This is a genomic window from Cellulomonas sp. P4_H4 (genome assembly GCF_056400865.1).
This window is the reverse complement of the sequence record NZ_JBFUKL010000005.1, coordinates 169824-224392: the sequence shown is the minus strand read 5'-3', so window position 1 is coordinate 224392 and position 54569 is coordinate 169824. Positions and strand designations below refer to the sequence as shown.

The window sequence follows — 54569 nt, the reverse complement described above, 5'->3', positions numbered from 1 at the left end:
CGATGTGCGACATGGCGTGCAACGGGTACCCGAAGGTAGACCTGGTCGGGCCGGACGGCCGGTACACGCTCCGGAACGTCATCCCGTGGGCCCAGGCGTCGATCTACGTCTCGGAGTACGGATGGGAGCCCGGGACGGTGGTCCGACGACTCGCTTCGTCGCAGACCGTCGACCTCGCGCTCGGTCCACAGCTCAGCAAGGTCCAGGCACGGTTCGTCCACGACGGACTGCCGGTCGACGTCGACCCCCGCATCTTGTCGGCCAACCGGACGATCTACGGGCACACGAGGCTGCTGCGCGGAGCGGACGGCGTCTACAGGTCGGACTACCCCATTCCCTCCGGCCCCGCACGCCTCGTCATCGCCGCACAGTCGTACGGCTTCGTGAACGGCAGCCACCCGTTCTACTGGGCGCCCGCGAACTCCGAGCTCAACCTTGCTCCGGGCAAGAACAACCTCGGACCTGTGGAGCTGGTCTTGCACCGATGAGGGCACGCGACCGGACCGTAGGGCGAACCCGCAGCATCCTTCGTGACCCGTCCGGCCACCCCGCGCCGCCCATTACGCTTGGTGCCCGATGCCCCCGTAGCTCAACGGATAGAGCAACGGCCTTCTAATCCGTCGGTTGCAGGTTCGAGTCCTGCCGGGGGCGCCTCCGCACGGCCCGGACCAGTGGGCACCGGTCCGCATCACGCGGTCACCTGCTTCAGCTGAGGCAGCAGATGCTCCGCGGCCATGTCGACGAAGGCCTCGAGCGTCGCGCTGCGCGGGGTGGCCGTCGCTGCTGCGTCAGGGTGCTTGTCATCGCTCGGCCGCGGATCCGTCGCCACCTGGTGGAGGTAGACAGCGTCGAAACCGATCGCGACGAGCTCGCTCAGACGGTCGGCGAGGCGCTTCGGGTCGTGGTCGACCAGGACGCTGCGGCGCACAGCCTCATCGCTGACGTGCTCCCCGACGGAGTCGAACGCCTCCGGGGTGTCGAGGTCCCACGCGACCGGCGGGCCGAACACCTGGCTGCGCCACTGCTCGCGGGCGACCTCGAACGCGGTCGTCTCGTCGGGCGCCCAGGAGACGTGCACCTGCAGCGCGATCTCACCTCGACCGCCGGCGACCCGGTATTCGTGCACGACCTGACGCAGGACCTCGGGGCTCTGGTTCACGGTGACCAGCCCGTCGGCCCAGTCGGCGTGCGCGCGCGCCGTCGCGGGCGTGACGGCGGGCCCGATGAGCAACGGCTGCTCGTCGGGGAGCGTCCAGAGCTTGGCCCGGTCCACCGTCACCAGCCCGTCGTGCGTGACCTCCTCGCCGTCGAGCAGCGCGCGGATCACCTCGACGCACTCCCGCAACCGTGCGTCCCGCTCGGCCTTCGCCGGCCAGCGCCCACCCGTGATGTGCTCGTTGACGTTCTCTCCCGAGCCCAGCGCGACCCAGAAACGTCCGGGGAACATGGCCCCGAGGCTCGCGACCGCCTGCGCGATGATGGCCGGGTGGTACCGCTCGCCGGGGGCGTTCACAACGCCGAACGGCAGGCTCGTCGTCGCCATCGCGGCGCCGAGCCAGGTCCAGGCGAAGCCGGAGTGCCCCTGACGGACGGACCAGGGCGCCCAGTGGTCCGAGCACATGGCGGCGTCGAAGCCCGCCTGCTCCGCGCGCTGGGTGGCCGCCAGCAGCGCCGCGGGGTGGACCTGCTCGTGCGAGTTGTGAAATCCGACGATGGTCATGGGGACCGGTTCTACCCCGTTCTCCGGATGCCTGCGCGGCGAACGGCCGACGCCGTGCGGGTCCGCAGCTGACCCTTGGTGAGCGTCGCCGGCGGTCCGCGCGTGCGCTAACCGGAGCGGACTGCGTCGGCCGCGACCTTCTCGACGGGTCGCGGCCGACGGCGCCGGACGGATCGACGGACCCGTCCGACGGCGACCGCGACGAGCCCGAGCCCGAGGGGAACGACGAGATGCCACCCCGCGAGCGCGGCGAGGACGAGCGAGAGCGCGCACGCCACCAGGCCGCACCACCAGCCTGGGCTCCGGCGCTCGAGCAGGCGGACCGCCGCGGCTGAGCCGAGCGCGTAGACCGCGACCATGCAGCTGGTGTGCACCAGGACGAACGGCTCGAGGTCGCCACCCGTGGCCACGGCGATCCCGAAGTAGAGGAAGGCGAGGACCGCCACGACGAGCAGCGCCCGACGCGGCACGCCGCCCGGCTGCGCGCCGCTGGCGACCCAACGCGGCAGGTCGCCGTCGCGACCGAGAGACGCGCCGAGCTTGGCGAAGGCCCCGAGGTAGGCGCCGAGCACGCCGAGCGTCACGATGCCCGCGACGACGGCCACCGCGATCCGCCCGGAGCCCGGCAGCCCGACGTCGACGAGGTCCATGAGCGGGATCTGCGAGGTCGAGTCCGGCAGGACGGTCACCGCGACGTACTGCAGCGAGAGGTAGGCGATGCCGACCACCACGAGCGCGATCGCGGTCGCGCGCGGGATCGTGCGCCGCGGGTCCCGGAAGTCGCCCGCCAGGTGCGTCACCGCCTCCCATCCCGCGAACGCCCAGACGAACAGGCTTGCCGCCGTGCCCACCCCGGACCATCCGTGCGGGAGGAACGGCGTCAGGGCCGCCGGGTCCGACGACGGCAGGGACGCGAGCACGACCAGCACCACGAGCACCACGAGCGCGCCGGTGAGCACGAGCTGGACGGGTCCGCTGAGCTTGACGCCGACCGCGTTGGTGACGAGCGGTGGCACGAGCAGGAGCGCACCCACGACGTACACCTGCGTCTGCGAGCCGCCGAGCATCGCAACCACGTACTGCGCGCCGATGAGCGACACCACCGGTGCCCCGACGCACACGCCGAAGAAGAACCAGTAGCCCGTGGCGCGGGCGGCGGTCGGGCCGAGCGCGAGCCGCACGTAGGTGGCGACGCCGCCCGAGTCCGGGTGGCGGGTGGCCAGCGCAGCGAACGCCGCAGCGAGCGGCACCGACGCGGCCAACACACCGGCCACGGCCAGGAGCGACGCGGGACCGGCCGCCCGGGCCGCGAGCGTCGGCAGGAGCAGGATCCCCGTGCCGAGCACGGCCGCGACGTAGAGCGCCGAACCGAGTGCGAGGCCGATGCTGCCGCCTGAAGGCGCGTCGCGCGGCGCATCTACGGCCACCTCGGCCGGCCGCGCGGTCGTCGTCATGCGGTCAGCGTGCCCGGCGCCACCGACATCCGACAGGTGGCAGGCCGACGCCGTTCGTCAACATCCCGCCATCGCCGACATCGTCGGAAAATGCCGTGACCCAGAGCACAACGACGTGGTCGAGTATCCCCACACCACAACATCGACCCGGGCATCCGCCCTGGCCGAGCCATGCCCTGAGGAGATTCCTGTGCATCCCACCAGCACGTTCGAGCTGCACCGTCACGAGTACGAGCAGCGCCTGACCCGCTCCCACCGGGAGCGCGTCGTCGAGGCCGCGCACGCGGCCAGACAACCGTCCGAGAACACGCGGCGACCTCCAGATACCGTGCGCGTCGTCAGCCTGCCGGCGTCCTTCGCCGGCATGGTCACCGCGCGCTGATCGACCCCACGCAAGGCGCGGGCCCGCAGTCGGGTCCGCGCCTTGCTGCGTCCCACCATGTTCGTCGGCTTGTCGTGCCACGATGACGCCATGCCTGCCGCGACGTCAGCCGACTCCCGCTGATGGGACGGCACGCCTCCCCCGAGCCCGAGCCCGAACCGACCGAGCCGCGGCAGACCGCGCACCCTGTCGTCGTGTGGCTCGAGCGCGTCCTGCTGGGCCTCGCCGCAGGCGCGGGAATCTTCGGGGTTCTGGTCTGGGCGGGTACGCCGTGGACGGGCGCGCTGTGGGTCGCCGTCGCGATCGTGGTCATCGTCCCGGCGGCCGCCTGGCTCGCCTCCACGGTGCCGAGCCGGGAGCACCACCGCTAGACACGCTCCATACCCGTGTGCCGGCGGTCGATGATCGACACCACACCCAGCACGACCACGGCGAGCGCGACCGAGGCGACCACGTCGGTCAGGAAGTGGTACCCCAGGTACAGCCTGCTGAGCGCGACGAGCGCCGTGCCGATGACGGTGGCGACGACCCACGCAGCGATCCGCACGGGCGTCGGATGTCGGCTGCACACGAGATACCCCAGCACCATGAGCAGCGTCGCCGTGCCGAGCGTGTGCCCCGACGGGAACGACGCGGTCGTCTCGGCGCCAGGCACGACCATCGTCTCGCTCGGCGGCCGCGGCCGGTCGACCAGCCCCTTGACCGCCAGCCCGAGGAACGTGGAGGCGAGCATCGCGCCCACCAGGAGCACCTGTCGCCACCACTCGCGCCGCACGAGCCCCCACACGAGCGTCCCGACTCCCACGAGGATCGGCAGGACCACCGGGCCCGAGATGAAGGTGATCGTGGCGAGCACCGCCGTCCACGCATCGGTCCGGTGCGCGACGAGCCAGTCCAGCAGCGGCTCGTCCAGGTGCCACAGATCGTCCTGCTCACGGACCGCGTCGAGCACGGAGAAGAACACCGTGAGCCCGAGCCCGACGAGGACCAGCCCCGGCAGCACCGCCCAGACGAACGGCCTGCTGCGCTGCGCGCGGGCCTCGTCGACGGTCATGCGAGACGAGGGTAGCGACCCCCGCGCGACGCCACGACCTGGGATCCTTGGCGCGTTTGTCTGCGGCGAGCCCTAGGCTGGCCACCGTGACCAGCCCGACGACGCCCGCACCCGCCTCCCCCGGACACGAGAGTGCCGACCGCATCGTCTGGATCGACTGCGAGATGACGGGCCTCGACCTCGGCGCCGACGCGCTGGTCGAGGTCGCTGCCGTGGTCACGGACTCCGAGCTGCGGGTGCTGGGCGAGGGCGTCGACGTGATCATCGCGCCGCCCGCCGAGTCGCTCGTCCAGATGAACGACTTCGTCCGCGCGATGCACACCACCTCCGGCCTCCTCGACGAGCTGGCGGAGGGCACCACGCTGGCCGACGCGCAGGAGCAGGTGCTCGCGTACATCCGCGAGTGGGTGCCGGACCCGGGCAAGGCGCCGCTCGCCGGGAACTCGGTCGGAACCGACAAGACGTTCCTCGACCGCGACATGTCCGAGCTGGTCGACTACCTGCACTACCGGGTCATCGACGTGTCCTCGATCAAGGAGCTGGCCCGCCGCTGGTACCCGCGCGTCTACTTCGCGTCGCCGCGCAAGAACGGCGGCCACCGCGCGCTCGCCGACATCCTGGAGAGCATCGACGAGCTGCGGTACTACCGCGCGGCCCTGCTTCCCGCCCAGCCCGGCCCGGACTCGGCCGCCGCGAAGAAGATCGCCGCCGAGATCGTCGCGACGACCGTCAAGGGCGCTCTGCTCTCGGAAGGCTGACGGCCTTCCTGCGCTGGCGCCGGCCGGGAACGGCGTCGGGCGCCGACCACGGATGGTCGACGCCCGACGGATGGGGTGGCTAACGGGACTTGAACCCGCGACCCCCTGGACCACAACCAGGTGCTCTACCACCTGAGCTATAGCCACCACGATCCCCCGACGCGTACGCCGGGGCGTCCAGAAGTGTACCTGAGCGGTTGCCGTACTCCTGCATCCGCCCAGAGGGCGGTCAGAGTCGGGCGACGATCGCGTCCGCGAACCGCTCGGCGGAACCTTCCGCGTGCGAGAAGAACAGCGACGGCTCGGTCAGCTCGACCTCGAGGACGACAGGCGCGCCGTCGTCGTCGGGGATCAGGTCGACGCGCGTGTAGAGCAGCGGACCCTCGACGCCCGGGACCACGCTGGGCAGCGTCTCGACCACACGGTCGGCCAGGGCGCGCTCGGCGTCGGTCGCCTCGCGCGGGGTCATGATCTCTTGCCGGTACAGCTCGTCGGCGAGCCGCTCGCGGTACGGGCCCTCGAGCAGCGCGCCCTTGCGGACCGAGTGGCTGAACGTGCCGTCGACGTAGACCAGGGCGGACTCGCCCTCGGTGTCGACCCGGTTCAGGTAGCGCTGGAGCATCACGCGCCGGCCGACCCCGAGCAGGTTCTTCGCGTGCGTGATCGCCATGGACCGCTGCTGGGTGACCCCCGCGTCGTACCGGCCGGTGTCACGCGACCCGGCGCTGACCGTGGGCTTCACGACGAAGTCACCGAACGCCGGGAACCGCGTGTGGATCGCGCGGGAGTCGAAGTTGCGCTCCGGGTCCAGCCAGATCGTCGGGACGATCGGCACGCCTGCCTTCTCGAGGTCGCGCAGGTACTGCTTGTCGATGTTCCAGCCGACCACCGACGCGGGGTTGAGCAGCGTGCTGGTGCGCTCGACCCGCCGCGTCCAGTCGGCGAACTGCGTGGGTCGCTCGGTGTAGTCCCACGTCGAGCGGATCACCACGTGCGGGTAGGTGCCCCAGTCGACGGTCGGGTCGTCCCAGACGACCGCCTCGGTCGCGATCCCCCGCGCCGCAAGAGCATCGCGCAGCAAGTGGTCGTCCTGGTCGAGGTCAGGGAGCTCGCCGCAGGTCGCGAGGGCGAGGCGGGGGGTCGATGGCGTCACGAGCGCACTGTACCGAGGGGGGCTTCGTCGGTGTCAGTGACCTGCGTCTCGTCGGGAGGCTCCAGATGCGACTGCGTCTCGTCGGCGGTTACGCGGTCCAAGGCGCGCACGACCGTCGCCGGCGTGGCGCTGCCCACCACGCGGCCCTGGTCGTCCACGACGGGAACGACGGCCCGACTGTGCGACCCGACGAACGAGTGCAGGACGTCGCCCAGCTCGGTGCCGACCGCGATCGACTCCCCCGCAGCACCGTCCACGACCGGGTCCAGGTCCTCGGGCTGCAGCCTGCCGAGAGCGAGCAGGCGGGCCGTCCGCCCACGGCCGACGAGATCGGCGACGGCCGCGGAGGCGGGACGCGCCACGATGTCGAGCGGTGTGGCGAGCTGCTCGATGTGGGCGCCCGTGCTCAGCACCGCGACGCGGTCGGCCATCCGCACGGCTTCGTCGATGTCGTGGGTGACGAGGATCACCGTGATGCCCAGCGTGCGCTGGATGCGGGCGAACTCGGTCTGCAGCCGGCGCCGGCCGACCGGGTCGACAGCGCCGAACGGCTCGTCCATCAGGAGCACGGGTGGGTCGGTGGCCAGTGCGCGGGCCACGCCGACGCGCTGGCGCTCGCCACCCGAGAGCTCGTGCGGGTACCGGCGCGCGTACCTGTCGGGGGCCAGACCGACGAGGTCGAGCAGCTCGTCCACGCGCGCCGCGGTGCGCTTCTTGTCCCAGCCGAGCAGGCCGGGCACGGTCGCGACGTTCTGCGCGACGGTCCGGTGCGGGAAGAGACCGACGTTCTGGATCACGTAGCCCATGCGCCGACGCAGCTTGACGGGGTCGACGCGGGTGACGTCCTCGCCCTCCAGCAGGATCCGGCCGGACGTCGGTTCCACCAGCCGGTTGGCCATCCGCAGCGTCGTCGACTTGCCGCACCCCGAGGGCCCGACGAGGACGAGCACCTCGTGCGGCCTGACCGCGAGGGTCAGGTCCTCGACGGCGGAGCCCTGGTTGTCGTCCTTCGAGCGCGCGTCGTACACCTTGCGCACGTGCTCGAAGCTGATCGCGGGTTCGTCGGCCACGTCCAGGACGCTAGTCGGTGCCAGGGACACGTGCAGGGCCGCGTCCGCCCCTGCGGGTGTCGGTGGGGCCGCCTAAGGTTCTGACCATGCTTTTCGCCGAGACACCACCCAACCCGTGGTTCTCCTGGCAGTACATCGAGCGCAACAGCGCCGACATCGTGCGTTACCTGGAGCAGCACGTCTCCCTGACGCTCGAGGCAGTCGCCCTCGCGTTCGTCCTTGCGCTGCCCCTCGCGGCCCTCGCGCACCTGCGTCCGCGGCTCGCCGGGCCCGTCCTGGGCGTCGCCGGCGTCCTGTACACGATTCCGTCGCTCGCGCTCTTCGCGGTCCTCGCTCCGTACACCGGGATCGGGCGCACGACCGTGCTCATCGGGCTCGTCTCCTACGCGCTCCTGGTCCTCACGCGCAACGTGCTCGTCGGCCTGCAGGGCGTCGACCCCGCGGTCACGGATGCCGCGCGCGGAATGGGATACGGGCGCGGACGGTTGCTGGTCTCCGTGGAGCTTCCGCAGGCGTTGCCGAGCATCGTCGCAGGTCTGCGCCTTGCGACGGTCACGACCGTGGCACTCGTGACGGTCGGCGTCGTCGTGGGGTACGGGGGTCTGGGGCAGCTGATGTTCCGCGGGTTCCGGAGCAACTACCACGCCGAGATCATGACGGCCACGGTGCTGTGCCTCCTGCTGGCGCTCGTGCTCGACCTGATCATCGCCGGGATCGGGCGTCGCCTGACACCGTGGTCCCGCGTCGAGAGCCCGGTGTGACGTGGACGTCTTCCAGGAAGCCCTCGCGTGGTTGAACGACCCGTTGAACTGGACGGGCCGCAACGGGGTCATCGCCCTGACCAAGGCCCACATCACGGTCTCGGTGCTCGCGGTGATGCTCGGCGCGGTCGCGTCGCTGCCGCTGGCCCTGTGGCTCGGACACCGTCGCCGCGGCGCGAAGATCGGCGTCGTCGTCGCCAACACGACGCGTGCCCTGCCGACCCTGGCCCTGCTGACGCTCCTGGCCGCGAGCGGCCTCTTCGGCAACACCGCCACGGTGCTGGCCTGCGCGGTGTTCGCCGTCCCGCCGCTGCTCACCAACACCGTCACGGGCCTCGGCGACGTCGACCGGGACATCCGGGACGCGGCGCGGGGCGTCGGCATGTCGGGCGCCAGGAGCCTGTGGTCGGTCGAGGTCCCGCTCGCCATCCCGCTGATCGCCGCGGGGCTGCGGACTGCGTCCGTGCAGGTCGTCGCGACCGTTCCGCTGGCCGCGCTCGTCGGCGGTCGCAGCCTCGGCTCGATCGTCGTCGAGGGCTTCGGGACCCAGAACTACGGACAGGTGCTCGCGGGCGGTCTGCTCGTCGCGGCGCTCTGTCTGGTGGTCGAGGGACTCCTGGCCGTCGTCCAGCACTTCTCCACCCCTGCAGGGCTGCGTTCGCTCGCCCGCCAGAGCGCGACCAGCTCTACCCGGACCCGGTTCCGCCGGCCCTCACCGGTTGCCGCGCCCGTCACCACCGGTTCGAATGGGCCCAGCCCATCCTCCTGATCCATCGGCGACGGCGCCGCCGTCCGCCGTACGGGAATCCTCCCTCCCCCCGCACCACAGCCCGAGGAGAGCATCATGCGAGCATCCCGCTCCGCCGCCCTTGCCCTGGTCGCCGCAGCCACCCTGCTGCTCAGCGCCTGTGGCGACCCTGGATCGGGCGGGGGTGAGGCCGAACCGACGTCGTCTGGCTCCTCCGGCCTCGCCACCTGCGACCCGGTCGCCGGCGACAAGCTCGTCGTCCTCACGGACGACAAGGGCCTCCAGAACGCCGACAACATCATCCCGGCCGTCAACAAGGCCGCCGCCGACGCGAACCCGGCGATCATCGAGTCGCTCGACACCGTCTCGGCGGCCCTCGACACGGAGAAGCTCATCGAGCTCAACAAGGCGGTCGACATCGACCGCCGCACGTCGAGCGAGGTCGCCAAGGAGTTCGTCGAGACCGAGAAGCTGGCCGCGAGCGACGCCACCGCTGGGTCGGGCACCTCGCTGACCATCGGTGCCGCGAACTTCTCGGAGAGCTCGACCCTGGCCGAGATCTACGCCGAGGTGCTGCGCACGGCCGGGTTCGACGCGACCGTGCAGACGGTCGGCAACCGGGAGACCTACCTGCCTGCACTCTCTGACGGGACGCTCGCAGCCGTGCCGGAGTACGCCGCCACGCTGGCCGACTTCCTGAACGGGCAGGCGAACGGGGCGGACGCGCCTTCGGTCGCGTCCGGCGACGTCGATGCGACGGTCGCGGCCCTGACGCCGCTCGCAGAGGCAGCCGGGATCACGGTCGGCGCAGCCTCGGCCGCTCAGGACCAGAACGCGTTCGCCGTGACCACCGCGTTCGCGGACGAGCACGGCGTCAAGACGCTCAGCGACCTCGCCGCGACCTGCGGTGGCCTCGTGCTCGCCGGGCCCGCCGAGTGCCCCGACCGCCCGTTCTGCCAGATCGGCCTCGAGGAGACCTACGGTCTCGACTTCGCCGAGTTCAAGTCGTACGACTTCGGACTGATCGGGTCCGCGGTGCTCAAGGGTGACGCGGCGATCGGGCTCGTCCTGTCGAGCGACGGCGCACTGGCCGGCTGACACCGACCACGTTCGAGACGGCGGGCCGGTGCTGAACCGGTCCGCCGTCTCGCTGCCTGCGGACGCCTCCCGTCGGCAGCGCCCCGCACGGCCTACAGGCCCGCGGTCTCGAGCAGCCTGAGCCAGATCTCGCTCACCGTCGGATAGGACGGGACGGCGTGCCACAGCCTGTCCAGCGGGACCTCGCCGACGATCGCGACCGTCGCGGCGTGCAGGAGCTCGGCGACCTCGGGCCCGACGAAGGTCGCCCCGACGATCACGCCGCGCGCGTCGTCGACGAGGATCTGCGCCCGGCCGCCGTAGTCCGGGGCCAGGACGTAGGCGCCTGCGACGTTCGCCAGGTCGAAGCCGACGACCCGGACGCCGAGTCCCCTGGCGCGTGCCGTCCGCTCGGTGAGTCCGACCCATGCGACCTCGGGCCGCGTGAACACGACCTGCGGGACCGCGGCATCGTCGGCGGTCGCCCGGTAGCGGCTCCAGGGCTCGGCACTCGCCTCGTCGGTCGCGGACAGTCCGTCGTCGCCCGACGTCGCATCCTTCGGCGCCTTGCCGGGATCGAACCGTGCGGCGATCACGTCGCCGACGACGCGGGCGTCGTACTTGCCCTGGTGCGTGGTCGCGGTCCGACCGGACACGTCGCCGACCGCGAAGAGCCAGCCACCGTCCGCGCCGGTGGCCTGGAGCCGGTCGTCGACCGCGATGGCACGGCCCGGCGTGAGCCCGATCGTGTCGAGGCCGAGGTCGGACGTCCGCGGTCGGCGCCCCGTGGCGACGAGCACCTGGTCGACGACGATGTCCGCGGCGCCGTCGATCGTCAGGTGCACGCCGTCCGCGTCGCGCCGCACGGACTGCGCCTCGGTGTCGAACCGGACGTCGATCCCCAGCCCGGTCAGCGCCTCGGCCACCGCCTCGGAGGCGAACGGCTCCGCAACGGTCAGCAGCCTGTCGCCGCGCACGATCAGCGTGACCTTGCTCCCGAAGTCCGCGAACGCCGTCGCCATCTCGACGCCCACGACGCCGCCCCCGAGCACCGCGAGCCGTGCGGGTACCTGCTGCACGGAGGTCGCCTCACGGCTCGTCCACGGCTGCGCGTCCGCGAGCCCGTCGATCGGTGGGATCACCGGCTCCGACCCCGTGGCGACGACGACGGCGTGCCGAGCGGTCACGGTCGTCGAGCCGTCAGGGCCCTCGATGACGAGCCGCCGAGGCCCGGTCAGCCGGCCGTGCCCGCGCAGCACCGTGATCCCGGCACCCTGCGCCCAGTCGGCCTGCGACGCGTCGTCCCAGTGGTGCGTCACGTCGTCACGCGTGGCGAACGTCGCCGAGACGTCGACCGTGCCGACCTCGCCCGCGCCGGGCACGGACCGGGCGGCCGCGAGAACCGTGCCCGGCCGCAGCAGCGCCTTCGACGGCATGCACGCCCAGTACGAGCACTCACCGCCGACGAGCGCGTGCTCGACCATCGCCACGCTCAGACCCGTCCGTCCGGCCCGGTCGGCGGCGTTCTCCCCCACGGCCCCCGCACCCAGCACCACGACGTCGAACTCGAGCTCCTGATCCGCCATCACTCATCCCGTCCGCCGCACCGGCGCGTGCCGCCGGTGCGCCCATCGTCGCCCGGGTCACCCTCGTTTGCATGCTCACCGGGCGACGTCGTTTGCCTGGAAGAACTACGTCGGGGAGGCACGATCCACGAGAGTCGTCTCCAGCTCGGGCGGCTCAGAGCTGCACATCGCCGGGTGCCCCGCCGACGGCCACGAGGTCTCGCGGCAGCGACGAGTACGCGTCTGCGACGGCGGTCAGCAACGTTTCGTCGACCCTCATCAGCTCGTCGTCGATCCTTCGGATCGCCCGCGCAGGCGAGTTGGCGTTGACCGCGAGGACGAGCTGAGCCTGCCCCAGCTCCCCGAGGCGGACGGGGCGCTGCCGGGATCGCCAGCCCATCGCCTCGCCGATGCGACCCACGTGCTGCGCGGTGATGCTCGCAAGCACGGCACCGTCCGGCGTGGCGATCTCGCCGTCGCGCCACGACATCACGGTCCAGGTCGCGCCCTCGAGAACCTCGTCCCCCGAACGGAAGAGGACGTCGTCGTACCCGGCCAGCTGGGCCTCGCGCCGCAACCGGATCTGCCCGAAGAGCGCAGTCGACTTCACCTCGGCCAGCTCCCGTTCGTACTCGACGGTGCGTACCGAGAACTCGCTCTGCGGCCTGAAGGGAAGCTCTGCGGGTCCCGACGACACGAGAGTCCTGCACCCCCGGGCGTTCGCCGGTGACGCCATGGTCAGGTCGTCGGGATACAGCGTGACCCGCACGGTCGCCGGACCGTCGAGCCGGGCCAGGTGCGAGCGCACGATCCCGGCCAGGCGCGCCGCGTCGAGCTCGTGGTCCCACAACGCCCGAGCATCGCGAGCGAGCCGCGCAACGTGCTCGCGCCAGCCCAGCACACGCCCGTCGACGGCGACGAACGTCGTGAAGACGCCGAACGGGTACAGCGCGAGCTCGGCGGGCACCGCCACCACCACGTCGCCGTCGAGCGTGTGCAGCTGGTGCACGCTACGTGGCCAGGTGCGTGCGGAGCGCGCGTTGCTTCACGCCCGGAAGGCTACCGCCCGGCCGGGGCGGCGGCGGCGGCGCGGAACGCCTCCGAGCGCTGCTCGTAGCTGGTGAACTCGTCGAAGCTGGGTGCGCCGGGCGACAGAAGGACGACGTCCGAGGCGCTCGGGTCGCTGCGCACCCGTTCCATGGCCTGGGCGAAGCTGACCGAAGGCCGGGACCCGGTAGACGTGGCGGACTCCGCCACCCAGCGCGCCCCGGCCGGGCCCACGGCCACGACATCGACTGCGGCGTCGGGCTTGCGCGTGGCGAGGTACCTGCGGATCGGCTCGAACGGGAGACCGCGGTCGGCGCCACCGAGGATCAGCGTCACCCGGTCGTCCGGGTACGTCTCGAGCGCCGCCACCACCGCTTCGGGTGCTGTGGCGAGGCTGTCGTCGATCCAGGCCCGACGATCGAGCGACGGCACTCGCTCCAGGCGGTGTGCGAGCGGACGGAAGGACCGGACGGACTCGAGCGAGCGCGCAGCCACCGAACCGTCCTGCGCACCGAGGAGCGCTGAGACTGCGGCCAGTGCGAGCGCGACGTTCCAGAGGTTGTGCACGCCGTGCAGCGGGACGTCGCTCCGGTCCAGCCGTCCCGCACCGTCCCAGGCGATGCCGTCGTCCGAGACCGTGATCCCGAAGGATGCCGGGTCGACGACACGGACGTCCGCACCCACGCGCGCCTCGACCAGTCGCGCGATGTCGCCCTGCAGGTCAGGAACGACCACCGTCTCGGGGCCGTGCGCGACGACGTTGAGCTTGTCCCGGACGTACTCGTCGTAGCCCCCGTGCCACGGAAGGTGCTCCGGGTAGAGCGAGGTGATGACGACGATGCGGGGCGACGTCGTGAGGTCGGCGGCCTGGTAGCTGGACACCTCGGTCACGGCCAGGGCAGTGCCGTCGTCGTCGCCCGCGGTCACCGGCGTCCCGCCGTTGCCGACGAGAGAGGCGGATCGGCCCAGCGAGAGCAGCACGTGCTGGGCCAACGCGGCCGTGGTGCTCTTGCCCTTGGTCCCGGTCACCGCGAGGACCCGACCGGCGTTCTGGGAGAGCCAGAGATCGGTGAGCGACGTCACGGTCACGCCGAGCTCGAGGATGCGGCCGTAGACGGCCGATGTCCGCGGCACGCCCGGCGACTTGATGACGATCTCCGCCGCCTCGAGCCTGGCGACGGCGTCAGGTCCGGCCGTCACCGGTGCGGGCAGGTCCGTCGGCGTCGCACCGTCGCCCGTGATCACGAACTCGACGTCGATACCCCGTCGGGCGAGCTCGGACTGAGCCGCACGCCCCTCGCGTCCTGCACCCCAGATGACGACGTCGCGTCCGAGGAGGTCGTCAAACCGCACGAGCGACCGTCTCGAGCTCGGGGGCAAGGCAGTGCTCGTCCTCGCGGAACGCAAACACGGCGACGCGCTCGACAGCAGACGCGGTCAGTGCACGGAGCTCCGGCCTGGCGAGGAACGGGTGGTCCTTCCAGTCGTCGTGCTCCCTCACGAGAGCCAGCGCGACGCGGCACTCGTCCGGCTCCCCGACGCACTCGAAGGGCTTCAGCAGCCCGTCGGCGCCCAGGAGCTCCAGGAATCCGGACAGCTGAGTCTCGTCGGCGAACATGTCGCGTCCGGAGAAGATGCCGAGCAGCTCGTCGCGCGGCAGGAACGGAGCCAGGCACAGGAAGACGAAGCGGCACTTGGGGCAGTCCGCGCACCACGAGGTCCGGTCCTTCTCGGCCAGCTTGAAGGCTCGATTGCAGCTGGTGAACACGCCGTGGTACTCGCGGTGGGTCGCGAACCGACGAGCGATCCGGAGCTCGGTCAGCGGACGCAGGACGGAGACGTAGCCCGGAGCGCCCGGCGGCAGGGAGTCGCGAAGGAGGCGCTCGAACTCGAGCCCCTTGGACCACTGGTGGTTGATCGAGCGCCCGTGCCACGTCACGTTGCCGTACGAGGAGCTGGCCTCGTTGCTGAAGGCCACCGTGTCGAAGCCGCACGCCATCGCGGTCAGGACACCCAGCAGCGAGTTGACCGCGGTGACCGGCACGTGGCCGTTCGGGGCACCCTCGGCGTTCAGCCTGAACAAGGTCGGGTCGAGCCGACGACGCACCGTGAGCATCGGGATGCCCGCGACCTTCGCGGTGTCCTCGATCGGGGCGTAGCTGTTGACCGAGTAGAGGCCGATCTCGTACCCGGCGCTCTTGAGCGCCTCGATCGACACGATCGAGTCCTTGCCACCGCCGACCGCGACCAGGACGCGTCGCGCGCGCTCGGTCGTCGGGTCGGCCGGCGGCGGATCGTCGGACACCGGCGCGATGACGGGCGTCTCGAAGACCGAGGGCAGGTCGTTGACGTAGGCGAACTCGCCCAGCCCGTTGGTCAGGAGCTCCCGCGCGAACCGCACCTCCTGCGCGGTCAGTCCGGCGGGGACCGCGAGGCTGGCGGGTGCGAACGCCTTGAAGTAGCTGAGCGAGGCAGCGATGGACAGCAACCGCAGGACACCGTCCAGCGCGGACGCGTCGACACCTTCGAGGCTCCCGGGAAGCTCGATGGTCTCGGTGAGCTCGACCGGCGGGCCGCCAGCGACGACGCCGCGGTAGCGCAGCTCGATCGTGCTCCCGTCGACGCGGGGCGGGAGGCACTGCACCTCGCCCCACGTCTGCTGTTCCGTCGAAATGGCCACGGACCGAGTGTATGGGCGGTTCGTCGACTCGTTCGGATCGGTGCAGGTCAGGGCGTTGCGCATCGATCGCGACGACCGAGATCAGGCTCGCGCGACCCGTGCTGCACCGCGACGCGACGAAGGCCCCTCGTCACCGGACGAGGGGCCTTCGGGTGGTGCGCCATCAGGGACTCGAACCCCGAACCCGCTGATTAAGAGTCAGCTGCTCTGCCAATTGAGCTAATGGCGCGCGGTGAGAAAGTTACCAGGCGAGGCGCCCGAACTGCCAATCGGATGGACCGGTCGTGACGACCGTCACGGCCGAGGGTCGGCCGCGGGCTCCTGCGGCGCCGCTGGAGCGTCCGAGTCGTCGGTCGGCTCCCACCATGCGACGTCCGGGAGACCCTCCGACTCGAGGATCTCGGTCGACGTGGACTCGGGGGTCACGAGGTCGACGATGAGCGCGAGCGGCACGTGCTCGGCGAGCAGGTCCTTCGCCGGCTGGGTGTCAGCATCGCTCGGACCAGCCGAACCGGCAGAGGGGTCCACCTCCGGCACGGCGTCGTCGTGGCTCATGGTCGACCTCCTTCGTCGTCTCCTGCGTTCTCGACCATGGCACCACCGCACCGGGCGGGGTGCAAACCGCCGCGCGCGGCACGGTCGCGCGGACGGATGCTCCGCACAGCGACCTCGACACGGTCCGACGTACCATGACGACGCACCAGCCCGCTCGCCCGTCAGGAGATCACGTGCCCCGCCTCACCGTCGGCGACCTCGCGCCCGACTTCACGCTGCAGACCGCGGACGGCGGCAGCGTCACCCTGTCCGACCTGCGCGGACGGCACGTGATCGTGTACTTCTACCCCGCGGCCATGACGCCGGGCTGCACGACCCAGGCGTGCGACTTCCGGGACAACCTGGCCTCGCTGCAGGCAGCCGGCTATGCCGTGGTCGGGGTCTCCCCCGACGACATCCCCGCGCTGGCGAAGTTCGTCGAGGCCGAGCACCTGACGTTCCCGCTCGCGTCCGACCCGGACCGCTCGGTGCTCGAGGCCTGGGGTGCGTGGGGCGAGAAGAAGCTCTACGGCAAGACGGTCACCGGCGTGATCCGCTCGACGGTCGTCCTGGACCCCGACGGTCGCGTCGAGCTCGCGCAGTACAACGTGAAGGCGACGGGTCACGTCGCGAAGCTACGCAAGGACCTCAAGGTCGCCTGACGGCGTCTTGAGCGCGAGGCCCCAGCCTCGTGAGAGCGGGAGTGGTGAAACGGCAGCCACGCCAGGTTTAGGTCCTGGTGCCCGAGAGGGCGTGCGGGTTCAAATCCCGTCTCCCGCACACATGACGAAGGACCGGTCCCGCAGGACCGGTCCTTCGTCGTTCACGCGTCAGGCTGTGGCGCCGGCAGCGATCTTCTCGCGCACCTCGTCCATGTCCAGCGCCTTGACGGCCTCGACGACCTGCTCCAGCGCGGCCGCAGGAAGAGCGCCGGCCTGGTTGAACACCAGGATCCCGTCGCGGAAGGCCATCAGCGTCGGGATGGAGAAGATCTGCAGCTCCGCCGCCAGCTCCTGCTCCGCCTCGGTGTCCACCTTGGCGTGCACGATGTCGGGGTGGTTCTCGCTCGAGTCCTCGAAGACGGGGCCGAACCGCTTGCACGGTCCGCACCACTCCGCCCAGAAGTCGATGAGCACGATCCCGTTGTCCTTGATCGTGGGGCCGATCGTCGAGCCAGTGAGCTCGGTGGTCGCCATGTCGTTCCTCCAGTCCTCGGATACCGCCTGCTAGAGCGTTCCGTCGCTCCCCACTATTCCCCGCGACCCCGATGTCGCGCACCCCGGCGTGTCGGCAGAGCGTGCCGAGACAGCTGACTGACGCCTCGGTGTGGCACACCTCCGGGTGTCCGCTGAGCGTGCCGAGGCGGCCGCGTGGGCGCACGCGAGGTAGACATGGGGGGTGACTGCTTCCGCCGAGTTCCCCCGGGGACCCGAACGCCCCTCCGGCTGGATGAGTGCCGACGACATCACGCGCGTCCGCACCCAGCTGCCCATCCTCTACATCGACGCGATCCCCGTGCGCGTGGACGACTCCGGCGACGTCGTGCAGGTCGGCCTGCTGCTGCGGGTGACGTCCGAGGGCGTGATGTCCCGGGCCCTGGTGTCGGGCCGCGTGATGTACCACGAGCGGGTGCGCGACGCCCTGGTCCGGCACATCGAGAAGGATCTCGGGCCCGTCGCCCTGCCGCAGATCCCTGCCTCGCCGCAGCCCTTCACGGTCGCGGAGTACTTCCCGACGCCCGGCGTCACGCCGTACCACGACCCCCGGCAGCACGCGGTGTCGCTCGCCTACGTCGTGCCGGTGCTGGGTGACTGCCGGCCGCAGCAGGACGCGATCGACCTCGCCTGGCTGACGCCCGAGCAGGCCGTCGCCGAGCCCGTGCAGGTCGAGATGAACGGGGGCCAGGGGCTGCTGCTCCGGCAGGCGATGGCGCACGTGGGCCGCCTGCAGTGAGCGTGCGGTGAGCACTGAGACGAGCACCGCCCGTGATGTCCGGGCGCCGCTCGTCGCGCGCGTGCTCTACGGGATCGTCGCCGTGGCCGCCTTCACCGGGATCGCGATGGAGGTCGTCACGGCACTGGCGTCCGACGACCCCGGCTTCAAGCTGGTCAACGTCTTCTCGTTTCACCATCCAGTCGAACCTGCTCGCGGGCATCGCGTCGACGTTCCTGGTGATGCGTCCCGACCGGCGGGGCCGGGTGTTCGAGGTGCTCCTGCTCGATGCTCTGCTGTGCATCGCGGTGACCGGGATCGTCTTCCACGTGGCCTTGAGCGGCCTCCGGGACCTCACCGCGGCGGGCGCCTTCTCCAACTTCCTGCTGCACACGTTGGTGCCGGTCGGCTTCGTGGTCTCCTGGCTGCTGGTCGGGCCGCGGCCGCGCTTCACCGTCGCGACGGTCGGCTGGTCGCTCGCGTACCCGCTGGCATGGATCGCCTACACGTTCGCGCGCGGCGCCGTCACCGACTGGTACCCGTACCCGTTCCTCGACGTCTCGGTGATCGGCATGGCCGACGCCCTGCTGCGCACCGGGATCGTGGCGGTCGTGTTCCTGGTGCTCGCGTTCGCTGCGCTCGGCCTCGAGAAGATCCTCCCGGCGCGCCCTCGGGAGATCACCCCAGCGTGAGCTCGGGCCAGTCCGACAGGTCGGCGCGCATCCGCCGGTCGTGGGTCGCGACGACGACGGCGGCCGACGTCACCCGCAGCGCGGCCGTGAGCTCGTCGACCAGCCCGACGGACAGGTGGTTCGTCGGCTCGTCGAAGATCAGCACCTGCGGTGCGGACAGCAACGCGCACGCGAGGTCGAACCGTCGGCGCTGACCCACCGACAGCTCCCGCAGAGGGCGGTCCAGGTCCTCCTCCGTCAGCAGCCCCTGGGCCGCGACGGGCACGAGCCGTGCGGGATCGAGCACGTCCGCCTCGAGGAGCGTCAGCGCGTGCCGCGCGTACGCCTCGAACCCGGTGAGCTCCTCGGGCGCGCCCGCGACGTAGGCGCGCTGGGCAGCGGCCGTCGCGTGCTCGGTCGGACCCTCCTGCGCGAGCACCCCGATGCGCACCCCGGGGGCGATCGTGCGCACACCCCGGTCCAGGTCGATCGTCCCGGCGAGCGCAGCCAGCAGCGTGGACTTGCCGGAGCCGTTCGGGCCGGTGACCAGCAGCCGGCCGCACGCGGGCACCTCGATGCGCACGCCGGGCAGGTCGAGTCGGGCACCCACCCGCGGTGCGCGCAGCTCGAGCAGAGGTCCCGGTCGCGGCACGGCCGGCAGCGACGGGAGGTCGGGGAACGTCAGCTCGAGCGGGGGCGTCGGCACCTGGACCGCCTCGACCTCGAGCTTCTGGATCAGCCGGTCCGCGGCCTTGACGTGTCCCCGCGCACGCGTCGCACGGCGGTGCTTCTCCGAGCCCTTCGGCGGGCGCCACTCGTCGGAGAGGTTCTCGTACGTCGAGTCGAGCCGCTCGGCGAGCGCGATCGCCCGCTTGCGCTCGGCCCGGTAGCGGGCCCGCCAACGGCGCAGCATCTGGTTCTTCAGGAACCGGTAGTCCGAGTACCGCGTCGCGCCGTACAACGCCGGCCGCCCGTCCATCGCGGGGTCGAGGTCGAGGATCGCGGTCATGACGTCGTCGAGCAGGCGGCGGTCGTGAGTCACGATGACGATCGCGCCCGGCCAGTCGCGCAGCCGGGCCGTGAGGTAGTCGATGCCGCCCGCGTCGAGATGGTTGGTCGGCTCGTCGAGCAGGAGGAGGTCCGCGCGCTCGCCGATCCGGCAGGCCAGCCGGACGCGGTACCGCTCCCCCACGCTCAGCTCGTCGAGCAGCCGCTCCGGATCGCGCGGTGCACCGAACCGGGTCAGCGCCTCGTCCACCCGACGGTCCGCGTCCCAGGCCGCCAGGTGCTCGTACCGTGCGACGGCCGCCGTCAGCCGTCCCAGGTCACCGCTCTCGTGGTCGAAGGACGCGATCGCCGCCTCGAGCTCCGCCGACGCCGCACGCACCCCGGCCAGCGCTTCAGCGACCAACGTCCCCACGGTCGTGCCCGGCAGCACGGTCAGCTCCTGGTCGACGACGGCGAGCGTGCCCGAACGGCGCACCCGACCGGTCTGCGGCGTCAACGCGCCCGCGAGAACGCGCAGGAGGGTCGTCTTGCCCGCGCCGTTCTCGCCGACCACGCCCAGCCGGTCGCCCGCGCTGACGACGACGTCGACCGAGTCGAGGACGGCGCGGCCCGGGTACCCGTAGGTGACCGACTCCGCGACGAGCTGGACGACGCCGGCCGTCTCGACGTCGGCGATGCTGCCGGTCGACGCGTCGTGGGTCGGTTCCGGTCCGCTGGGATCAGGCACGGGCCCGTCTCATCCGCCCAGCACGCGGACCAGCGCCGGCACCAGGGCACGGAACGCCGTGCCGCGGTGGCTGATCGCGTTCTTCTCGTCCGGTGTCAGCTCGGCGCACGTCCGGGCATCCCCCGTCGGCACGAGGATCGGGTCGTACCCGAACCCGTGGGAGCCGCGCGGAGCGGTCGCGAGGGTGCCGACGAGCGCTCCCGTCTCGACGTGCTCGAAGCCGTCGGGCGTGACGAGGGCGGCTGCGCAGACGAACCGCGCACCGCGGTGCTCGGGCGCGATGTCGGCCAGCTGTGCCAGGAGCAGGTCCAGGTTGGCCTGGTCGTCGCCGTGCCTCCCGGCCCAGCGCGCCGAGAAGATCCCGGGCGAGCCACCGAGCACGTCGACGCTCAGGCCGGAGTCGTCGGCCACCGCCGGCCGCCCGGTGAACGCCGCGAGCGCACGGGCCTTGATCAACGCGTTCTCCGCGAACGTCAGGCCGTCCTCGACTGGCTCGGGTGCGCCGACGTCACGCGCGCCGACCACCGACGCCGGGTCGAGGCCGGGCAGCACGGGGGCCAGGATCGCGCGGAGCTCGCCGACCTTGTGCGCGTTGTGCGTCGCGAGCACCAGCCTGGTCGCGGCGCTCATCGGGTCGCGCGCGTGGCCGAGCCGTCGCTCGGGGCCTCGGCCAGGGCAGCGACCTGCAGGGCGGTCAGCCGAGCGGCTCCGGCGACCGCGAGGTCGAGCAGCGCGTCCAGCTCGGCGCGGTCGAACGGCGCGTGCTCGGCCGTGCCCTGCACCTCGACGAACGTGCCGGAGCCCGTGACGACGACGTTCATGTCGGTCTCCGCGCGGACGTCCTCGACGTACGGCAGGTCCAGCACCGGCAGGCCGTCGACGATGCCGACGCTCACCGCGGCGACCGAGTCGCGCAGCACGACCTTGTTCTTCGAGATGTGGCCCTGGGCGACCGCCCACGCCACCGCGTCGGCCAGCGCGACGTACGCACCCGTGATCGAGGCGGTCCGGGTCCCGCCGTCGGCCTGGAGCACGTCGCAGTCGAGCACGATCGTGTTCTCGCCGAGCGCCGAGACGTCGATGATCGCGCGCAGCGAGCGCCCGATCAGACGCGAGATCTCGTGCGTGCGGCCGCCGATGCGTCCCTTCACGGACTCGCGGTCGGAGCGGCTGTCGGTCGCGCGCGGGAGCATCGAGTACTCGGCGGTGACCCAGCCCTCGCCCGACCCCTTCTTCCAGCGAGGCACCCCGGGCGTGAACGACGCGACGCACAGCGCCTTGGTGCCGCCGAACTCGACGAGCACGCTCCCCTCGCCGGCCGCCAGGAAGCCGCGTGTCAGGGTGACCGGGCGGAGCTGGTCGGGGGCGCGGCCGTCGGCGCGGACGCCGGGCACGGTGGAGGCGGAGATCGCAGAAGTCATGCGGCCGAGCCTAACCGCGCGGTCGGACACGGACCTCGCCCGTCCGAGGACGACGCTCAGAGGACGTGGACCGCGCCCGGCTCGGCCAGCTCGATGGGCCCGTCGTACTCCGCGCTCGCCTCCGCGACGGTCACCGCGGGGTCGTTCCACGCCGGGATGTGCGTGAGCAGCAGCCGCCGGGCACCCCCGCGCGCGGCCGCCGAGGCCGCGCGGCGGCCGGTCAGGTGGATGCCGCGGAGCTCGTCGTCGCGACCCTCGACGTACGCCGCCTCGACGAGCAGCAGGTCGACGTCCGTGGCCAGCACGTCCAGACCGGGGCACTCGTCGGTGTCACCGCTGTAGGAGAGGCTCACGCTCTGCGACGCGTCGGCGTCGCTCGGTCCCGTGACCCGGATCCCGAACGCGGGGATCGGGTGCTCGACGGGGACCGGCGTCAGGGTGAGGGGCCCGACCACGACGTCGGCACCCGCCTCCCACTCCGAGACCGTGAACTGCTCGCTCGGGCCGTCGGAGCCGCACAGCTGCACGAGGCGCTCGCCCGTGCCGACCGGGCCGAAGACCGGCACCGGTGGAAGCGCGCCGGCGGGGTCGTAACGGCGCAGCACGTGCAGCACCGCGAGGTCCGCCACGTGGTCGGCGTGCAGGTGGGACAGACCGATCGCGTCGAGCTGCGTCGCGTCGCCGTACCGCTGCAGAGCACCGAGCGCACCGTTGCCGAGATCGAGCAGGACGGACCAGGTCCGACCGTCGGCGTCCTCGGCCTGCACCAGGTAGCCGGAGGCCGCGGAGTCGGCGCTCGGGAACGAACCTGCGCTGCCCAGGATCGTCAGCCTCATCGCGGCGCGCGCCGAACGCGGACGGGCGCATCGGTGGTGACCGCGGACTCGAGCGGGAGCCGGTCCCGGATCGACCGCGCCACCGTCGGCCCGCCGACACCGGAGTCGAAGATCCCGAGGGGGGCGTCGTTCACGCTGTCGAGCCTAACCGGTCGTCGACCCCGACCCGCCCGGCCCGGTGTGGCGTCCGCCACCGTGGTGGTCCCCGGGTTTGCGCAGGTCCGTCAGCAGCGCCTCGACGAGGGACTCCTGCAGCCAGCTGAGCGCGCCGTAGACGGCGACCAGGTAGCGGCGGGTCGCGGGGTCGAGGTCGTCCGACGCGACGTCCTCGAGGTCCGCGGTGGGCGCCGCGAGCAGGGTGTCGTAGAGCTGCTCGGCCTGCGAGTCGGTGCGGATCTCGAGGCGCTCGGCCAGGACGAGCCGCAGGTCGGTCAGCGTTGCGGCGACGTCTCTGGCGTCGTCGGGCGACACGGCGAACGCGTCCGCCCGCTGCCCCACGGCGGGCGTGGTCAGCGCGGTCCACAGCCGGCGCAGCCGGTCGACCTTGCCCGCGCGGATGTCGTCCTCGGTCAGGCGACGGAACTCGGCGGAGACCTCGGGGTCGTCACGCGACGCGTCGGGCAGCAGACGCCGGACCGCCGGGTCGGTCGGCGGCTCGATCTCCTCCATCCGCACCCGGGGCGTGCCGTCGGGCACGGGCACCGGTTCGGGCGGGCCTTCGTCGATCCGTCCCGCACCCAGAAGCTCCGCGACGTCCGCGACGAGGGCCGCGATCACCCCGCGCTCGTCGTCGTCGAGACGCGCCACGTACATGCCGCGCCGCCTGCGGAACGCACGCATCACTGACCGCTTCGCTGCAGCGTCGCCCACAGGCCGAAGCCGTGCATCGCCTGCACGTCGACCTCCATCGCCTCGAGGGACCCGGTGGACACCGCCGCCCTGCCCTGCTCGTGCACCTGCCGCATCAGCTTCTCGGCCTTCTCACGTGGATGCCCGAAGTAGGACTCGAACACGTACGTGACGTAGCTCATGAGGTTCACGGGGTCGTTCCAGACGATCGTCACCCACGGGTCGGCGACGGACGTGTCCTCCTGCGCCTCGACGCTCTGGTCGGGAAGGGTCTCCACAGGCACCCGTCCACTGTAGGCGGCGCGTGACGTGCGCGGATGTTCGGTGCTGCCTACGTTGGCCGCATGACCTCTGGCCTGAACACGGACAGCACCGCGCTGCTGACCGACCGCTACGAGCTGACGATGCTCCAGGCCGCGCTGGCCGACGGGACCGCGGACCGGCGGTGCGTCTTCGAGGTGTTCACGCGACGACTGCCCGCGGGCCGCAGGTACGCCGTCCTGGCCGGTACCGGGCGCGTCCTGGAGGCGATCGAGCGGTTCCGGTTCGGTACGGCCGAGCTCGACTTCCTGGCCGACGAGCACGTGGTCGACGACGCGACGCTGGACTACCTGTCCACGTACCGCTTCACCGGGTCGGTCGTCGGGTACGCGGAGGGTGAGGCGTTCTTCCCGTCGTCGCCGGTCATGGTGGTCGAGGGGTCGTTCGCCGAGGCCGTGCTCCTGGAGACCGTGGTGCTCTCGATCCTGAACTTCGACTCGGCCGTCGCGTCCGCCGCGTCCCGGATGACGAGCGCGGCCGTCGAGCGGCCAGTGCTCGAGATGGGCGCGCGGCGGGCGCACGAGCAGGCAGCGGTCGCGGCCAGCCGCGCGGCCGTCGTGGCCGGTTTCGCCGGCACGTCCAACCTCGAGGCCGGGCGGCGGTACGGCCTGGCGACGATCGGCACGGCCGCGCACGCGTTCACGCTCCTGCACGACGACGAGCGGACCGCGTTCGCCGCGCAGGTCGCCGCGCAGGGGCCGGGGACCACGCTGCTGGTGGACACGTACGACGTGCGGCGCGGCGTCGAGAACGCCCTGGCGGTCGCCGGCACGGCGCTCGGTGCGGTGCGGCTGGACTCGGGCGACCTCGGGGTGCTCGCGCACGAGGTCCGCCAGCAGCTCGACGCGGCCGGTGCGAGGAGGACGAAGATCACGGTGACGTCCGACCTCGACGAGTACGCCATCGCGGCACTCGCGGCCGCGCCGGTCGACAGCTACGGCGTCGGCACGTCGGTGGTCACCGGGTCCGGCGCTCCGACGTGCGGGATGGTCTACAAGCTCGTCGCGCGCGAGGGTCCGGACGGCACGCTCGCGTCGGTTGCCAAGGCCTCGCGGTCCAAGACCAGCGTGGGCGGACGCAAGGCCGCAGCACGACGCCTGGATGCCGCGGGACGGGCGACGGAAGAGGTGCTGGTCACAGGCCGCGACGACGACGTCCTGGCCTGGCGGTCCGACGGTGCGGACCTGCGCGCGTTGCACGTGCCCCTCGTGACCGACGGGGTGCCGGATCGGGCATGGATGGGGGCGGACGGCGTGCGAGCCGCCGTGGGTCGGCACCGGGCCTCGCGGGACGAGCTGCCGCGGGGGGCGAGGCGACTGTCTGCGGACGAGGCCGCGGTGCCGACGGTCACGCTGCGGATCGGCGACTGAGTCGCCGATCCGCCGTCAGGTCTAGACGCGCGAGCGTCCGCGGCCGACCAGCGCGAGGATCAGGCTGATCACCAGGACGGCGATGCCGATCCAGATGAAGATCTGTCCGACGCCGGCGAAACCCACGATGAGAAGCACGACGCCGACGATGACGAGGATGAGCCAGCTGGGCATGTTGACCCTTTCGTTCAGTGTCGCCGAGCCGGCTGGCGGGGGTGCCCGGGCCGTTGGCGACACCTCAAGGCTCGCAGCGCCTGAGCGCCCCGGCACGTTGAACGCCAAGTTGCGCGGCGGACCACCACTGCTATGTGGTCACGCGTCCAGCGCTCTGACCTGCGGTTTTACCGCCGGTCCGACCTGTCCACATGATGAGACACCCCTTGCAGGACCGGGAATTGAAGCGGTCACTTCTTGCCGACGAACCAGCCGCGCACCATCGCCACCCGTGAGGTCAGCTGGTCGGGATCCGCCAGGGCGACCTCGGGTCCCCCGCAGCGACGACGCAGCTCGTTGTGCACCGACCCGTGGGGCTGGCCGCTCTTGCGCGCCCAGGCACCCACCAGCTGCGACAGCTCCTTGCGCAGCTCGGCCTGCTTGCGGTGGTCCATCGGGGGCGGCTCGTCGGCCGGCGCCTTCTTGCGACCGCTCCGCTGGTCCGCCTGCCGCTGACGCAGGAGCGCCGACACCTGGTCGGCGTCGAGAAGACCGGGCAGGCCGAGGAAGTCGAGCTCCTCGTCGGAGCCCATCTCCGCGCCCGTGCCGAACTCGCCGCCGTCGAACAGCACGCGGTCGAAGGACGCCTGCGCCTCGAGCGCCTCGAACGACCCCTGCTTGCCGTCGGGACCGAGCTCGTCGGGTCCGTTGCGCTCGGAGTTCGCAGCGTCCATGAGCGCGTCCTCGGGGTTGAACCCCTCGCCCATCTCCTCGGCGGTCTTCGGGCGGTCCAGCGCGTGATCGCGCTCGAGCTCGAGCGTGTTGGCGAGCGCGAGCAGCTGCGGGACGCTCGGGAGGAACACCGACGCGGTCTCGCCCCGGCGGCGAGCGCGGACGAACCGGCCGACGGCCTGCGCGAAGAACAGGGGCGTCGCGGTGCTCGTCGCGTAGACCCCGACCGCGAGGCGCGGCACGTCGACGCCCTCGGACACCATGCGGACCGCGACCATCCACCGTGAGGTGCCCGCGGAGAACTCGTCGATCCGGTCGCTCGCACCGTCGTCGTCGGACAGGACGACGGTCGGCGACTTCCCCGTGATCCGTGCCAGGTGACCGGCATAGGCACGCGCGTCGGTCTGGTCGGTCGCGATGACCATCGCGCCCGCGTCGGGCACGGTACGCCGGACCTCGGTCAGCCGGCGGTCCGCGGCCGCGAGGACGCTCGGGATCCACTCGCCGTCCGGGTCGAGCGCGGTGCGCCACGCCTGGGCCGTCATGTCCTTGGTCAGGGCCTCGCCCAGGCGGGCGCTGATCTCGTCGCCGGCCTTGGTGCGCCAGCGCATCGAGCCGCTGTACGACAGGAAGATGACCGGCCGGACCACGTGGTCGCGCAGCGCGTCGCCGTAGCCGTACGTGTAGTCGGCGACGCTGCGGCGGATGCCGTCACCGCCGCGGTCGTACCGCACGAACGGGATCGCCGCGGTGTCCGAGCGGAAGGGCGTGCCGGTCAGCGCGAGACGCCGGGTGGCGCCCTCGAACGCCTCGCGCACCGCGTCGCCCCAGCTCAGCGCGTCCCCGCCGTGGTGCACCTCGTCGAGGATCACGAGCGTCGGCTCGGCCGTCGTGCGCGCGGCGTGCAGCATGGGCTTGCTGGCCACCTGGGCGTACGTCACGGCGACGCCGTCGAAGCCGTGCCCGTGGCGGCCCTGGGCGTTGCTGAAGCTGGGGTCGAGCGTGATGCCGACCCGAGCCGCAGCGTCGGCCCACTGCCGCTTCAGGTGCTCGGTGGGTGCGACGACCGTGACGCGCCGCACGACCCTCGCCTCGAGCAGCTCCGTGGCAATCCGCAGGGCGAACGTCGTCTTGCCGGCGCCGGGTGTGGCGACGGCGAGGAAGTCGCGCGGGTTGGCGACGCGGTACTGCTCGATCGCCTCCGCCTGCCAGGCACGCAGCTTGTTCGCGGTCCCCCACGGCGCACGGCTCGGGAACGCCGGCGGCAGATGGGACGCCGCAGTTGACGACGCGTGGCTGCTGCTGGCGGATGCTGAGGGGACGACGGACGGGCGCGGGGCGGCCGTCACGAGCCGCCGTTGGTCGGGCTGGTGAATAGGGCGTCGCCGCCCGAGCTCGAACCGCCGGAGCCACCGGAGCCGGGGTTGCGGCCGAAGCCCCAGCGGCGACCGCCGGACTTGCCACCGCCCTCACCGTTGCCGTTGTCCCCGTCCTGCGGCTCGCGCAGACCCTCGTAGATCTCCTTGCACACCGGGCACACGGGGAACTTGTTCGGGTCGCGACCCGGCACCCAGACCTTGCCGCAGAGGGCGATCACGGGCTTGCCGCTCATCGCGGAGTCGAGGATCTTCTCCTTGCGCACGTAGTGCGCGAAGCGTTCGTGGTCCCCCGGCTCGACCTGCTCGCTGGTCTCCTGGCGCTCCAGCACGCTGGTCGACGTGCCCTGGTCCGGTCCGGACGGGTCGTCTGGCGCGGACGGCATCGGGAACGGCTCACTCATGGCGTCGAGTGTACGGGGCGGCTCCGACAGCGAGCGGGGCCGACGTGCGGGACCCGACGCCTCCCGTGGCCAACATCACCCGTCTCAGAGGCCCTGCCACGACGGCTTCGACGCGAACGTCTCGCGGTAGTAGTCGGCCAGCTGAAGGCGGCTCGCGGCGGCGTCGTCGACCAGCACCGTGACGTGCGGGTGGTGCTGCAGGATCGTCGCCGGCCACATCGCGCTGACCGAGCCCTCGACCAGCTGGTGCACCGCCTCGGCCTTGCCGCGACCGGTCGCGAGCAGGACCAGGTGGCGTGCGGACATGATCGTCGCGAGCCCCTGTGTCAGGCAGTGCGTCGGGACCTGCTCGATGTCCCCTCCGAAGAACCGGGCGTTGTCCTCGCGCGTCTGCCGCGTCAGGGTCTTGATCCTGGTCCGGGACGCGAGGGACGACCCGGGCTCGTTGAATGCGATGTGCCCGTCCGTGCCGATCCCCAGGAGCTGGATGTCGACCCCGCCGACCGCGGCGATGGCCTCCTCGTAGGCGCGGCAGGCGACCACCAGGTCGACGGCGTTGCCGTCCGGTCCTTGCACCGCACCCTCGGCGAAGTCGACGCGGGACGCGATCTCCTTCTCGATCACGTTGCGGTAGCGCTCGGGGTGGTCCGGCGCGAGGCCGACGTACTCGTCGAGCATGAAGGCCCGGGCGCGCGCGAACGACAGCCCCTCCTCGGCATGCCGTCGAGCGAGCTCGTCGTACACCGCGAGCGGGCTCGATCCCGTCGCGAGGCCCAGCACTGCGTCGGGCTGCGCGCGCAGGAGCTGCTCGATCGTGTCCGCAGCCAGCCGTCCCAGCGCGGGACCGGGCCCGATGACGACCTCCATCAGAAGTACTCCCCTCGTCCGAGCAGTGCCGCGCCGACCGCGCCGACCGGCACGTCGGCCGGAGCAAGGCTCACGCGCTCCGCGAGGCCCATGGACGCCAGGAAGGGTGACGCCTGGGCCTCGCGCTCGAGCTGACCACGGACCGCCCGCAGGAGCGGCTGGCCCAGGGCGCTCACCCCGCCGCCGATGACGACGAGGTCGACGTCGGCGGTCAGCACGAGGATACGAACGGCGGCGGCGACCGCCCACGCAAAGCGGTCCCGCACCTCGATCGCCCGCGGGTCGCCCTCGGCCGCCGCGGTGAACAGCTCGGCGGGCGCAGGTCGACCGAAGACGCTCGGCCACGCGAGGTCGAGCGCCGAGCCCGACGCGTACTGCTCGAGGCAGCCGAGCTGACCGCACTTGCACGGCAGCCCGTCGGGCACGAGCGTCAGGTGGCCGATCTCGCCGGCACCGCCGTGCGAGCCCCGGCGCAGCCGACCTTCCAGCAGGAGCCCTGCCGCGAGGCCGGTGCCCAGCGCGAGGAACGCGACGTCGTGCACGGCCGGATCTCCGGACTCCTGCCGGCCGTCGACCGTGTGCGCGGCACCCACCACGGCGACCGTGAGGTCGTTCTCCACGCGGACCTGCACACCGAGCCGCTCGGCGACGAGGTCGGCCAACGGCGTGCTGCGCTCGATGCCGAGGTTGACCGCGTGCTCGACCAGGCCCTTGTCCGCGTCGACCACACCGGGCAGGCCGATGCCGACCCCGGCCAGCTCGGACACCGGCACGCCCGCGCGGCCGGCGAGGTCCTCGACGACAGCGACCACGACGTCCACGAGCCCGGGAACACCCTTGGCCGTGGCCCGCCGAACCTGGTGACGCACCACGCCGTCACCGTCGAGAACGACGCCGAGCACCTTGGTGCCACCGATGTCGAGCCCCACGGACCACGGGCGTGGTCTGTCGTCCGACGGCCGAGGAGGCGGCGTCGGGATCCCCTGCACGCTCACGTCAGCCCTTCACCGCTCCGGCGACGAGGCCGGACGTCATCTTGTTCTGCACGAAGAGGAAGAAGACGATCACAGGAACGGCGATCAGCGCAGATCCGGCCATGACGACACCCCAGTCGGTGGCGCGGTTGGACTCGACCAGGCCCTGCAACCACAGCGGCAGGGTGTGCTCGGTCGGGTCGGTCATGACGACGAGCGCGAGCGTGTACTCGTTCCAGGCCTGCAGGAAGCCGTACACGCCTGCGGCCACGAGGCCAGGGGCGAGCAGCGGGAACGTGATCCGGAAGAAGGCGGCGGTGCGCGACAGGCCGTCGACCATCGCGGCCTCCTCGAGCTCGATCGGCACACCCGCGACGAAGCCCCGCAGCATCCAGATGGTGAAGGGCAGGATCGCCGCGGTATAGACGATGGCCAACCCGACCGCCGTGTTGACGAGGTTCCACCCGTCGAGCATCCGGTACTGCGAGATGAACAGCCCCTCCGCGGGGATCATCTGCACGACGAGGATGACGAGGATGAACGACTTGCGGCCGCGGAAGCGGAACCGGCTGACCGCGAGCGCCGCGAGGAACGCGAAGATCAGGGCGGCGACGAGGACCATCACGACGACCGCGAGCGAGACCTTCATCGCGTCCCAGAACGTCGGGTCGTTCCACACCCGCCGGAAGTTCGAGATCGTCCCTCCGAGCGGGAAGAACGTCGGCTTGGCGGTCTGCAGCTTGTTCAACGGCAGGAACGCGCTGTTGACCATCCAGTAGATCGGGAAGACCCAGGCGATCGCGACGACGACGGCGACGATCCCGAGGACGCGTCGGCCCGAGCGCGACTGCGCACGACCGGACTCGGTCGTCTTGACCTTGGCCTTGCGCCGGACGGCGGGGACCGCGGGCGTGCCCTGCGGCGCCGGGGCGGGCGCTGGTGTGGCGACGGCGCTCACAGCTCGTCCTCCTTCAGCATCTGGCGGACGTAGAAGCCGGTCAGCCCGAGGGTGATGACCAGCATGATCGTGGCGAGGGCTCCGGCCTTCGAGAACTCCCCCGCGTAGGAGTAGATCAGCGTGCCGAGCAGGTTCGTCTCGTGCGTCGGGGCACCGGCGCGCTGGAGGACGTAGATCTGGGTGAACACCTTCATGTCCCAGATCACCTGCAGCAGCAGCACGATCGACAGCACGGGCCGGATCATCGGGATCGTGATGTTCCAGAAGCGTTGCCGCTGCGAGGCGCCGTCGAGCTGGGCAGCCTCCATCGTCTCCTCGGGGACCTGGAGCAGACCGGCGTAGACGGAGAACGCGACGAACGGCACGGACATCCAGACGACGATGACCGTCGCGACGAAGTAGAACGACAGCGGCTGGATGATCCACGAGTGGCCGGCCATCTGGTCGGCCCCGAAGACGTTGGCGAGCACGTAGTTGACGACGCCGTACTGCGAGTCGAAGAGCCACTGCCAGACCGTCATCGACGCGAGGACGGGCGTGCCCCAGGCGAGCAGGAGGGACACCATGAGGGTCATCCGGGCCAGCCGGCTGACGCGCTGCATGAGGACCGCGAGCGCGACACCGATGAGCATCGTGACTGCCGCGTTCACCAGGCAGAAGACGATCGAGCGGACGATGACGGCCCAGACGTACGGGTCGGAGAGAAGCTCCTGGTAGTTCTGCAGACCCACCCACTCGGGCGGTGCACCGAACTGCTGCTTGAGCCCGTAGTGCTGGAACGACGTGATGAACTGGCGGATCAGGGGGTAGCCCAGGGCTACGGCGATCACGACGCTCGCCGGGATCAGCAGTCCGTAGACACCGAGCCTGCGGCGCTTACGGCGTGGGAACACGGGCGCTTCGCCGTCGTGCTCGACCACGGGGGCAATGGCTGCCATGGAAGGAACTCCTGTCTGGTGGCGCGGTCGGGCGCGCCTGCGTCGGCAGGCCCGACCGCACCCGGATCAGGTGGTCGCCGGCAGGGTGGTGTGCCCCGGCGACGACCGATGATCGGAACGACGGTGCGTTCTGCTCGTCTTGCCGTTCTTACCGTGTGTCGGCCGTGTCGAAGGTCGTCCGACCGGCCAGAGGCCTTGCTGGTCGCCCCCTCCTGCGGGAGCGAGATGGCGACCAGCAGAGGCGATCAGTTGAGCGCGTCCTCGATCTGCTGGTCAGCAGCGGCAGCGGCCTCCTTGACGTCGGCCCCCGTCGCGAGCTGCTGGAAGAAGTCCTCCAGGATGCGGTCGCCCTCGACGGTGGCCCAGTTCTCGGCGGCCGGCGTGAGCTTGGCGGCCAGCGCGGCGCTGACAGCGGCCTTGGCGTAGACGTCGTCGCCCATCGATGCGGCGTACTCCGTGTTGCCGGGGATCAGGCCGTTCTGGCCGAGCATGTTCTGGAACTCCTCGGTGAACATGATCTTCAGCAGGCTCTTGGCCAGCTCCGGGTGCTGCGACTTCGCCGCGACGGCGATGTTCGAGCCACCGGCGAAGCCGTTCGCGTACGAGCCCTCGTCGATGCCCGGCAGCGGGAAGACACCGGTGTGCTCCTCGTTGCACGCCTGCTGCTCGGCACGCAGCGCCTGCGCGGCGTCGGACTTGTCGTCCGGGTCCACGGCCTTGTTGCACTGCGGCAGGTCGATGCTCCACCGGGCCCAGGTGGGCGCGGAGAACATGGCGGCCTGGCCGTTGTTGAACGGAACCCACGGCTCGTTGGAGTCGCTGTCGGCCGGAGCCTTGGTCGCCGTCTTGAACAGCTCCTGGACCTGCTCGAGGCCCTTGATCGAGTCGGGCTCGGACAGCGCGCCCTTCCAGGTGTCGCCGTCCTTGACCGCGAAGTCGCCACCGTTGGTGTAGAGCCAGGCGGCGCCGTTGTACCAGTCCTGGCCGGGGAACCAGAAGCCGGAGCCCGCGGGGTTGGCGGCCTGGAGCTTCTGAGCGGCCTCGGTGAACTGGCCGAGCGTGGTGGGAACCTCGACGCCCGCCGCAGCGAACGCGTCCTTGTTGTAGAACACGGCGCGCGCGCCGGAGTAGTAGGGAGCGGCGTAGAACTTGCCGTCCGCGCTACCCGCGTCGACGAAGCCGGGGAGCAGCTTGTCGCCGCCCAGCTCGTCGTACATGTCGGTGATGTCGGCGAACGCACCCGCGTAGGTGAAGGTCGGCGACTGCGTGTTGCCGATCTCGACGACGTCGGGCGTCTGGTCCTCCGAGGAGAGCGCCGTCTGCAGGCGCGGGACCAGACCGTTCCAGTCCTGCTCCTCGATGACGAGCTTCGAGCCCGGGTTCTCGGCCTCGAACGTCGTCGTGAGGTACTCGCGCAGGGCGTCGGGGGTGTCGGTGCCGTTCAGCCACAGCTTGATCGTGGCGGCCTCGGGCGTGCTGGCTGCCGACGAGGTGTCGTCCGAAGCGTCGTCACTGTTGCCGCAAGCGGTCAGCGTGAGCGCGGCCGCCACGCCGACGGCAGCGAAACGTAGGATCTTCACGTTGGGGTTCCTCCCGTGAACGAGACGATCGCCGAGCGGCGTCGCCGGGGGTTTCTTCCGACTTGCAGTGGGCCGGCTGGGGGTCGTCACGAGACCCCCAGCTGGCCCGACAGAACGAGGACCGCCGCACCGGCGAGAGCCCCGTCCTCGTCTAGGGATCCCATCCGCATGGCCAGCCCATCCCCGATGACGGGCATGGTCCGCGCGCGGACGGTGGTGAGCGCCGCGTCCCGCAGAGGTCCGTCCAGCAGCTCCGGCGGACCGGAGAGCAGGACCTCGGCGAGGTCGAGGGCACTGACGACGGGTGCCAGGGCGATGCCCAGCAGCCGTCCGACCGACGCCAGCGCGGCGTCGGACTCTTCAGGGGTGAGACCCGCGATTCGCCGGCGCAGGGCCGGCACGCGCAGCACGGTCTCGAGGCAGCCGGAGCGGCCGCACGCGCAGTCGAGCGGTGGCTCGTCACGCAGGTCGCCGTCCAGCACGGTCAGGTGGCCGATCTCGCCCGCGGCGTGGTGGCGGCCGAGGACGAGGGCTCCGTCGACGACGATCCCGGCGCCCACACCCTCACCGATCGTGACGACCATGCAGCCCGATCCGGCAGCTGACCCGTAGGTGAACTCGCCGAGGGCGCGGGTGTTGGCGTCGTTGGCGACGTGCACCGGGACACCGAGGCGGTCGGTCAGTCGTGTGGCGAGCGGCATCCCGTACCAACCACGGTTGGGCGCCTGGACGACCGTGCCCGCCAGGTCGATCACACCGGGGGACGCGATGCCGACGCCGATGACCGGGCGGGTCGCCGCCGCGAGCAGCTCACGGCAGAGGGACTCCAGCAGGTCCGCTGCCGCCTCCCCCGTGCGCCCTTCGAGCGGCTGCGAGCGCCGCACGACGACGTCACCGACGAGCGTCAGGACGGCACCCAGCAGGCGCGAGTCGTCGGTCAGGTCGACCGCGACGATCTGGAACGCCTCGGTGCGCATGCCGACGAGGGTGGCGGGCTTGCCGACCTTGCCCTCGACGCGGACACCGAGCTCCTCGACGAGCCCTTCGGCGATCAGGTCCGCCACGAGACCGGAGACCGTGACGCGGGTCAGGCCCGTGCTCCGGGCGATGTCGGCGCGGGACGCGTGACCGATGTGGAACAGGTGCGCGAGGACGAGCGAACGGTTGTGCGCACGGGCGTGCTCGGGGAGCACCTTGCCGGTCGGGCGCAGGGCCCGGCCAACTCCCCGGGCCGCGGCGGGCGGCTGCGTTGTCGCTGTCACGTTTGTTAGTAGACCTTCCTTACTAATCCGAGTCAAGCCACTTCGGTGACCGTGATCACATCGTGACCAGGCGTTCACACAGGCGTTTCGTGGGACGACTTTGCGTTAACGCTCACATCCCCGGCCCCTCGCGATGGGCTCTGACCTGCGGTCATGGGTCGCAGCCGCGGGAACAGGCGGGTTCTTCCATGCGTTCGCATGAGCATGGAACTCGGGATGTACACGTTCGGCGACGTCCACCCTGACCCCGTCTCGGGAGCGGTCACGAGCCCGGGGCAACGCCTCCGTGACGTCCTGGAACGCATCCGGCTGGCCGAGCAGGTGGGACTCGACTACATCGGGATCGGCGAGCACCACAGGCCCGACTACGCGATCTCGTCACCGTCGACCGTGATCGCCGCGGCCCTCGCGCAGACGTCGCGGATCACCGTCGGGTCGGCCGTGACCGTGCTCTCTACCGAGGACCCCGTGCGCGTCTACCAGCAGTTCGCGACCATGGACCTCCTCTCCGAGGGCCGCGTCGAGCTGCTCGCCGGGCGCGGGTCGTTCATCGAGTCCTACCCCCTGTTCGGGGCGTCCCTCGACGACTACGACGAGCTCTACGACGAGAAGATCCAGCTGCTCCTGCAGATCGACGCCGCCGAGCGCGTCACGTGGTCGGGTCGCTTCCGGCCCGCCCTCGACGACGCGCTGGTCCTCCCCCGGCCCTTCGACCACCCCGGCCGCGGGCAGCACCTGGCGATCGCGGTGGCGACCGGCGGCAACCCGCAGTCGTCGGTGCGGGCGGGCGTGCTCGGGCTGCCCATCAGCTACGCGATCATCGGCGGCCAGCCGGCCTCGTTCGCACCCCTGGTCGATCTCTACCGTCGCGCGCACGAGCAGTCCGGCCACGACGCCTCGACGCGTTTCGTGTCGGTCGCGGGCATGGGCTACGTCTCCGACGACGGCAAGGCGGCCCGAGACTTCTTTTACCCGTACTGGCTCGACTCGATGCGGCGGATCTCGTCCGAACGCGGCTTCCCGATGCCCAACCGCATCTCCTACGAGTCGCAGGCGTCGCCCGGGGGCGCCTACTTCATCGGGGAGCCCGAGCAGATCGCCGAGCGGATCGTCGCCCTGCACAACGTGCTCCACCACGACCGGCAGGCCTTCCAGATGGACCTGTCCGGCGTCCCGCAGAAGGAGTCGCTCCGCTCGATCGAGCTGCTCGGGACGAAGGTCGCTCCCCTGGTCCGAGAGGCGCTGGGCAACGCCTGACCCTGGGTAGAGTCCCGCACGACCCCCGGAGGCTCCTATGCGGTTGGACCTGGAGCGGATCCACCTCGCACGGACCCAGATCGACCCGCTGTTCCTCGGCACGCCGCAGTACGAGTGCGGTCCGCTGGGCGAGGCGCTGGGGTGCCGCGTGATCCTCAAGGTGGAGACGCTCAACCCGGTCCACTCGTTCAAGGGCCGCGGGACCGAGACCGTGCTGACCCGGCTTCGACAACGAGGGACTGCCGACGCCGTGGTCTGCGCGAGCGCCGGCAACCTCGGCCAGGCGCTGGCCTTCGGTGGGCGCAGGCGCGGGATCCACGTCACGGTCGTCGCGTCGTCGGCCGCCAACCCGCTGAAGATCGAGCGGATGCGAGCGCTCGGGGCCGAGGTCGTCCTGGTGGACGGCGAGATCGAGGAAGCGCTGGCGACGGCCACGGGCATCGCGGCGGACACCGGCGCGTTCCTCGTCGAGGACAGTCTGGATGTCGGCACGTGCGAGGGCGCGGCGACGATCGGGCTCGAGCTCGCTGAGCTGCCCGGTGAGCTCGACGCGGTCCTGATCTCGTTGGGCGCGGGAGCGATGGCCTCCGGGGTCGGCTTCGTGCTCAAGAACCAGCGCCCGGGCACGGAGATCGTCACCGTCCAGCCGGAGAACGCACCTGCCATGACGCTGTCGCTCCGCGCGGGCCGGCCAGTCGAGGTCGGGGCCCCGACGACGATCGCCGACGGTGTCGCCGGCCGCTACGTCCTGACGGAGGTGCTCGAGGATCTCCTCGAGGTCGTCGACGACGCGGTCCTGGTCAGCGAGCGCAGCATCGTCGAGGCCATGCGGCTGCTGCACGCGCACGCAGGCCTCGTGGTCGAACCGGCCGCAGCGCTGGGCGTCGCCGCGATCCTGGAGGGTGGCGGCAGGTTCGACGGCAGGACCGTCGCGACGATCCTGTGCGGGAGCAACGTGTCACCGACGGACTTCGACCGCTGGATGCGCGACTAACCCTTCATCCGGCCCGTCTCGTAGGCCCACATCGCGAGCTCGACCCGGTTCCGCACCGCGAGCTTGCCCATGAGGCTCGCGAGGTGGGTCTTCACCGTGCTCATGCTGATGTGCAGCTCGTCGGCGATCTCGGCGTTGGTGCGCCCGCGGGCGACGGTCAGGAGCACGTCCTCCTCGCGGGCGGTGAGCGGCGAGATCGGCTGCGGCGGCGGGCCGCCACGGGCGTCGGAGAAGGACGCGAGCAGGCGGCGCGTGACGTTCGGCGCGATGAGCGCGTCGCCGTCGGCGGCGGCATGGATCGCCTGCACCAGGAGCTCAGGGCCGGCGTCCTTGAGCAGGAACCCACGGGCGCCTGCGCGCAGGGCACCGTGCACGTACTCGTCGAGGTCGAACGTCGTGATGACGACGACGGCCATCGGGTCCGCGACGGACGGCCCGGCCAGCTGGCGGGTGGCCTCGATGCCGTCGAGCCCGGGCATGCGGATGTCGAACAGGCAGACGTCGGGGCGCAGCCGGTGGGCCATCGCGACCGCGGACCGCCCGTCGACGGCCTGACCGACCACCTCGATCCCCGGCTGCGCGTCGAGGATCATCGTCAGGCCCGTGCGCACGAGCTCCTGGTCGTCGGCCACGAGCACTCGGACGGTCATCGGGACGCTCCTGACTTGGGCAGCACGGCGTCGACCGTCCAGCCGCGTTCGGCGCCCGGCCCGGCCGCGAGGGTGCCGCCGAGCAGGTTCGCCCGCTCGGTCATGCCGATCAGCCCGTAACCCGTCCAGCCGCGGCCACCGGGGTGCGGCTCGCCGTCGTCGGCGACGACCAGCCGGACGTCGTCGTCGGATCCCGTGACGTCAACCGTGATGCGGGTGGCGTGCCGCGCGTGCCGGACCGCGTTGGTGATCGACTCCTGCGCTAGCCGGTACACCGCGGCCCCGACCGTCGGGCGCAGGTCGTCGAGCGAGCCGGTCATCGAGACGGCGACGGGCGGGACGGTCCCGAAGGCCAGCTTCTCGATGTCGTCGACACCCCGTTGCGGCGCCAGGTCGACCTCGTCCCCCTCGCGCAGCGTGCGCACCATGAGGCGCATCTCGCTGAGCGCGCGACCGGCCTCCGCCTCGATCACCGCGAGCGCGTCGATCGCTGCCGTCGGGTCCGTCGCGCCGACGACCTGGCCGGCCTGCGCGCGGATCGCGATCGCGGACACGTGGTGCGCCACGGTGTCGTGCAGCTCGCGCGCCAGCATCTCGCGCTCGAGCAGCTTGACCTGGTCCTTCATCCGGCTGCGCGCGACCGCGCGGTACCGCATGAACCCGCCGATCGCGCAGGGCGACAGGAAGAAGATCGCCTCGAAGACGGTGTCGCTGGGCGTCGTGAAGTGGCCGACGATCCCGACGACGCCCGTGGTCAGGATCAGCGCCATGCCGAGCACGACCTCGCGGCCGCTCCCCCAACGGCAGAGGGCGTACGAGAGCACGAGCACGGCGGCGGTCGTGTAGAGCCCGACCGAGTCGTCGAGACGCCCGAACGCCGCGACGTCGACCGCCAGGATCGAGCCGTACACCACGACGACAGCGAGCAGCGGGCGCGTCCGCCGGAACAGCAGGGCGCCGATCGCGATCAGGGCCAACGGGATGGATACCGCCGCCCACGGGATGTCCTTGCGAACGATCGACTCGACCACCGACAGCACCAGCAGGAGGCCGACCAGCCACCAGTCGCGGGCGACCCGAGCAGGCGCACCCGGGGCACGGGGCACGGCCCAGAGGTGACGGACGGCGGTGATCACGTGTGCAGCCTAGGCAACCGCCGGTGACCTGCGGATCAGCCGATCGAGCACGAGTTCCCTCGGCCGATCGGACGAGGTTCAGCGCCCGACCCAGCCCAGCGCCCCGGGGTGACGCACCGACTCGGACGCCCGCTCGACGCCGTCGCGGATCGCCTCCCCGATGCCGACGCCACGGGCCAGCGACGCCGCGATCGCGCCGTGCAGCACGTCGCCTGCACCCAGGGTGTCGACGACCTCTGCGGGCGGGACGACCGGCGGCTGCACCTCGAACCAGTCGACCGGCGGTCCGCTGAGCCGGACCAGGACCGGGCCTTCCCCGGACGACCGGGCGACGGTCCGTGGTCCTCGCAGGGCGACTGCATCGAGCGGGTCAGCAGTACCCGGCACGGCGAAGTCTCCCGACAGCACCGCGTGGTCGACGTGCGCGAGCAACCGCTCCAGGCCCGGCTTCCAGCTGCCACCGTCGAGCAGGACGGGGACGTCGGCCGAACGCGCGAGGACCTCGGCGGCGCCCAGGTGGTGCCCGTCGACGAGCAGCGCGGTCGCACCCCTCGGCAGCCCCGCTGCTGACGCCGCTACCGCGAGGTCCGCGGTCCCGGTCGCGTTCACCGACACGACCGCCCGCTCGCCCGTCGCCCGGGTGACCAGAACGGTCGACACCGCCGGCGAGCCGGGCGCACCGTCGAGCAGGTCCACCACGTCGACCCCCGCCGCGGCGAGCCCGTCCCGCACGAGGTCGGCAACTGGGCCGCGACCGAGCGCGGTCACGAGGACGGTCGGAACCCCGAGCGCGACAGCCGTGGCGGCGGCGTTCGCCGCCGGACCCCCGAAGGTCACGGACAGGTCCTGCGCGACGAGCTTCTCGTTCGGACCCGGCACGTGGTCGACCACCTGCACGACGTCGAGCGTCGTGAGCCCGCAGCAGACGAGGAGGGTCACGGCGATGCGTCAGGCGGCGACGGCCACGGACGGCTGCCGGTCGACCAGCACGTACGTCACGGCGCCGAGGACCAGAGCGACCAGTGCTACGGACGGCCACGCCCCGAGGTGCGGGGCGAGCAGGTGGGACGCGACGAAGCACACGGCGCCGGTCAGCACGACGAGCAGCACCCGCCACCAGCCCGCGCCGCGAGCACGCACCGCGCACCAGCCGACACCCGCGAGCAGCACGGCCCCGCCGAGGGCCCGGACGTCGGTGACCTGGGCGACCGCGAAGCCGACCACGAGGGTCAACCCGGCAAGGACTGCTGTGGGGACGCGCGACATGCCGCACACCCTATGCACACGCGTCTTGCGTCCGACCCCTGCCGGACGGCCCATGCGACACCCCGTCACGGCGCAATAGGTTGGACCCGAAGCCGGCGCCGCGACCGACCGTCGCGAGCACGTCCAGCCGGCGTACGCCCGCAGAGAGGGAATTCCACCGTGCCCACGCCCCCCGTCGACGCCGCCGCCACCACTGCCTGGCAGGACCTCAGCGAGCACGAGTCGACGCTCTCGCCCGACCTGCGCGCCTGGTTCGCCGACGACCCCGCGCGCGCCACCCGCCTGACGTTCCCGCTCGCCGACCTCACGGTCGACCTGTCCAAGAACCTGGTCACCGACGAGACCGTCGCGCTCCTGCTGCGGCTCGCCGACGAGGTCGGTCTCGCGGACCGGATCCAGGCGCAGCGGCGCGGCGAGCACATCAACGTCACCGAGGACCGCGCCGTGCTGCACACCGCGCTGCGCCGTCCTTCGGGCGCCCAGCCGGCGCTCGTCGTCGACGGCCAGCAGATCGACACCGACGTCCAGGCCGAGCTCGACAAGATGTACGCGTTCGCCGACCAGGTCCGGTCCGGTGCGTGGACGGGCGTCACCGGCGAGCCCGTCAGGACGGTCGTCAACATCGGCATCGGCGGCTCGGACCTCGGTCCGGTCATGGCGTACGAGGCGCTCAAGCCGTACGTGAAGGACGGCCTCGAGGTGCGGTTCGTCTCCAACATCGACCCGACCGACCTCGCGGAGAAGGTCAAGGGCCTCGACCCGACGACGACGCTCTTCATCGTCGCGTCCAAGACGTTCGGCACCCTCGAGACGCTCACCAACGCCCGCCTCGCCCGCACCTGGCTCTGGGAGGCCCTGGGCACGGCCGACGACGACGCGTCGCGCAACGCGGCCGTCGCCAAGCACTTCGTCGCCGTCTCGACGGCCCTGGACAAGGTGGCCGCGTTCGGCATCGACCCGGCCAACGCGTTCGGCTTCTGGGACTGGGTGGGCGGCCGCTACTCGGTCGACTCGACGATCGGCACGTCGCTCGCGATCGCGATCGGCCCCGAGGGTTTCCGCGACTTCCTCGCGGGCTTCCACGCGGTCGACGAGCACGTGGCGACCACGCCGTTCGCGCAGAACGTGCCGGTCCTCATGGGCCTGCTCAACGTCTGGTACGTCAACTTCCTCGGCGCGCACACGCACGCGGTCCTGCCCTACGCGCAGTACCTGCACCGGTTCCCGGCCTACCTGCAGCAGCTCACCATGGAGTCGAACGGCAAGTCGGTCCGCTGGGACGGCACGCCCGTCACCACCCAGACCGGCGAGGTGTTCTGGGGCGAGCCCGGCACCAACGGCCAGCACGCGTTCTACCAGCTCATCCACCAGGGCACCCGGCTCATCCCCGCCGACTTCATCGCCGTCGCCAACCCGGCACACCCACTGACCGACGGCGGCGTCGACGTGCACGGCCTGTTCCTGGCCAACTTCTTCGCGCAGACGAAGGCGCTCGCCTTCGGCAAGACCGCCGACGAGGTGCGCGCCGAGGGAACCGCCGAGGAGATCGTCCCCGCCCGCGTGTTCTCCGGGAACCGACCGACCACGTCGATCCTGGCGTCGTCGCTCACGCCCTCGGTCCTCGGGCAGCTCATCGCGCTCTACGAGCACATCACCTTCGTGCAGGGCATCGTCTGGGGCATCGACTCGTTCGACCAGTGGGGCGTCGAGCTGGGCAAGCAGCTCGCACTCGCGGTCGCACCGGCCGTCCAGGGCGACGCGGCGGCGCTCGCGGAGCAGGACCCCTCGACGCAGGCGCTCATCACGAAGTACCTGTCGCTGCGCGACTGACACCGGTCCTCACACGCGTGTGGGCGCGCCGGCCCGACCGGCGGTGCGCCCACGCGTGAGAGGCTCGCTCACGTGAGCGAGGTGACGCGTGCGCGGGTGGACGCCTGGACCTGGGCCGTCCGCCTGTTCCCGACGAGGTCGGCGGCCGGCGCCGCCTGCAAGGCGGGCCACGTACGCGTCAACGGCGAGCGCGCCAAGCCCGCGACGATGGTGGTGCCCGGCGACGAGGTGCACGTGCGTGGCGGCGAGCGCGAGCGGATCGTCGTCGTGCAGCGGACCGTCGTGAAGCGCGTCGGCGCCCCCGTCGCGGTCGCGTGCTACCTCGACCGCTCCCCCGCGCCGCCGCCCAAGGACCACATCGACCCCGGCACGCGCGACCGCGGCGCAGGCCGCCCGACCAAGCGCGACCGTCGCCTGATCCAGAAGCTCCGCGGCCACTGACCCACTCGGTCCGGCCCGCGCCTGGCACCTGGCACCTGGCACCTGGACGCCAGTCTCTCGGCTCTGCCCGGCCCCATCACGGCGTCGAGACCGTCACTCTGCAACCAGACCGGCAGTTCCACGTGACGGTCTCGGGTCAATGTGACGGTCTCGCGCTCAGACCGCTCGGACCGGGTCGGGTCAGCGACGGCGACCAGGGTCAGGCGGGGTGTGGGCCGATCCCCAGGCGGGCCGCGAGCCCCATCGAGTCGTGCGGGGCGCGGACCTTGGTGTCGTTGTCGAAGTAGACGAACACGTCGCGCTCCGGGACCGGCTCCGCGGGTGGACCGAGCCTCTTGGCGTCCGCGGGCTCCCCGCCGGCCGCCCAGACCTGCACGCGAGCGGCCCACCGATCGAGGGACTCGTCGTCGTACCCGCTGGCGTAGAGCTCCTCGTCGCCGTGCAGGCGTAGGTAGACCAGGTCCGAGGTGACGTCCTCGATGACCGGCCAGCGCCCGTCGGCGTCCGCGACGACGATCCCGATCCCGTGCTCGCGCATGAGCACGACGAACTCGGGGTTCTCGAACGACGCGTGCCGCACCTCCAGCACGTGCCGCAACGGCCGGTCGGCATCGGTCGTCGTCCACGCCCGACCGTCGAGCCGCTCGTCGTGCTCGGCCGCGAACCCCGCCGCATCGGCCGTCGTTCGAGGAAGCAGGTCGAAGAACGTCGCCAACCGGTCCGCGTCGTACCCGAGGTTCGGCGGCAGCTGCCAGAGCACCGGACCGAGCTTGGGTCCGAGCGCGAGCACGCCGCTGGCGAGGAAGTTGGCGACCGGCGTGCGCACGTCGGACAGCTTCTTCATGTGCGTGATGAACCGCGGCGCCTTGATCGAGAACAAGAAGTCGTCAGGGGTCTGTGCGACCCACGTCTGGAAGTTCTCCGGCTTCTGCAGCGCGTAGAACGAGCCGTTGATCTCGATCGACGTCAGCCGGCTCGACGCGTACTCGAGCTCGCTGCGCTGTGGGAGCGACTTCGGGTAGAACGCACCGCGCCACGGCGCGTAGCGCCAGCCTGAGATCCCGGTGCGGATAGCCATGGACGGCATCCTGCCCTGCGGTGGGACACCAGAGGCATCGCCGAAGCGACCGACTCGGTTGGCCCGATCCGCGGGGCTCGGACAGGAGGTCTACGGCTCCGCCACGCCTCCGGGGCCAGACGGGCGGGCGCCCCGAGGTCACTTTGTCCGACTTATACCATTTTGTCCCTTTCGGTTCTAGTGTGAGAGGGCCCTGTTCATTGCCCTCGGAAGGAAGCCCAATGTCGCGCTTGCACCGTCTACTCGTCCTACCTGCCGCAGTCGGTCTGCTCCTCGCCGGCGCATCGATAGCCAGCGCCGGTGAGGTCACCGGTACGGGTGGCAGCACCCAGGGTCCGGCTCACTCCCACTCCATCTGCACCTTCTCCGGCCTCGCCGACGGCGGCGAGGGCGAACCGGCCGGTCCGGGGAACGTCCAGAACTGGGGCCACGCCAAGAGCGCGTTCGGCGCGACCCCGGCCGAGCGCAAGGCGTCTGGCTTCCAGCCCGGCGACTCGTGCAACGGCGCCACGGGCTTCTTCGCCGGTGGTGGCGGCGAGTAGCCACCCCGACTGACGCAGCGGCGGCCCGGAGCCCGGGCCGCCGCTCGTGTCTTGGCCGCGAACGGTGCTCGATCGCCTAGACGCGGGCGCATAGTGGTCACGTGACCTCCGTCGTCGACGCCGACAGCAGCGCGCCGCCGCTCAGCAGCGTCTACCGGCCGGCTCAGCCGCTCGACATGCGGCGCACGTTGCGGAGCCTGCGTCATGGGGCGGGCGATCCCACCTGGTCGTTCGAGCAGGACGGGGGCATCTGGCAGGCGACGCTGACTCCCGACGGTCCGGCGACACGGCACCTGCACCAGAGCTCGGACGGCGTCGACGTGACGACATGGGGCCCGGGCGCGGAGCGGGCGATGGACGGGACGCCCGACCTGCTCGGTCGCCGCGACACCGGCGAAGGGTTCGACTCCCGGCTGCACCCGGTCGTGCACGACGCCCATCGGCGCCTGCACGGGCTGCGGATCCCCCGGTCGGGCAACGTGCTGGAGTCGCTCGTCCCCGCGATCCTCGAGCAGAAGGTGGTCGGCCTCGACGCCCAGGCGTCGTACCGCGCGCTGGTCCGGCAGCACGGGACGGTCGCGCCCGGCCCGGGACCGACGACGCTCCGCGTGCCGCCCGGTGCGGAGACCTGGCGGACCATCCCGGTCTGGGACTGGCGACGAGCCGGCGTCGACCAGCAGCGCGCGGGGACGATCCAGCGAGCCGCGACCGTCGCGCACCGGCTGCAGGAGAGCGTCGACCTGTCGATGGCCGAGGCCTACCGGCGGCTGCTCACCGTGCGTGGGATCGGACCGTGGACCGTGGCCGAAGTGTCCTCGCGGGCGCTCGGGGACACCGACGCGGTGTCGGTCGGCGACTTCCACCTGGCGCACCTGGTCGGCTGGGCGCTCACCGGCAGCCGCACGGACGACGCCGGGATGCTGGCGCTGCTGCAACCGTGGGCCGGTCAACGGCAGCGGGTCGTCCGGCTGATCGAGCTCACTCAGGCGTCGTCGGCACCCCGCTACGGCCACCGCGCGCCGCGCGCACGACCGATGCGCTAGAACTCGTCAGGACAAGAGTGTCGATCCGCCGTGCAGCTCTCCGTCGTGGCGGTGAAGGACAAGGACCACGACCCCACTGGAGGACACCATGCAGTTCCTGATGCTCGTCTGGGACGACCCCACCGCCGAGACCTACGTTGCCGCCGACGACAACATCGAGACCTGGGTCAAGGAGAACGACGCCGCCGGGCGCCGACGCGACGGCGACCGGTTGCAGGCTCCGCAGGACGGGCGCACCGTGCGGGTGCGCTCGGGAAAGCTCCAGGTCACCGAGGGACCGTTCGTCGAGACGCAGGAGCAGATCGCGGGCTTCGACCTGCTCGAGTGCGCGGACCTCGACGAGGCGGTCGCGGTCGCCGCCGAGCACCCGATGGCCCGGTTCGGCACCATCGAGGTGCGCCCGTTCTGGAACTGGAACGCCTGACATCACACGCCGATGGGACGGGGGCCTCGCGTCGCGACGCGGTGGCCCCCGTCCTCTGGCTAGGCTGGCACCAGTCGCAGAGCAGTCGAGCGTGCGGACGAACCGGAGGTTCCCATGAGCCAGCACGGCAACCAGCCACTGATCCAGCACGGTGAGAACGAGAACAAGTCCCCGGGACGCGCCATCTCGTTCTTCTTCCCGATGTTCCTGTTCCTGCTCGGACTGGCTCTGTTCACCGTGGCGTTCAACTACGACGACTGGGGCGCCTGGCTGTTCGTCGGCGGAATCGTGAGCATCGCGTTCGCATTCGCCATCCCGACGACGATCCTGCCGGCCCTCGAGGACCGCGAGTAGGACTCGGCCCGTAGCGAGCACCGGGTGGCGCTCAGCGCCACCACGAACGCTTGCGAGGCTCGACGGCCACCGGCTGCTCGGGCCTCGCTCGTCGTGCGTGCCACGCCGCGACCTCGCGCTCGACGTCGCGCAGCGGGGTGACGACCGGCGGGCCGCCCATCAGCTGACGACGAGCCGCGACGATCCGTGCGTTGAGCTCGGCGAGCACCTCACGCACCCGGGCCTCGTCCCGGAGCGCGTCCAGCCGCTCGTCGAGGGCCGAGTCGTCCTTGCGGAGCTGGATCGCCTCGGGCAGCACGCCCGTGATCTGCTCCCGCTCGATCAGCGCCTTGAGCCACCAGTCCGGGTCGTGGTGCGATCCGATCCCCGGGATGGGCTTGCCGGCGAGCGGCAGGTTGTCGAACTCCCCGCGCGCGATAGCCTGGTCCACCACGCGGTCCACCCACGCCGTCCGGAACTGCATGCGGCCGGCCATGGGCGTCGGCCCGGCGGGCATCTGCTCCTCGCCCTCGCCGTCACCGCGGTCGCGTTCCGCGTCACGGTCGGCCAGGTAGCGCGCCACGTCCAGGGACACGTCGCGGACGGGCTCGGGTGCGGGGTCGGTCTCGCGCATCGTCACCTCCGGCGGTTCTGAGAACACGGTACGACGAGGTCACGACGGCTCGCAGCCCGACCTCAGCGCACCGGCAGTCGTAGCTCCGCCCGCAGGCCGCCCAGCGGCGACTCGGTCAGCGTGATGTCGCCGCCCTGCTCGCGAGCCACCTCACGCGCGATCGCCAGCCCGAGCCCGCTGCCGCCCGCATCCCGCTCCCGCGCGTCGTCGAGCCGCACGAACCGCTCGAACACCCGCTCACGATCCGCCTCCGCCAGCCCCGAGCCGTCGTCGTCCACCTGGACCAACCCGTCGGCCACGGTGACCACGACCTGCGAGAACGCGTGCCGCGCGGCGTTGTCGGCGAGGTTGCGCACCACGCGTCCGACCTGCGCCTCGCCCGCCAGCGCGTGGCCCGAGCCCTGCACGACGAAGCCGATCGCCGTCACGGGTGCGACGTCGTGCGCCACGGCGGCCAGGTCGACGTCGGTGCGTTCGGACGGCGCAGAACCGACGCGCGCGAGCAGCAGCAGGTCGTCCACGAGCGCCTGCATCCGGAGCACCTCGGCCTCGAGGTCGGTGGCGAGCTCGGTGGTGTCGTAGGAGTCCGGGTGCAGGCGGGCGACCTCGATGCTCGCGCGCAGGGTGGCCAGCGGTGAGCGCAGCTCGTGCGCGGCGTCGGCGACGAAGGCCCGCTGCCGGGCCGCGCCCGCCTCGAGCCGGTCGAGCATCGAGTTGAGCGTCCGGGCCAGGGCTCCCAGCTCGTCGTCACGCTTGGGCACCGGGAGCGAGCCCGGCCCGCCGGTCGACGCCACCAGGGCCGCACCGCGACGCAGCTCCTCGACCGGGCGCAGCGCCCGACCGAGGATCAGCCAGACGACCACGCCGAGCGCGAGCGTGAGCAGCGGGACCACCAGGACGAGACCGAGCCGCAGGGCGTCGAGCACGCTCTGCACCTCGGCGAGAGGCACGGTGGCCACCACCGTCACCGGCTCGCCGAGATACGTCGTCGGCATCGCCGCGATGAGCGCCTCGTCGTCGTACGCGCTCGCGCTCGTGCTGTCCACGACGATTCCGTGGCCGGTGGGCACCTCATCGAGCGGGACCACCGGCAGCGTCCGGCTGGCGTTCGGGGACGTCGCCACGACGCCGCCGTCCGCGTCGAGCAGCTGGGCGATCTCCCCCGGCTCGCCCACCGGGAGGGCGTCGGGCAGCCGGTCGTCCTCGGCGAGGGCCGCGACCGTCGTGACCCGGTCGCGCACCACGGTCTCGAGCGCGTCGATGCGAGTCCGGCTGAGCACGGTCGTCAGTGCGAACGCCCCCGCCACCAGCGCGACGAAGAGCGCGCCGGACGCGATGACCGTCAGGTGCATCCGCAGCGAGGGACCGTGCCAAGGATGGTCGTGCTTGCGTCGCCCCATGCGTCGCCGGCCTAGCCCGCTCGTCTAGCCGGCAACGCGGTACCCCGCGCCGCGGACGGTCTCCACCGACGCACGGCCGAGCTTGCGGCGCAGGTAGCCCACGTAGACCTCGACCACGTTGACGTCGTCGCCGTCGCCGTCCCACACGTGGTCACGCAGCTCGACCTTGCCGACGACGCGGTCGGCGTGGTGCATGAGGTACTCGAGCAGCGCGACCTCGCGCATGGTCAGGGCCACCTGCTCGCCCGACCGCGTGACACGGCGGGTCGACGGGTCCAGGGCCAGCTGACCGACCGTGAGCACGGGTGGCCGGGCCTGCGCCTGCCGCCGCAGCAGCGCGCGCAACCTGCTCACCAGGACGACGAACGCGAACGGCTTCGTCAGGTAGTCGTCGGCGCCGACATCGAGCCCGTCGGCCACGTCGTACTCGCCGTCCTTGGCGCTGAGCATGAGGACGGGCGTCCAGACGTCCCGCTCCCGCAGGGCGGTGACCACGTCGTAGCCGTTGCGGCGCGGCAGCATCACGTCGAGCACGATGGCGTCGTACTCGTTGCTCGACGCCAGCTCGAGGCCCTCGTTGCCGTCGAACGCGACGTCCACCGCGAAGCCCTCGGCGGTCAGCCCGCGCTTGAGCGCGCGAACCAGGCCGCGTTCGTCGTCCACCACGAGAACCCGCATATCGCGAGCATGCCACCCGGCGCCGACGATCGGCGCCGGCCGCTCCCACCCGCTCTCAGCGTCCGCTCAGCGACCATGGCGCACAGTGGTGCCATGACCGAGCAGCAGATGCCTGAGACGACCGCCCCCCGCCGCCGAACGATGTCGAACCGCGCCCGATGGACCGTCCCGGTCGTCGCCGCGGCTGCCGTGGGTCTCGCCTTCGTCGCCCCGCCCCTGCTGGCCAACGCCGACGACGCCGGGCTCCCCCCGATCACCCCCGAGCAGCTCGCCGCGCAGGTCGCCGCTGCCGACCAGCAGCCCCTGTCGGGCACGGTCGTCTACACCGCTCGCCTGGGCCTGCCCGAGCTTCCGTTCAGCGACGTCAGCGGTGCCAACCCGGTGGCGCTCCTCGGTGGCAGCTCCACGATGCGCGTCTGGACGGACGGCGCCGAGCGCTCCCGTGTGGCCCTCCTGGGTGACACCTCCGAGTACTCCGTGGTGCAGGACGGCGCCGAGGCCTGGACCTACTCGAGCACCGACGACGCCGTCGTCCACTACTCCCTCGACGCCGCCGACACCGCGCGGTACGAGGATCTGGCCGCGAAGGCCGAGGCCGGCGAGCTGCCGGTCTCGGGTGACCTGCCGACGCCGGCCGACGCGGGCCGTCAGGCTGTCTCGATGGTCAGGGCGTTCTCCTCGGTCTCCCTGGACGCCCAGACGACGGTCGCGGGCCGTGACGCCTACCAGCTCGTCGTGACGCCGAAGAGCGACACGACGCTGATCGGGAGGATCGTGGTGGCGGTGGACGCCGAGACCGACACCCCGCTGCGCCTGCAGGTGTGGAGCCGCGGCGACGCCAAGACCCCGGCGCTCGAGCTCGGGTTCACGGACGTCACGTTCAGCACACCCGCCGACTCCGTGCTCGCGTTCTCGGCACCGCCCGGCGCGAGCACCAAGGACGTCGTCGTGCCGCTGCCCGAGACGCCGACCGAGGCTCCTGCCGTGCCCGGCACGCTCCCGGAGGGTGTGACCGTCTCCGGCACCGGGTGGGACACGGTCGTGGAGGCGGCGGGCCTCGACGTGGCTGGCCTGCTGGCCGGGGACCCCTCGTCGGCCGAGGCGCTGGCCGGACCGCGGCGGACCTTCGACTCGAAGGGTGCCCAGGAGCTCTACGACCAGTTCGCCCCCGACGAGGGCAGCGGGTCGCCGCTCGGGACGCTCGACACGTCCGCCCTGTACGACCAGCTGACCACCGCGGTCCCTGAGGGTCGCCTGCTGAGCTCGACCCTCCTGTCCGTGCTGGTCACCGACGACGGTCGCGTGCTGGTCGGAGCGGTCCCGGCCGAGACCCTCCAGGCACTGGCCAAGTGACGCCTGAGCACCCGGCACCCGTACCCGCATCCCCGCCCGGGGATGCGGGTGCGGGCGACCTCGCGATCAGGACCGAGGGACTGACCAAGCGGTTCAGATCCGGGCAGGTCGCGGTCGACGGGATCGACCTGCGCGTCCCACGCGGCGCGGTCTACGGGTTCCTCGGTCCGAACGGCTCGGGCAAGACCACGACGATCCGCATGCTCCTGGGCCTCGTCCGGCCGACGAGCGGCTACGCGGTGCTGCTCGGCGGGCAGATGCCCGAGGCGGGAGCCGACGTGCTGCCCCGGGTCGGCGCCCTGGTCGAGGGCCCGGCGTTCCACCCTTACCTGTCAGGACGCGCCAACCTCGCCCGCCTCGACGCCAGCGACGCGACCGCCGACCCGCGCACGTCCCGGCGCCGCGGCGACGAGGCCCTCGAGCGGGTCGGCCTCTCGGCTGCCGCGACGAAGCCGTACCGGCAGTACTCGCTCGGCATGAAGCAGCGCCTCGGTCTGGCCGCCGCGCTGCTCCGCCCGCGCGAGTTGCTGGTCCTGGACGAGCCGACCAACGGGCTCGACCCGCAGGGCACGCGCGAGGTCCGGCACCTCGTGCGCGAGCTCGCCGACGGGGGCGCGACCGTGCTGGTCTCGTCGCACCTTCTCGCGGAGATCGAGCAGGTCTGCTCGCACATCGGGATCATGGGCCGCGGCCGGCTCCTGCTGCAGGGCGACCGCGGCGAGCTGACCGCGCGGGGCGCCGCCCGGATCTACGTGGAGACGTCGATCGAGCACGTCGGCGCCGTCGCCGAGGTCCTCACGGGTCTCGGCCTGGCCTCGGTCGAGGTCGAGGGCAGCACCCGTGTCGCCGCGCTGCTCGACGACACGCCTCCCGAGAAGGTGTCGGCGGCCGTCGTGCACGCCGGCATCGACCTGCTGGGTCTCGAGGTCCGCCGTCCGAACCTCGAGCAGATCTTTGTCGAGCTGACCGGGGAGGGCTTCGATGTCGCTCGCTGAGCTCGACGTGCCGTCGTCCGTCCCGCTGCGGGGTGCCCTGGGTCGCCTGGCGCGCAGCGAGCTGCGGCTCGTCTTCGGTCGCCGGCGCAACATCGTCCTGCTCCTCGGCCTGGCCATGGTGCCCCTCGTGCTCGGAACCGTCCTGCTCGCCACGCGAGACAGCGCGCTCGGCGGGCAGGGACCAGCGTTCATCGGCAACGTCACCGGCAACGGGCTGTTCCTCGTGATCGCCTCGCTGTTCCTGTGCCTGCCGTTCCTGCTCCCCCTGACCATCGGCATCGCGTCCGGCGACGCGGTCGCGGGCGAGGCCTCCGCCGGAACGCTGCGGTACCTGCTCGTCGTGCCCGTGTCGCGCACCCGGCTGCTCGGCGTCAAGGCGCTCGGGGCCCTGCTGTTCGCCGGCGCCGCGGTCCTGGCGATCGCTCTGGTCGGGCTCGTCGTCGGCGCGGCCTACTTCGGGCTGCGTGACATCACCCTGCTGTCCGGCACCACCGTCCCCCTGCTGGACGGCGTCGTCCGGGTCGCAGGGGTCGTCGCGTACGTCGGGCTCTCGATGACGGGCCTCGTCGCGGTGGGGCTGTTCTTCTCGACGCTCACGGAGGTGCCCGTCGGTGCGATGGCCGCCACGGTCGTCGTCGCGATCGTCTCCGGCGTGCTCGACCAGATCCCGTCCCTGCACACCATCGCGCCCGCCCTGCTCACGCACCACTGGCTCGGGTTCGCGGAGTTCCTGCGGCTCGAGCCTGACTGGAGCGTGCTCGGTCAGGGCCTCGCGCTGCAGGCGGCGTGGGTGGCGATCTTCGGCGCGCTCGCCTGGAGCAGGTTCACGACCGCGGACGTCTCGTCCTGACTCCTTCGGCCGGCTCGTCCGCTCACGGCAGAAGGGATCGTCGGCCTCTCGCCACCGTTCGCGGGCTACCGTGACGAGGACCGATCACCGTCCGGAGGCCACGATGACGCCATCGACCAGCACGCTGCCGCCCGCGCCCGCGCGGGCGACCGAGCCGCTCCTGCGTCACCTCGTCGGAGCGATCCTGCGGGCGCACCGCGAGGAGCAGGGCCGGACGCTGCGAGACGTCGCCGAGAGCGCGCGCGTCTCCGTCGCGTACCTGTCCGAGGTCGAGCGCGGGCGCAAGGAGCCGTCCTCCGAGGTCCTCGTCGCGGTCTGCCGGGCGCTCGGGCTCCGGCTCGTGGACCTGGTCGGCGCCGCGCACGCCGAGCTCGCCCGGGCGGAGGGCCGCGTGGTGGTCGACCTGACGGCACCCGTCGCCGAGGATCTGGTCGCGACGGGCACCGTCCACGAGCTCGCCTCCGTGACCGAGCTGTCCGGTCAGGCGCCGTCGACGATGCCCGTCGCACAGGTCCTCCTGCTCGCCGCCTAGCTGTTGACCTTGCGCATCAGCTCGTCGAACTCGGGGTCGGGCATGAGCTCCCGGACCTCTTGCGCGCAGCGGCAACCGACCGCGATCTTGGCTGCCCACGCCAGCGCCTCGTCGCGTGTCGGCACGTCGACGACCGCGAACCCGCCGATGACCTCCTTGGTCTCCGGGTAGGGCCCGTCGGTGACGATCCCGTCGGTGCCCACGACGCTCGCCCTCTGCCTCTGGAGCCCGCCGCCGAAGACCCACACACCGGCATGCACGGCCTCTTCGACCACCTCGTGCGAAGCCTTGCCCACGTCGGGCCAGTCCTCGTCGGGGATGTGGTCCATCGCGCCGTCGTTGAACGAGATCAAGAACTGCGTCATCTCACGACTCCCTGGTCCGGTGGCAGCCCGCGGCGGCCTCTCACCAGTTCTACGAACGTCCCGCGTCGGATCCGACGCTAGAGCAGAGACTCGTCCTCGACCCTCCTGAGATCCGTCTCACGTGACGGTGTGAGCGAGGCACTCAGCCGCGTTCCTCGAGCACGGTCAGGTCGCGCTCCGCATACCGGCGGTGCCACCACTCCTCGTTGAGGACGACCCGCAGGCACTGTCGCGGTGTGAGTACCTCGCCCTCGTCGGGCCACCCCGGGCCGGGCAGCGGCTCGCCGGCGACGTCGAGCTGCTCGTCGGTCAGCCCGTCGACCACGCCGCGGACCAGCGCCATCGCCCCCAGCCGCAGCGCGAGGGCCTCGTCCAGCGTGGGGCGGGCGTCGCGGTCGTGCGGCACGCCCTCCCGCGGCTCCATCTGGTCCCACGGCAGCGACAGCGGGTGCCAGGGGCTCGGGTCACCGAGCACCCCGCGACCCACCCACGACTCCGACGCGAACGCGAGGTGGCGGAGCGTCTGGATGAACGACCACTCCTCGCCGACCGACTGGTGGAGCTGGTCCTCGGGCAGCCGCCGCGCCCGCGCGACCGTGTCCGCCCACAGCCGCTCGTTCACGTCCCACGCCTCGCGGAAGCCGTCCGCCGCGGTCGGCCGGAACAGCGGACGCTCCGGGTGGCGGCGGTCCAGCTCCGCCTCGACCAGGGGCGCCACGTCGACCCCGTTGACCACGAGGCTCTCGATCTCGCCGTCGATCGACGTGTTCGAGACCTCGACGTCCCGCATGACCACACCGTGCAGCGCGACCGCGCGGAACGTCGAGCTCGTGAGGTCCACACGTGCGAAGCGGGAGCCCGACATGTCGACGTTCTCGAGCGTCGTGCCCTGCTGGTTCTCGAGTTCCATGCCGCCCACGCTAGATCGGACGTGTGACACCGGTCCCCTAGGCCGCCTGCACCTCCTTCAGCGTGCTCACCACCCTGTCCGCCAGCCCGTAGTCGACCGCCTGCTGGGCGGTGAGGATCAGGTCGCGGTCGGTGTCGAGCCGCAGCTTCTCGAGCGACTGACCCGTGTGCCGGTGCAGGATCTGCTCGACCTCCTCGCGCAGCCGCAGCACCTCGCGCGCCTGGATCTCCAGGTCCGCGGCAGTCCCCTCGCCGCCGCCCGAGGGCTGGTGCAGCAGAACGCGGGAGTGCTCCAGCACGTGCCTGCTCCCCGGTGCACCCGCCGCCAGCAGCACCGCCGCCGCCGACGCGGCCTGGCCGAGGCAGAACGTCGCCACCGTCGGCTTGATGTACTGGATCGTGTCGTAGACGGCCAGGAGCGCCGTGATCGAGCCCCCGGGCGAGTTGATGTAGAGATGGATGGGCGAGTCCTGGCTCTCGGACTGCAGGTGTAGGAGCTGCGCGATGACCACGTTGGCCACACCGTCGTCGATCTCGGTTCCCAGGAAGATGATCCGGTCGCCCAGCAGGCGTGAGTACACGTCGGACGCGCGCTCGCCGTTCGGTCGCTGCTCGACGACGACGGGGATCGTGTAGCCGCTCATCACAGGCCCGCCCGTCGCTCGCCGGAGGGCCGGACGTCGTCCAGCTGCTCGACCACCTTGTCCACGAACCCGTACTCGAGCGCCTCCGCAGCGGTGAACCAACGGTCGCGGTCGGCGTCGCGCTCGATCGTCTCGACCGACTGCCCGGTGTGCTCGGCCGTGAGCGCCTGCATGGTGCGCTTCACGTGCGCCATGTTCTGCGCCTGGATCGCGATGTCGACCGCGGTGCCACCGATGCCTCCGGAGGGCTGGTGCATGAGCACGCGCGCGTGCCGCATGGCGTAGCGCTTGCCCGGAGTGCCCGCGCTGAGCAGGAACTGGCCCGCGCTGGCCGCGAGCCCCATGGCGAGCGTCGACACGTCGTTCGGGATCAGCCGCATGGTGTCGTACATCGCCAGGGCGGCGCTGATCGAGCCACCCGGGGAGTTGATGTAGAGCGCGATGTCGCGGCGCGGGTCCTCGGCGGACAGCAGGAGCAGCTGTGCGCAGATGCGGTTGGCCACCGGGTCGTCGACCTCCTGGCCCAGGACCACGATCCGCTGGTGCAGCAGGCGCGTGGCCAGGTCGTCGTCAAACGGGCGCAGCGCGGGCGGTGCGCTGGTGCGGGCGGTGGGTTGCATGGGACCTCCTCGATCGGTGCGGACACACCGACCGTCGCACGCCGGCGGTCCCCCGGACCCCCGGGTCTGCCGTCGGCAGATCCGCCACGGGCAGACGGTCGCCCGCCGGGCACGGGAGGGCGCAGACTGCGGTCGTGAAGACGGCCACCACCGACGACGGAGCGACGTGACCGAGGACGCCAGACCCATGCTCCAGCTGCGCTCCGACTGTGC

The 54569-nt window shown here is 71.7% G+C and carries 62 protein-coding genes, 4 tRNA genes and 1 pseudogene (2 of these 67 cut by a window edge); 26 read left to right on the top strand and 41 right to left on the bottom strand.

Annotated elements, in window-relative coordinates:
• Both AC1DPN_RS15625 and AC1DPN_RS15620 read left to right on the top strand, forming a co-directional pair.
• A protein-coding gene (locus AC1DPN_RS15625; protein WP_477085686.1) for an MSCRAMM family protein crosses the window boundary here: on the top strand, positions 1-488 show its 3' portion. 1228 nt of this gene lie to the left of the window's left edge; only the last 488 of its 1716 coding nucleotides appear in the window; the start codon falls outside the window, past its left edge; the stop codon is at positions 486-488.
• A gap of 90 nt (positions 489-578) precedes the next feature.
• Positions 579-651, top strand: a tRNA-Arg gene (locus AC1DPN_RS15620).
• A gap of 37 nt (positions 652-688) precedes the next feature.
• Here the strand turns inward: AC1DPN_RS15620 and AC1DPN_RS15615 are convergent.
• The gene (locus tag AC1DPN_RS15615; protein ID WP_477085685.1) at positions 689-1720 is read right to left on the bottom strand and encodes a TIGR03885 family FMN-dependent LLM class oxidoreductase; all 1032 of its coding nucleotides are present in this window, start codon (positions 1718-1720) and stop codon (positions 689-691) included.
• Between the two features lie 107 nt (positions 1721-1827).
• Positions 1828-3174 (bottom strand): APC family permease, encoded by a 1347-nt coding sequence (locus AC1DPN_RS15610; protein ID WP_477085684.1) that lies wholly within the window; start codon positions 3172-3174, stop codon positions 1828-1830.
• A 190-nt stretch (positions 3175-3364) separates the two neighbouring features.
• On the opposite strand from AC1DPN_RS15610, the gene AC1DPN_RS15605 reads away from it, so the two are divergent.
• The gene (locus AC1DPN_RS15605) at positions 3365-3556 is read left to right on the top strand and encodes a hypothetical protein (protein WP_477085683.1); all 192 of its coding nucleotides are present in this window, start codon (positions 3365-3367) and stop codon (positions 3554-3556) included.
• Positions 3557-3678: 122 nt separating this feature from the next.
• Complete coding sequence (locus tag AC1DPN_RS15600; protein WP_477085682.1) at positions 3679-3927, top strand: hypothetical protein; 249 nt, start codon at positions 3679-3681, stop codon at positions 3925-3927.
• Here AC1DPN_RS15600 and AC1DPN_RS15595 read toward each other — a convergent pair.
• A complete protein-coding gene (locus tag AC1DPN_RS15595) occupies positions 3924-4610 on the bottom strand; it encodes a phosphatase PAP2 family protein (RefSeq protein WP_477085681.1) in 687 nt (228 codons plus the stop codon). The genes AC1DPN_RS15600 and AC1DPN_RS15595 overlap by 4 nt on opposite strands.
• 86 nt (positions 4611-4696) lie before the next feature.
• Between AC1DPN_RS15595 and orn the strand changes: the two genes are divergently transcribed.
• Positions 4697-5368, top strand: coding sequence for an oligoribonuclease (gene orn / locus AC1DPN_RS15590; RefSeq protein WP_477085680.1), 672 nt, complete (start codon positions 4697-4699; stop codon positions 5366-5368).
• 71 nt (positions 5369-5439) lie between these two features.
• Here orn and AC1DPN_RS15585 read toward each other — a convergent pair.
• From AC1DPN_RS15585 to AC1DPN_RS15575, 3 genes are all read right to left on the bottom strand, one after another.
• A tRNA-His gene (locus tag AC1DPN_RS15585) sits at positions 5440-5515 on the bottom strand.
• An 82-nt stretch (positions 5516-5597) separates the two neighbouring features.
• The gene (locus AC1DPN_RS15580) at positions 5598-6521 is read right to left on the bottom strand and encodes an ATP-grasp domain-containing protein (protein WP_477085679.1); all 924 of its coding nucleotides are present in this window, start codon (positions 6519-6521) and stop codon (positions 5598-5600) included.
• The gene (locus AC1DPN_RS15575) at positions 6518-7591 is read right to left on the bottom strand and encodes an ABC transporter ATP-binding protein (protein WP_477085678.1); all 1074 of its coding nucleotides are present in this window, start codon (positions 7589-7591) and stop codon (positions 6518-6520) included. Before AC1DPN_RS15575 ends, AC1DPN_RS15580 begins: the two co-directional genes overlap by 4 nt.
• Before the next feature lie 86 nt (positions 7592-7677).
• Between AC1DPN_RS15575 and AC1DPN_RS15570 the strand changes: the two genes are divergently transcribed.
• The 3 genes from AC1DPN_RS15570 (at position 7678) to AC1DPN_RS15560 (ending at position 10198) form a co-directional block, all read left to right on the top strand.
• Positions 7678-8352: an ABC transporter permease gene (locus AC1DPN_RS15570; RefSeq protein WP_477085677.1), complete on the top strand. Its 675-nt coding sequence runs from the start codon at positions 7678-7680 to the stop codon at positions 8350-8352.
• A gap of 1 nt (position 8353) precedes the next feature.
• Positions 8354-9121, top strand: a complete 768-nt coding sequence (locus AC1DPN_RS15565; RefSeq protein ID WP_477085676.1) for an ABC transporter permease — start codon at positions 8354-8356, stop codon at positions 9119-9121.
• A gap of 75 nt (positions 9122-9196) precedes the next feature.
• Positions 9197-10198: a glycine betaine ABC transporter substrate-binding protein gene (locus AC1DPN_RS15560; protein ID WP_477085675.1), complete on the top strand. Its 1002-nt coding sequence runs from the start codon at positions 9197-9199 to the stop codon at positions 10196-10198.
• Between the two features lie 92 nt (positions 10199-10290).
• Here AC1DPN_RS15560 and AC1DPN_RS15555 read toward each other — a convergent pair whose 3' ends face one another.
• The 6 genes from AC1DPN_RS15555 to AC1DPN_RS15530 all read right to left on the bottom strand — a co-directional run bounded on the left by AC1DPN_RS15555 (position 10291) and on the right by AC1DPN_RS15530 (position 16024).
• Positions 10291-11763, bottom strand: a complete 1473-nt coding sequence (locus tag AC1DPN_RS15555) for a dihydrolipoyl dehydrogenase family protein (RefSeq protein ID WP_477085674.1) — start codon at positions 11761-11763, stop codon at positions 10291-10293.
• Positions 11764-11917: 154 nt separating this feature from the next.
• Positions 11918-12751, bottom strand: a complete 834-nt coding sequence (locus AC1DPN_RS15550) for an aminotransferase class IV (protein WP_477085673.1) — start codon at positions 12749-12751, stop codon at positions 11918-11920.
• 50 nt (positions 12752-12801) lie between these two features.
• Positions 12802-14142, bottom strand: a complete 1341-nt coding sequence (gene murD / locus AC1DPN_RS15545; protein ID WP_477085672.1) for a UDP-N-acetylmuramoyl-L-alanine--D-glutamate ligase — start codon at positions 14140-14142, stop codon at positions 12802-12804.
• The gene (locus AC1DPN_RS15540) at positions 14132-15469 is read right to left on the bottom strand and encodes a MurL-like N-terminal domain-containing (RefSeq protein WP_477085671.1); all 1338 of its coding nucleotides are present in this window, start codon (positions 15467-15469) and stop codon (positions 14132-14134) included. Before AC1DPN_RS15540 ends, murD begins: the two co-directional genes overlap by 11 nt.
• Positions 15470-15622: 153 nt before the next feature.
• A tRNA-Lys gene (locus AC1DPN_RS15535) sits at positions 15623-15698 on the bottom strand.
• A 65-nt stretch (positions 15699-15763) separates the two neighbouring features.
• Positions 15764-16024 carry a hypothetical protein gene (locus AC1DPN_RS15530; protein WP_477085670.1) on the bottom strand — a complete coding sequence of 87 codons (261 nt, stop codon included), beginning with the start codon at positions 16022-16024 and terminating at the stop codon, positions 15764-15766.
• A 173-nt stretch (positions 16025-16197) separates the two neighbouring features.
• Between AC1DPN_RS15530 and bcp the strand changes: the two genes are divergently transcribed.
• Both bcp and AC1DPN_RS15520 read left to right on the top strand, forming a co-directional pair.
• Positions 16198-16665 (top strand): thioredoxin-dependent thiol peroxidase, encoded by a 468-nt coding sequence (gene bcp, locus AC1DPN_RS15525; RefSeq protein ID WP_477085669.1) that lies wholly within the window; start codon positions 16198-16200, stop codon positions 16663-16665.
• A 35-nt stretch (positions 16666-16700) separates the two neighbouring features.
• Positions 16701-16783: transfer RNA gene (locus tag AC1DPN_RS15520), tRNA-Leu, on the top strand.
• A 50-nt stretch (positions 16784-16833) separates the two neighbouring features.
• Here the strand turns inward: AC1DPN_RS15520 and trxA are convergent.
• Positions 16834-17199: a thioredoxin gene (trxA, locus tag AC1DPN_RS15515; RefSeq protein WP_477085668.1), complete on the bottom strand. Its 366-nt coding sequence runs from the start codon at positions 17197-17199 to the stop codon at positions 16834-16836.
• 202 nt (positions 17200-17401) lie between these two features.
• Here trxA and AC1DPN_RS15510 point away from each other — a divergent pair, with 202 nt between their 5' ends.
• Positions 17402-17956: an NUDIX hydrolase family protein gene (locus AC1DPN_RS15510; RefSeq protein ID WP_477085667.1), complete on the top strand. Its 555-nt coding sequence runs from the start codon at positions 17402-17404 to the stop codon at positions 17954-17956.
• 221 nt (positions 17957-18177) lie between these two features.
• Complete coding sequence (locus AC1DPN_RS15505; RefSeq protein ID WP_477085666.1) at positions 18178-18627, top strand: Pr6Pr family membrane protein; 450 nt, start codon at positions 18178-18180, stop codon at positions 18625-18627.
• Here the strand turns inward: AC1DPN_RS15505 and AC1DPN_RS15500 are convergent.
• From AC1DPN_RS15500 to clpS, 7 genes and pseudogenes are all read right to left on the bottom strand, one after another.
• A complete protein-coding gene (locus AC1DPN_RS15500; protein WP_477085816.1) occupies positions 18614-20290 on the bottom strand; it encodes an ABC-F family ATP-binding cassette domain-containing protein in 1677 nt (558 codons plus the stop codon). The two genes, AC1DPN_RS15505 and AC1DPN_RS15500, sit on opposite strands and share 14 nt — an antisense overlap.
• A gap of 60 nt (positions 20291-20350) precedes the next feature.
• The gene (gene rdgB / locus AC1DPN_RS15495; RefSeq protein WP_477085665.1) at positions 20351-20971 is read right to left on the bottom strand and encodes an RdgB/HAM1 family non-canonical purine NTP pyrophosphatase; all 621 of its coding nucleotides are present in this window, start codon (positions 20969-20971) and stop codon (positions 20351-20353) included.
• Entirely contained in the window at positions 20968-21762 is a 795-nt protein-coding gene (gene rph / locus AC1DPN_RS15490; RefSeq protein WP_477085664.1) for a ribonuclease PH, read from the bottom strand. The genes rdgB and rph overlap by 4 nt, the downstream gene beginning before the upstream one ends.
• 56 nt (positions 21763-21818) lie before the next feature.
• Entirely contained in the window at positions 21819-22598 is a 780-nt protein-coding gene (locus tag AC1DPN_RS15485; RefSeq protein WP_477085663.1) for an MBL fold metallo-hydrolase, read from the bottom strand.
• A 38-nt stretch (positions 22599-22636) separates the two neighbouring features.
• Positions 22637-22732 (bottom strand): annotated as a pseudogene (locus tag AC1DPN_RS15480) (glutamate racemase); the annotation flags it as partial.
• Between the two features lie 10 nt (positions 22733-22742).
• Positions 22743-23438: a DUF2017 domain-containing protein gene (locus AC1DPN_RS15475; RefSeq protein WP_477085662.1), complete on the bottom strand. Its 696-nt coding sequence runs from the start codon at positions 23436-23438 to the stop codon at positions 22743-22745.
• Entirely contained in the window at positions 23438-23731 is a 294-nt protein-coding gene (clpS, locus tag AC1DPN_RS15470) for an ATP-dependent Clp protease adapter ClpS (RefSeq protein WP_477085661.1), read from the bottom strand. Before clpS ends, AC1DPN_RS15475 begins: the two co-directional genes overlap by 1 nt.
• A gap of 60 nt (positions 23732-23791) precedes the next feature.
• Here clpS and AC1DPN_RS15465 point away from each other — a divergent pair, with 60 nt between their 5' ends.
• The gene (locus AC1DPN_RS15465; RefSeq protein WP_477085660.1) at positions 23792-25138 is read left to right on the top strand and encodes a nicotinate phosphoribosyltransferase; all 1347 of its coding nucleotides are present in this window, start codon (positions 23792-23794) and stop codon (positions 25136-25138) included.
• A 21-nt stretch (positions 25139-25159) separates the two neighbouring features.
• On the opposite strand, the gene AC1DPN_RS15460 is transcribed toward AC1DPN_RS15465, so the two are convergent.
• The 9 genes from AC1DPN_RS15460 to AC1DPN_RS15420 form a co-directional block, all read right to left on the bottom strand.
• Positions 25160-25312, bottom strand: coding sequence for a hypothetical protein (locus tag AC1DPN_RS15460; RefSeq protein ID WP_477085659.1), 153 nt, complete (start codon positions 25310-25312; stop codon positions 25160-25162).
• Positions 25313-25542: 230 nt separating this feature from the next.
• Positions 25543-27372 (bottom strand): DEAD/DEAH box helicase, encoded by a 1830-nt coding sequence (locus AC1DPN_RS15455; RefSeq protein ID WP_477085658.1) that lies wholly within the window; start codon positions 27370-27372, stop codon positions 25543-25545.
• Positions 27369-27803: a DUF3039 domain-containing protein gene (locus AC1DPN_RS15450; protein WP_477085657.1), complete on the bottom strand. Its 435-nt coding sequence runs from the start codon at positions 27801-27803 to the stop codon at positions 27369-27371. Before AC1DPN_RS15450 ends, AC1DPN_RS15455 begins: the two co-directional genes overlap by 4 nt.
• A gap of 84 nt (positions 27804-27887) precedes the next feature.
• Positions 27888-28670, bottom strand: a complete 783-nt coding sequence (gene nagB, locus AC1DPN_RS15445) for a glucosamine-6-phosphate deaminase (RefSeq protein WP_477085656.1) — start codon at positions 28668-28670, stop codon at positions 27888-27890.
• Positions 28670-29599, bottom strand: a complete 930-nt coding sequence (locus AC1DPN_RS15440; protein ID WP_477085655.1) for an ROK family protein — start codon at positions 29597-29599, stop codon at positions 28670-28672. Before AC1DPN_RS15440 ends, nagB begins: the two co-directional genes overlap by 1 nt.
• Positions 29600-29666: 67 nt before the next feature.
• Entirely contained in the window at positions 29667-30602 is a 936-nt protein-coding gene (locus AC1DPN_RS15435; RefSeq protein ID WP_477085654.1) for a carbohydrate ABC transporter permease, read from the bottom strand.
• On the bottom strand, positions 30599-31540 hold the full coding sequence (locus AC1DPN_RS15430; protein ID WP_477085653.1) for a carbohydrate ABC transporter permease: 942 nt from the start codon (positions 31538-31540) through the stop codon (positions 30599-30601). Before AC1DPN_RS15430 ends, AC1DPN_RS15435 begins: the two co-directional genes overlap by 4 nt.
• Before the next feature lie 245 nt (positions 31541-31785).
• The gene (locus tag AC1DPN_RS15425; protein WP_477085652.1) at positions 31786-33120 is read right to left on the bottom strand and encodes an extracellular solute-binding protein; all 1335 of its coding nucleotides are present in this window, start codon (positions 33118-33120) and stop codon (positions 31786-31788) included.
• 86 nt (positions 33121-33206) lie between these two features.
• On the bottom strand, positions 33207-34382 hold the full coding sequence (locus AC1DPN_RS15420) for an ROK family transcriptional regulator (protein WP_477085651.1): 1176 nt from the start codon (positions 34380-34382) through the stop codon (positions 33207-33209).
• A 198-nt stretch (positions 34383-34580) separates the two neighbouring features.
• Here AC1DPN_RS15420 and AC1DPN_RS15415 point away from each other — a divergent pair, with 198 nt between their 5' ends.
• Together AC1DPN_RS15415 and AC1DPN_RS15410 are read left to right on the top strand one after the other, a co-directional pair.
• On the top strand, positions 34581-35639 hold the full coding sequence (locus tag AC1DPN_RS15415; RefSeq protein ID WP_477085650.1) for an LLM class flavin-dependent oxidoreductase: 1059 nt from the start codon (positions 34581-34583) through the stop codon (positions 35637-35639).
• Positions 35640-35676: 37 nt separating this feature from the next.
• Entirely contained in the window at positions 35677-36633 is a 957-nt protein-coding gene (locus AC1DPN_RS15410) for a threonine ammonia-lyase (RefSeq protein WP_477085649.1), read from the top strand.
• Here AC1DPN_RS15410 and AC1DPN_RS15405 read toward each other — a convergent pair.
• The 4 genes from AC1DPN_RS15405 to AC1DPN_RS15390 all read right to left on the bottom strand — a co-directional run bounded on the left by AC1DPN_RS15405 (position 36630) and on the right by AC1DPN_RS15390 (position 39685).
• Positions 36630-37283, bottom strand: coding sequence for a response regulator (locus AC1DPN_RS15405; protein ID WP_477085648.1), 654 nt, complete (start codon positions 37281-37283; stop codon positions 36630-36632). The two genes, AC1DPN_RS15410 and AC1DPN_RS15405, sit on opposite strands and share 4 nt — an antisense overlap.
• A complete protein-coding gene (locus AC1DPN_RS15400) occupies positions 37280-38419 on the bottom strand; it encodes a sensor histidine kinase (RefSeq protein ID WP_477085647.1) in 1140 nt (379 codons plus the stop codon). Before AC1DPN_RS15400 ends, AC1DPN_RS15405 begins: the two co-directional genes overlap by 4 nt.
• Positions 38420-38497: 78 nt before the next feature.
• On the bottom strand, positions 38498-39358 hold the full coding sequence (locus AC1DPN_RS15395) for a PfkB family carbohydrate kinase (protein ID WP_477085646.1): 861 nt from the start codon (positions 39356-39358) through the stop codon (positions 38498-38500).
• 9 nt (positions 39359-39367) lie between these two features.
• Positions 39368-39685, bottom strand: a complete 318-nt coding sequence (locus tag AC1DPN_RS15390) for a hypothetical protein (protein WP_477085645.1) — start codon at positions 39683-39685, stop codon at positions 39368-39370.
• 159 nt (positions 39686-39844) lie between these two features.
• Here AC1DPN_RS15390 and pgi point away from each other — a divergent pair, with 159 nt between their 5' ends.
• Entirely contained in the window at positions 39845-41515 is a 1671-nt protein-coding gene (gene pgi / locus AC1DPN_RS15385) for a glucose-6-phosphate isomerase (RefSeq protein ID WP_477085644.1), read from the top strand.
• Between the two features lie 72 nt (positions 41516-41587).
• Positions 41588-41956: an RNA-binding S4 domain-containing protein gene (locus AC1DPN_RS15380; RefSeq protein WP_477085643.1), complete on the top strand. Its 369-nt coding sequence runs from the start codon at positions 41588-41590 to the stop codon at positions 41954-41956.
• A gap of 199 nt (positions 41957-42155) precedes the next feature.
• Here AC1DPN_RS15380 and AC1DPN_RS15375 read toward each other — a convergent pair whose 3' ends face one another.
• Entirely contained in the window at positions 42156-43034 is an 879-nt protein-coding gene (locus AC1DPN_RS15375; protein ID WP_477085642.1) for a DUF72 domain-containing protein, read from the bottom strand.
• Positions 43035-43255: 221 nt separating this feature from the next.
• Here AC1DPN_RS15375 and AC1DPN_RS15370 point away from each other — a divergent pair, with 221 nt between their 5' ends.
• From AC1DPN_RS15370 to AC1DPN_RS15355, 4 genes are all read left to right on the top strand, one after another.
• Positions 43256-43576 carry a hypothetical protein gene (locus tag AC1DPN_RS15370; RefSeq protein ID WP_477085641.1) on the top strand — a complete coding sequence of 107 codons (321 nt, stop codon included), beginning with the start codon at positions 43256-43258 and terminating at the stop codon, positions 43574-43576.
• Positions 43577-43677: 101 nt separating this feature from the next.
• Positions 43678-44619: a DNA-3-methyladenine glycosylase family protein gene (locus tag AC1DPN_RS15365; protein WP_477085640.1), complete on the top strand. Its 942-nt coding sequence runs from the start codon at positions 43678-43680 to the stop codon at positions 44617-44619.
• A gap of 88 nt (positions 44620-44707) precedes the next feature.
• On the top strand, positions 44708-45043 hold the full coding sequence (locus AC1DPN_RS15360; protein ID WP_477085639.1) for a YciI family protein: 336 nt from the start codon (positions 44708-44710) through the stop codon (positions 45041-45043).
• Between the two features lie 114 nt (positions 45044-45157).
• Positions 45158-45397: a hypothetical protein gene (locus AC1DPN_RS15355; RefSeq protein WP_477085638.1), complete on the top strand. Its 240-nt coding sequence runs from the start codon at positions 45158-45160 to the stop codon at positions 45395-45397.
• A 31-nt stretch (positions 45398-45428) separates the two neighbouring features.
• Here AC1DPN_RS15355 and AC1DPN_RS15350 read toward each other — a convergent pair whose 3' ends face one another.
• The 3 genes from AC1DPN_RS15350 to AC1DPN_RS15340 form a co-directional block, all read right to left on the bottom strand.
• On the bottom strand, positions 45429-46010 hold the full coding sequence (locus AC1DPN_RS15350; RefSeq protein WP_477085637.1) for a DnaJ family domain-containing protein: 582 nt from the start codon (positions 46008-46010) through the stop codon (positions 45429-45431).
• Positions 46011-46072: 62 nt separating this feature from the next.
• Entirely contained in the window at positions 46073-47362 is a 1290-nt protein-coding gene (locus AC1DPN_RS15345) for an ATP-binding protein (RefSeq protein WP_477085636.1), read from the bottom strand.
• Between the two features lie 72 nt (positions 47363-47434).
• Entirely contained in the window at positions 47435-48088 is a 654-nt protein-coding gene (locus tag AC1DPN_RS15340; protein WP_477085635.1) for a response regulator transcription factor, read from the bottom strand.
• 93 nt (positions 48089-48181) lie between these two features.
• Here AC1DPN_RS15340 and AC1DPN_RS15335 point away from each other — a divergent pair, with 93 nt between their 5' ends.
• The 4 genes from AC1DPN_RS15335 (at position 48182) to AC1DPN_RS15320 (ending at position 51818) form a co-directional block, all read left to right on the top strand.
• On the top strand, positions 48182-49441 hold the full coding sequence (locus AC1DPN_RS15335) for a LolA family protein (protein ID WP_477085634.1): 1260 nt from the start codon (positions 48182-48184) through the stop codon (positions 49439-49441).
• Entirely contained in the window at positions 49438-50436 is a 999-nt protein-coding gene (locus AC1DPN_RS15330) for an ABC transporter ATP-binding protein (RefSeq protein ID WP_477085633.1), read from the top strand. The genes AC1DPN_RS15335 and AC1DPN_RS15330 overlap by 4 nt, the downstream gene beginning before the upstream one ends.
• Complete coding sequence (locus tag AC1DPN_RS15325) at positions 50423-51286, top strand: ABC transporter permease (protein ID WP_477085632.1); 864 nt, start codon at positions 50423-50425, stop codon at positions 51284-51286. Before AC1DPN_RS15330 ends, AC1DPN_RS15325 begins: the two co-directional genes overlap by 14 nt.
• Before the next feature lie 103 nt (positions 51287-51389).
• Positions 51390-51818: a helix-turn-helix domain-containing protein gene (locus AC1DPN_RS15320; RefSeq protein ID WP_477085631.1), complete on the top strand. Its 429-nt coding sequence runs from the start codon at positions 51390-51392 to the stop codon at positions 51816-51818.
• Here AC1DPN_RS15320 and AC1DPN_RS15315 read toward each other — a convergent pair.
• The 4 genes from AC1DPN_RS15315 to AC1DPN_RS15300 all read right to left on the bottom strand — a co-directional run bounded on the left by AC1DPN_RS15315 (position 51815) and on the right by AC1DPN_RS15300 (position 54356).
• The gene (locus AC1DPN_RS15315; protein WP_477085630.1) at positions 51815-52183 is read right to left on the bottom strand and encodes a YciI family protein; all 369 of its coding nucleotides are present in this window, start codon (positions 52181-52183) and stop codon (positions 51815-51817) included. The genes AC1DPN_RS15320 and AC1DPN_RS15315 overlap by 4 nt on opposite strands.
• Positions 52184-52325: 142 nt before the next feature.
• Positions 52326-53093: a DinB family protein gene (locus tag AC1DPN_RS15310; RefSeq protein ID WP_477085629.1), complete on the bottom strand. Its 768-nt coding sequence runs from the start codon at positions 53091-53093 to the stop codon at positions 52326-52328.
• A 37-nt stretch (positions 53094-53130) separates the two neighbouring features.
• Entirely contained in the window at positions 53131-53736 is a 606-nt protein-coding gene (locus tag AC1DPN_RS15305) for a ClpP family protease (protein WP_477085628.1), read from the bottom strand.
• Complete coding sequence (locus AC1DPN_RS15300) at positions 53736-54356, bottom strand: ClpP family protease (RefSeq protein WP_477085627.1); 621 nt, start codon at positions 54354-54356, stop codon at positions 53736-53738. The genes AC1DPN_RS15305 and AC1DPN_RS15300 overlap by 1 nt, the downstream gene beginning before the upstream one ends.
• Positions 54357-54522: 166 nt before the next feature.
• Between AC1DPN_RS15300 and AC1DPN_RS15295 the strand changes: the two genes are divergently transcribed.
• Positions 54523-54569: the 5' portion of a pentapeptide repeat-containing protein gene (locus tag AC1DPN_RS15295; RefSeq protein WP_477085626.1), read on the top strand. It continues 757 nt past the right edge of the window; 47 of the gene's 804 nt are visible here — the first part of the coding sequence; it begins with the start codon at positions 54523-54525; its stop codon lies off the right edge, out of view.

Coding starts and splice junctions, on each gene's coding strand:
- AC1DPN_RS15615 (WP_477085685.1), bottom strand. CDS start 1,720: ATGACCATCGTCGGATTTCACAACTCGCACGAGCAGGTCCACCCCGCG.
- AC1DPN_RS15610 (WP_477085684.1), bottom strand. CDS start 3,174: ATGACGACGACCGCGCGGCCGGCCGAGGTGGCCGTAGATGCGCCGCGC.
- AC1DPN_RS15600 (WP_477085682.1), top strand. CDS start 3,679: ATGGGACGGCACGCCTCCCCCGAGCCCGAGCCCGAACCGACCGAGCCG.
- AC1DPN_RS15595 (WP_477085681.1), bottom strand. CDS start 4,610: ATGACCGTCGACGAGGCCCGCGCGCAGCGCAGCAGGCCGTTCGTCTGG.
- AC1DPN_RS15570 (WP_477085677.1), top strand. CDS start 7,678: ATGCTTTTCGCCGAGACACCACCCAACCCGTGGTTCTCCTGGCAGTAC.
- AC1DPN_RS15560 (WP_477085675.1), top strand. CDS start 9,197: ATGCGAGCATCCCGCTCCGCCGCCCTTGCCCTGGTCGCCGCAGCCACC.
- AC1DPN_RS15555 (WP_477085674.1), bottom strand. CDS start 11,763: ATGGCGGATCAGGAGCTCGAGTTCGACGTCGTGGTGCTGGGTGCGGGG.
- AC1DPN_RS15530 (WP_477085670.1), bottom strand. CDS start 16,024: ATGAGCCACGACGACGCCGTGCCGGAGGTGGACCCCTCTGCCGGTTCG.
- trxA (WP_477085668.1), bottom strand. CDS start 17,199: ATGGCGACCACCGAGCTCACTGGCTCGACGATCGGCCCCACGATCAAG.
- AC1DPN_RS15505 (WP_477085666.1), top strand. CDS start 18,178: ATGCGTCCCGACCGGCGGGGCCGGGTGTTCGAGGTGCTCCTGCTCGAT.
- rdgB (WP_477085665.1), bottom strand. CDS start 20,971: ATGAGCGCCGCGACCAGGCTGGTGCTCGCGACGCACAACGCGCACAAG.
- rph (WP_477085664.1), bottom strand. CDS start 21,762: ATGACTTCTGCGATCTCCGCCTCCACCGTGCCCGGCGTCCGCGCCGAC.
- AC1DPN_RS15485 (WP_477085663.1), bottom strand. CDS start 22,598: ATGAGGCTGACGATCCTGGGCAGCGCAGGTTCGTTCCCGAGCGCCGAC.
- AC1DPN_RS15475 (WP_477085662.1), bottom strand. CDS start 23,438: ATGCGTGCGTTCCGCAGGCGGCGCGGCATGTACGTGGCGCGTCTCGAC.
- AC1DPN_RS15465 (WP_477085660.1), top strand. CDS start 23,792: ATGACCTCTGGCCTGAACACGGACAGCACCGCGCTGCTGACCGACCGC.
- AC1DPN_RS15460 (WP_477085659.1), bottom strand. CDS start 25,312: ATGCCCAGCTGGCTCATCCTCGTCATCGTCGGCGTCGTGCTTCTCATC.
- AC1DPN_RS15450 (WP_477085657.1), bottom strand. CDS start 27,803: ATGAGTGAGCCGTTCCCGATGCCGTCCGCGCCAGACGACCCGTCCGGA.
- nagB (WP_477085656.1), bottom strand. CDS start 28,670: ATGGAGGTCGTCATCGGGCCCGGTCCCGCGCTGGGACGGCTGGCTGCG.
- AC1DPN_RS15430 (WP_477085653.1), bottom strand. CDS start 31,540: ATGGCAGCCATTGCCCCCGTGGTCGAGCACGACGGCGAAGCGCCCGTG.
- AC1DPN_RS15415 (WP_477085650.1), top strand. CDS start 34,581: ATGAGCATGGAACTCGGGATGTACACGTTCGGCGACGTCCACCCTGAC.
- AC1DPN_RS15410 (WP_477085649.1), top strand. CDS start 35,677: ATGCGGTTGGACCTGGAGCGGATCCACCTCGCACGGACCCAGATCGAC.
- AC1DPN_RS15405 (WP_477085648.1), bottom strand. CDS start 37,283: ATGACCGTCCGAGTGCTCGTGGCCGACGACCAGGAGCTCGTGCGCACG.
- AC1DPN_RS15390 (WP_477085645.1), bottom strand. CDS start 39,685: ATGTCGCGCGTCCCCACAGCAGTCCTTGCCGGGTTGACCCTCGTGGTC.
- AC1DPN_RS15375 (WP_477085642.1), bottom strand. CDS start 43,034: ATGGCTATCCGCACCGGGATCTCAGGCTGGCGCTACGCGCCGTGGCGC.
- AC1DPN_RS15370 (WP_477085641.1), top strand. CDS start 43,256: ATGTCGCGCTTGCACCGTCTACTCGTCCTACCTGCCGCAGTCGGTCTG.
- AC1DPN_RS15360 (WP_477085639.1), top strand. CDS start 44,708: ATGCAGTTCCTGATGCTCGTCTGGGACGACCCCACCGCCGAGACCTAC.
- AC1DPN_RS15355 (WP_477085638.1), top strand. CDS start 45,158: ATGAGCCAGCACGGCAACCAGCCACTGATCCAGCACGGTGAGAACGAG.
- AC1DPN_RS15350 (WP_477085637.1), bottom strand. CDS start 46,010: ATGCGCGAGACCGACCCCGCACCCGAGCCCGTCCGCGACGTGTCCCTG.
- AC1DPN_RS15345 (WP_477085636.1), bottom strand. CDS start 47,362: ATGCACCTGACGGTCATCGCGTCCGGCGCGCTCTTCGTCGCGCTGGTG.
- AC1DPN_RS15340 (WP_477085635.1), bottom strand. CDS start 48,088: ATGCGGGTTCTCGTGGTGGACGACGAACGCGGCCTGGTTCGCGCGCTC.
- AC1DPN_RS15335 (WP_477085634.1), top strand. CDS start 48,182: ATGACCGAGCAGCAGATGCCTGAGACGACCGCCCCCCGCCGCCGAACG.
- AC1DPN_RS15325 (WP_477085632.1), top strand. CDS start 50,423: ATGTCGCTCGCTGAGCTCGACGTGCCGTCGTCCGTCCCGCTGCGGGGT.
- AC1DPN_RS15320 (WP_477085631.1), top strand. CDS start 51,390: ATGACGCCATCGACCAGCACGCTGCCGCCCGCGCCCGCGCGGGCGACC.
- AC1DPN_RS15315 (WP_477085630.1), bottom strand. CDS start 52,183: ATGACGCAGTTCTTGATCTCGTTCAACGACGGCGCGATGGACCACATC.
- AC1DPN_RS15310 (WP_477085629.1), bottom strand. CDS start 53,093: ATGGAACTCGAGAACCAGCAGGGCACGACGCTCGAGAACGTCGACATG.
- AC1DPN_RS15305 (WP_477085628.1), bottom strand. CDS start 53,736: ATGAGCGGCTACACGATCCCCGTCGTCGTCGAGCAGCGACCGAACGGC.
- AC1DPN_RS15300 (WP_477085627.1), bottom strand. CDS start 54,356: ATGCAACCCACCGCCCGCACCAGCGCACCGCCCGCGCTGCGCCCGTTT.